This is a genomic window from Aeromonas sp. 602396 (assembly GCF_049173735.1).
In the GTDB taxonomy this organism is placed as follows: domain Bacteria; phylum Pseudomonadota; class Gammaproteobacteria; order Enterobacterales; family Aeromonadaceae; genus Aeromonas; species Aeromonas veronii_A.
Map to the genome: position 1 here is coordinate 115,344 of NZ_JAAKSD010000002.1, position 57,671 is coordinate 173,014.

Below are 57,671 nucleotides of genomic sequence, written 5' to 3' on the forward strand. Positions count from 1 at the left end.
GGCGCCCATATAGACCCGGCACTTGAGGCCGAGCAGGGCGCAGGCCAGTGCCGTCGCAACGCCATGCTGACCGGCGCCGGTTTCGGCGATGATCTCATTCTTGCCCATCCGCTTGGCGAGCAGGGCTTGACCCAGCACCTGGTTGGTCTTGTGGGCGCCGCCGTGCAGCAGATCTTCACGCTTCAGATAGAGTCGGGTCTTGGTGCCCTTGGTCAGATTGCGGGTCAGGGTGAGCGGAGTCGGGCGACCGGCATACTCGGTCAGCAGGGACTGAAACTCGGCGATAAAGGCCGGGTCATCCTTGGCATCGACGAAGGCTTTCTCCAGCTGGAGCAGGGCCGGGATAAGGATTTGGGGTACATACATACCGCCAAATTCACCGAAAAACGGGTTGAGCAGGGTCATGGCTTCTTCCTTGTATTAGCTAAATCGAAACATCAAAAAGGGTTGCGCTACAGGTTGCGCAGTGCGCCGAAGGCGGCTGCAATTTTGTGCGCATCCTTCTGGCCTGGGGTACTCTCCACCCCGGAGTTGAAATCAAGGCCGAGGCAGCCCACTTGCGCTGCCTGCAGGGCGTTGTCGGGGTTGAGCCCCCCCGCCAGCATCAGCTTGGCTTTATCGAGCGTGGCCAGCAGGGCCCAGTCGAACGCCTGACCGGTACCGCCGCTCTGGCTGCCGACTTTCGTATCCAGCAGCAGGCGATCCGCCGGATAGTCGAGGGCGGGCAGCGGCTCGCCGCTTGTGACTCCGATTGCTTTCCAGATCTGGCAGCCAGTCGGCAGCAGTGGGCGCAGGGTATCGATATAGGCGGCATCCTCATCCCCATGCAGTTGCACGGCGGCGAGCCCCAGCGCATCCACCGTCTTGGCGATGGTGGCGGGCTGGGCGTTGCGAAATACCCCGACGTAGGAGAGCGGTGCGCCCGCCATCACGGCGCGGGCGGCGGGGATGTCCACATAGCGCGGGCTTTTGGCCACAAAAATCAGACCGCCAAACACCGCGCCCGCCTGATGGGCGGCGGCGGCATCTTCGGCGCGGGTCAGGCCGCACACCTTGTTCTGGCCCAGTACCAGTTTGCGCACCGCTGCCTCCAGATCCGGCTCGGCCATCAGGGATGAGCCCACCAGAAAGCCTTTGGCGTGGTGGCGCAGATCCGCTACCTGAGCGCGGTGGTTGATGCCGGACTCGCTGATCACCACCCGATCGCTTGGAATGTCTTTGGCCAGCTGTTTGGTGCGGTTGAGATCGACGCTCAAATCTCGCAGATCCCGGTTGTTGATGCCAATCACCGGCGCCCCCAACGCGATGGCGCGGGTTAGCTCCTCTTCGTTGCTCACCTCGGTGAGCACGCCCAGGCCCAGCTCCTTGGCCACCGCGAACAGGGCGCGATAGCCCTCGTCGGTTAGCACCGAGAGCATCAGCAGGATGGCGTCCGCCTGATAGTGACGGGCCAGATAGACCTGATAGGGGTCAATCATGAAATCCTTGCAGAGCACCGGCTGTGATACGCGGCTGCGCACCCGCGGCAGGAAGGCGAAATCCCCCTGAAAGAACTTCTCGTCGGTCAGCACCGAGATGGCGGTGGCGTATTTGCCATAGATGTCGGCGATGGCCTCCGGGCTGAAATCGTCGCGGATCAAGCCCTTGGAGGGGGAGGCCTTCTTGCACTCCAGAATAAAGCGGGTGGAGCCCGCCTTGAGGGTCCCGACGAAATCCCGATCGCTCGGGGTCAGCTCGCTCTGGAAGCTATCCAGCGGTTGGGCCAGCTTGCGGGCGGCAACCCACTCCTGCTTGGCCGCCACGATTTTGCCGAGGATGGTCTGGCTGATGGAGGCCATGTTCAGAAAAGCATGGGGGGCAATAAGGTCTGACATCTCGTTATCCTTGCGAAACTGGCTCTTGCCCTGCGGGCGTTTTCAATGACTGTTGGGCAACGTGGTGGCTGACATCATGCCTCCTGATGGCCCGCTTCCTGATGGCTTAAAGTTGCTAGCCGAGCAGCCAGATCCGCAGCCTTGCCGCTTGCCAGCACCGCCAGCACCTCGGCCGCCGCGCTCTTGAGATCTTTCGCCTTGCCCGCCATCAGCAGCAGTGGCGCCACATTGGCGGCAATGGCGGCGTTGTGGGCCGGAGTGCCACGCCCTTCCAGAATGGCGGCAGTGATGGCACGGTTCTCTTCAGGCTCACCACCCTGAATGGCGCTCACCGGATAGGTCTCGAGGCCAAAGTCAGCCGGGGTGAGCAGAAACTCGCGGATCTCGCCGTCACGGATCTGGGCCACCTGGGTCGGGCCGTGAATGGCAATCTCGTCGAGCCCGGCGCCGTGAACCACCATACCGGTTTTCAGCCCCAGTGCCAGCAGGGTTTCTGCGATGGGGCGCACCAGCTCGGGGGCATAGACCCCCATCAGCTGATAGGTGGGGCGAGCGGGGTTGATAAGCGGCCCCAGCACGTTGAACAGGGTGCGGGTCTTGAGGGCTTGGCGCACCGGCATGGCATGGCGCACCCCGGCGTGGTACTGGGGGGCGAACAAAAAGCAGATGCCGAGCTCGTCCAGACAGCGGCGCGCCTGCGCCGGGCTCATGTCGAGCTTGATGCCCATTTTGTCCAGCAGATCGCTCGAACCCGACTTGCTCGAGACCGAGCGGTTGCCATGCTTGGCCACTTTCAGGCCGCAGGCGGCGGCGACCAGCGCCGAGGTGGTGGAGACGTTGATGGTGTTGAGACCATCGCCACCGGTGCCGACGATGTCGCAAAACTCGTAATCCGGACGCGGGAAGTCGCGCGCTTCTGCCAGCAGCGCCTCGGCGGCACCGGCGATCTCCTCCGGGGTTTCCCCCTTGATCTTGAGGGCGGTCAGCAGGCTTGCGAGCACTATGGGATCCACTTCGCCACGTACCACCTGGCCGAAGGCGTCGCGGGTACTTTCACGGCTCAGAGACTGACCCTGATAGAGGGTGTTGAGATGTTGATGCATGTTGGTCTCCTTACCTTAACGCACGCTGCTTTCTGGGCGGGTGATATGGGCGAGCGCCTGAGTCAGCAAACGGGCCCCTTCCGAGGTCATGATGGATTCGGGATGGAACTGGAAACCCAGCACCCGCTCATCCTGCTGCTCAATGGCCATGGGCATGCCCTGATAGTGGGCAATCACCGTCAGCTCTTCCGGTACATAGGTGGCGACCAGCGAGTGGTAGCGGGCCACCGGCAGCGGGCTCGGCAGACCGGCAAAGGCGCCGTGGCCGTTGTGCTCAATCAGGGACCGCTTGCCGTGGACAATTTCGCCTGCCGCACCGACGGTGCCGCCGTAGGCTTCGCACAGGGCCTGATGGCCGAGGCAGATGCCGAGGATGGGCACCTGACCACGGGCCAGCTTGATAAGGTCAATCAGGCAACCCGCCTCATGGGGGGCTCCCGGCCCCGGCGAGAGCACCAGCACGGCATCCCCTTCGCAGGCGGCAATTTCGCTCATGATGCGGCTGGCCGGCAGGCTGTTGCGGTAGATCCGCACCGGATAGCCGAGGGAGCGGAACTGGTCGACGAGGTTGTAGGTAAATGAATCGAAGTTATCGAGCAGGAAAATGTTAGTCATGGCTCACGTCCTTATGTTGCTCCTGCTGGGCGCTCAGGGCTTGCAGGGAGGTGCCATGGCTGGCTGCGATGGCGGCCAGCACGGCGGCCGCCTTGGCGCGGGTTTCGTCCGCTTCGGCTTGCGGCTTGGAGTCATAGACCACCCCGGCACCGGCCTGTACGTGGGCCACGCCATCTTTCACGAAAGCGGAGCGGATGACGATGCAGGTATCCATCTCGCCGGCGCCGTTGATGTAACCGACCGCACCGCCGTAGCTGCCGCGGCGCTTGCCTTCCACCATGCGAATCAGCTCGCTGGCGCGGATCTTGGGGGCGCCGGTGAGGGTGCCCATGTTCATGCAGGCCTGATAGGCGTGCAGGGCGTCAAGATCGGAGCGCAAGGTGCCGACCACCTTGGAGACCAGATGCATCACGTGGCTGTAGCGATCCACCTTGAGCAGCTCCTTGACGTAGCGGGTGCCGGGTTCCGAGATGCGGGCGATGTCGTTGCGGCCCAGATCTACCAGCATCAGGTGCTCGGCCACCTCTTTTTCGTCCTGACGCAGCTCCAGCTCGATACGGCCATCGAGATCCCGGTTGATGCTGCCATCCGGGTTGAAACCACGGCGGCGGGTACCGGCGATGGGGTACATCTCCACATCGCGGCTGGCGGCGCAGAATTTCACCGCGCTCTCCGGCGAGGCACCAAACAGGGTGAAGCCCTCATCCTGCACGTAGAACATGTAGGGGCTGGGATTGGTCTGTTTGAGGCGGCGATAGGCGGCCAGCGGGCTTGGGCAGGGCAGGGAGAAGCAGCGCGACGGCACCACCTGGAAGATGTCACCCCGGCGGATAAAGCCCTTGAGCTTCTCCACCTCGGCGCAGAACTGCTTGTCGCTCTTGTCCACGCTCATGCCACCGGTCAGAGGCTGGGTGGTCAGCTCGGCGCTTAGGGGTTGTTGGCAAATCTGTTTGAAGTCGGTGAGTCGCTCGGTCAGGCGGGTGTATCTGTCTTCAACCTGGCTTTCGTCGCTATCGCCGCCAAAGATGCAGGCCAGCAGTTGAGTGGTGCGTTCGATATGGTCGATAGTGATCAGGGTTTCGGCCACATAGAAGCAGTAGTCGGGGCAGCTGTTGCTCCCCTCAGGCACTTCGGGCAGATCTTCAAATGAGGCGATCAGGTCGTAGGCAAAGCTGCCCGCCATAAACAGCGCCTCTTTGCCGAGCTGGCAATCAAGCTCCCGCTGCAGGGTACGCAGCACGTCCAGCACGCTGCTCCCCTTGAGGCGGGAATCTTCGTCCAGCTCCCGATCGGAGGCCGGGAAATCGAGCTGCAATTCGCCATCTACCAGCGAGCGGGCCACCACCACGGGCAGCCGCTCGGCCAGCAGGCTCTGCAACTGGGCGCCGTTGTCGTTCAGGCTGCGTACCCGCACGGTGCGACCACGGCACTCGATGCGCAGGCAGGCATCGACCAGCAGCAGGCTCTGTTTGCCTGCCTTGGAGTCGATCTCCACCGATTCCAGCAGCAGGTTGTTGGGGCGGCCCTGACAGAGGCGGGTATAGAGCGCCAGCGGATCGGCCACATAGGGGGCGTTGAGCTTGAGGGTATCGAATTCACCCAGAGGAAGGCGATGTGTGGCTGTCATAGTGCGTTCCCTTGCGTGTGATGCGTGTTACCGATGTTCATGACGTTGAATTCCTTGAAAATTTAATGGGTCCGGGGTGGCTGGTTCAGGGGCGCCATCGCCAGGTCAGCTTGCTTGTCTGAATTCTCGGTTTCATCACAGGTCCATTTGCCGGATAATAAAAAAGCCCGCTGGGGTCAGCGGGCTTTTTCTTTGGGTTCTTAATTTGCTGTCAGATTACAGGTACAGCAACGACCACACGCCCGCATGTCAGGGAGTGTGCCACCACCAGATGGTCAGGATGGAAGTCGTTTGCATGATAAAGTCCTGTAAAAAGATGTTTGCAATGAAGTGCCTACAGAAAACGATAAAGCCGCGGCCAAGTCAAGTCGCTTTTTAGCCTTCTTTCACCGATTTGCCATGAATGGTGACCTGACCACGAGAGCGGAATAACCTGATGAGATTCGATCTTCACTGCCATACCACTGCCTCCGACGGGGTGCTGAGCCCCGCCGAACTGGTGCGCCGCGCTGCCGAAAAACAGGTCGAGGTGTTAGCAGTTACTGACCACGATACCCTCGCCGGGCTTGATGAGGTGCGCCGCACCATCGCGGCCGAGCAACTGCCGCTGCGGCTGGTCAGCGGGGTGGAAATTTCCACTGGCTGGGAGCATCACGAAATTCATATCGTGGCGCTGGCAGTGGATGAAAAAAATGTGCAGCTGACCGATTTTCTGGCCGGTCAGCTGGCACGTCGCGAAGCGCGTGCGCTGGAAATCGGGCGCCGTCTGGAGAAGTGCCTCATTCCCGGCACCTATGAAGAGGCCAAGGCGCTTGCCGGTGACGCCGCCGTGACCCGCGCCCACTTTGCCCGGGTGCTGGTGGCGCACGGGGTAGCCGACAACATGCAGAAGGTATTCAAAAAGTACCTGAGCCGTGGCAATAAAGGGTATGCCCCGGCCGAGTGGCCCGAGATGAGCGAAGCCATCGCGGCCATTCATGCCGCCGGTGGGCTGGCGGTGCTGGCCCACCCCAGCCGTTACGATCTCACCGCCAAGTGGATCAAGCGGCTGCTGGTGGCTTTCAAGGCCGCCGGTGGTGATGCCATGGAGGTCTCATTGCCCCAGCAGAGTCCGCAGGAGCGAGCCAATCTGGGCCAGTGGGCCAAGGATCACGACCTCTATATCTCGGTGGGATCGGATTTTCACTTCCCCTCCAACTGGACCGAGCTGGGCCGCCACCTCTGGCTGCCCAAAGAGGGGATGCCCGTCTGGTTGGCCTATCCCGGTCACTTTGGGCTCACCACCGAGCAACATGCAGAGCTGCTGGCGAGTCGGTAACGACGCCAGCGAAGCGGCCACAAACAGGTTAAGGTAGTGTCATGGGTTATTGACCCGTGACCATACGAGCGGGCAGGTATTGCTGCCCCCATTGCGAGAACAAGCTATGAGTCAGCATTTTTACGTACATCCGGAAAACCCCCAGGCCCGACTGATCGGTCAGGCGGTACAGATCATCCAGAACGGCGGTGTGATCGTCTATCCGACCGACTCCGGTTATGCGCTGGGTTGCCAGATGGGTGACAAGGGCGCGCTGGAGCGCATCTGCCGCATCCGTCGCCTCGACGCCAACCACGACTTCACCCTGGTGTGCCGCGATCTCTCCGAGATCTCCACCTACGCCAAGGTCGACAACAGCGCATTTCGCCTGATCAAGAACAACACCCCGGGTGCCTACACCTTCATCTTCAAGGCGACCAAAGAGGTGCCGCGCCGCCTGATGAACGAGAAGAAGAAGAGCATCGGTATCCGGGTGCCGGACAACAAGATTGCTCAGGCGCTCTTGGAAGCACTCGGCGAGCCGCTGCTCTCCACCACATTGATCCTGCCGGACTCCGAGATGGCCGAGTTCGATCCGGAAGAGATCTTCGACAAGCTGGGCAAGCAGATCGATCTGGTGGTCAACGGGGGTTATCTGGGCGAGCAGCCCACGACTGTGGTCGATTTCTCTGACGACGAGCCGGTATTGCGTCGTCGCGGTGCCGGAGACCCGACCCCGTTTGAGTGATGTCGCTGAACCGGTGACAGTCCCTTCCGCCGAGACGGGGGCTGGCACCGCACTACCCATCGCGAAAGTCCTGGGGCAGCCCTATCACGAGCTGCCCCAGGATCTGTTCATCCCGCCCGATGCGCTGGAGGTGTTCCTCGATACCTTCGAGGGGCCGCTCGATCTGCTGCTCTATCTGATCCGGCGCCAGCAGCTCGATATTCTCAACCTGCCGATCCTGCAGATCACCGCCCAGTACATGGAGTACGTGGAGCTGATGCAGGGGCTCAACCTTGAGCTGGCGGCTGAGTATCTGCTGATGGCAGCCTGGCTGGCGGAGATAAAATCCCGCCTGCTGCTGCCCAAGGCGCCGGAGCTGGAGGATGAAGATGAGGGAGAAGACCCGCGGGTGACCCTGATCCGCCGCCTGCAGGAGTACGAGCGCTACAAGGTAGGGGCGGAGAAGGTCAATGAGCTGCCTCGGGTGGAGCGGGAGATTTATATCGCCACCGCCTTGCCCCCCGATTTTGGCGCCCTCAAGCCACTGGCGCCCGATGTTTCGCTGGTTGAGCTCGCCCTTTACATGCAAAGTGTGGTAAAACGCGCGACTCATTTCGAACATCACCAGATCCGCCGCGAACAGATCCCGACCCGGGTGCGCATGGCGGAGATCCTTGCCATGCTCACGCTGGGGCAGACCCTGCGCCTTGAGCAGGTGCTGCGTGCCGAAGAGGGGCGGATGGGGGTACTGGTGACGTTTCTGGCCCTGCTGGAGCTGTGCAAGGAGCAACTGATCTGGATCCTGCAGGCAGAACCCCTTGGCCCAATCCATTTCGCATTGGCCGAGCAGAGCGAGGAGGGCAACCGTGGCGCTGCCCACTGAACGACTCAAGACCCTGATCGAAGCGGCGCTGTTTGTGGCCGGTCGTCCGCTCAATGTCAGCGAGCTGAAAAGCAGCGTGCTGGCGGATTATCCGGTGACCAGTCGCTATGTTCAGCTGCTGTTGGCCGAGATCAGGCAAGATTACAGCTCACGAGGCGTCGAGCTCAAGGAGGTCGCCTCCGGCTGGCGCTTTCAGGCGCGTCAGGAGTATGCCGAAGAGCTCTCGCGGCTCTGGAGCGAGCGGGCTCCGCGCTATTCGCGCGCCGTGATGGAGACGCTGACCCTGATCGCCTATCGCCAACCCATCACCCGGGCCGAGATCGAAGCGATCCGCGGGGTGGCGGTGTCGAGCCAGATAGTGAATACCCTGAAAGAGCGTGGCTGGGTGCGCAGCATAGGCCACAAAGAGGTGGCCGGTCGCCCCGAACTGCTCGCCACCACCAGAGAGTTTCTGGATTATTTTAATCTGCAGAGTCTGGAGCAGCTCCCCGAGCTGGATCCGGAGCTGCAACCCCTGTTGCCCTCTGCGGTGGACGGGGAGAGCGATGCCCGGTGAATGGCGCCCAAGCGTGCCGATGTCACCGAGATATACATTTTTCAACTGTGGCGATCGCTCCAACCGGCGTTTGTTACAGTTAACCCCGTTGCCCCTTTTACCAGTGGGCAGCGATCAACAATCAGGTAACCCCGATGAGTGAAAAACTGCAAAAAGTGTTGGCCCGCGCGGGTCACGGCTCCCGTCGTGAGATGGAGGCCCTGATCACCGCAGGTCGGGTCAGTGTGGATGGCAAGGTCGCCACACTGGGGGATCGCGTCGAAGTGAACGCCGTGATCCGGGTGGATGGTCACCAGGTCAAGACCCGTGCCGCAGAGGAAGTGATCTGCCGCGTACTGGCTTACCACAAGCCGGAAGGGGAGATGTGTACCCGTCACGATCCGGAAGGTCGTCCCACCGTGTTTGATCGTCTGCCCAAGATGGAAGGTGCCCGCTGGATTGCGGTCGGCCGCCTCGACGTCAACACCTCCGGTCTGTTGCTGTTCACCACCGACGGTGAGCTGGCCAACCGTCTGATGCACCCGAGCCACGAAGTGGAGCGGGAATACGCGGTGCGTGTCTTTGGCGAGATCACCGAAGCCATGCTGCAGCGTCTGCGCAAGGGCGTGCAGCTGGAAGATGGCACCGCCAAGTTCAACAAGATCAAACCGGCTGGCGGTGAGGGTCTGAACCAGTGGTTCAACGTCACCCTGACTGAAGGTCGCAACCGTGAAGTGCGCCGCCTGTGGGAATCCCAGGAAGTGCAGGTGAGCCGCCTGATGCGTATCCGCTACGGCGACGTCAAGCTGGACCGCGGCATCCCGCGCGGCGGCTGGCAAGAGCTGAAACTGCCGGAAGTGAACTACCTGCGCGGTCTGGTCAACCTGCCGCCGGAGACCGAATCCAAGGTCGATCTGCAGCAAGATGGCAAAACCAGCCGCCACAAGCAGGCCGCCCAGATCCGTCGCGCCGTGCAGCGTCACAAAGAGATGCAGGGCAAAGAGCCGCGCGCTCGCGCCACCACCGCCCGTCGCAAGCCACAAGCGTCTACCCGCAACTCCGGTACCGGCAGCAAGTAAGCCGATAGCCCGTTGCGAACTGTGCGCCGTTCAAGTGCGCAGTCGGCCAAGCAAAGGCCCGCACCAACTGGTGCGGGCCGTTTTCATCTCTAGCGGGTGACCTCCAGCTGCAGGCTGGCTCCGGTCATGTGGCAATGATTGCTCTCACACTCCTCAGTTGGCCGGTGTCATCCACTCTTTGTTGAAGTCGCGGATAAACATCTCTCCCTCTTCATTGCGGGCGGTGACCAGATAGAAGGTGACGTTCTGGCGAAACAGCGAGAGGCGGTAGAGGGCGGCGTTGTCCTCCTCCGAGAGGTTCTTTTTTGAGGTGTCGTTGATGGGCACCAGATCGACTTTGCCCTTTTTCAGTAGTTCGACACACTGGTTGAGGCGGTTGGTTGTTCTGACGATCAGCTTCTGCTCGATGGTCACCCGCTCGATGGCATCGGAGAACCACCCCTTGGGCACGCAGGCGGTTTTCTGCTGCCAGGGTGGGGATTCCAGCCCCTTCTTGTCGGGCGTGGTGTACCAGGACTGGATATCGAAGGCGATGGGGGTACTGAACAACAGGGTGTTGCTGCGCTCGTTGGTCCAGGTAAAGGGGAAGGCGGCGATGGCGTTGCCCAGCTCGATGTTTTTAAGTCCTCTCGGCCAAGGCTGGTAGGAGATCCGCAGACCTGGGTGGCCTGCCGCTTTGAGAGTGGTGAGCACCTTGCTTGCCAGCTCGCCGCCATTGGCCAGCGTCGCTGAAGAGTAGGGGGGCAATTCGCCGGTGATAATCACCGCGCTCTGCACCGTGGCGGCCGGGAGCAGCGAGAGAGCAAACAGGGTGGCAAGAAAGCGAAGGGACGAGCGGAGGCGATAAGTGGCAGAGGGCGTGACCGGATAACGGATGTGCATGGCGGGTGACCTCACCTCTATCGATTGCTGACAGCGTAGCGGTTCTGGCAGGGAAAAAACAGACTCGATAAATGCTGTTGGTCGCGGCGTATGGCCCTTGAAGTTCCCTTTGGCGGGCGGAAGGGGTTGTGGCGGTTGCTCTGCTCCGGTGAGCTTGTTAGCCTGTGCGGCTCTGATAGAGGAGTGAACGATGAGCAAGGTACTTGATGAGCTGCTGGCGTTGCTGGCGCTGGAAAAAATCGAGGAGGGCCTGTTTCGGGGCCAGAGCCAGGATCTCGGTCTGCGGGCCGTGTTTGGCGGACAGGTAATGGGGCAGGCCTTGTCAGCCGCCAAGCAGACGGTCGAGACCGGCCGTCAGGTTCACAGTTTTCACTCCTACTTCCTGCGTCCGGGGGATGTGACCCGTCCCATCGTCTATGACGTGGAGAATATCCGCGACGGCCAGACCGTCTCCACCCGTCGGGTCAAGGCGATTCAGGGCGGCAAGCCCATCTTCTATCTCAACGCCTCGTTTCAGGTGCCGGCCGACGGTTTCGAGCATCAGGCGCAGATGCCGACCGGCATCACTCCGCCGGAGGAGCTCAAGAGCGAGCTGGAGCTGGTGCGCCCCTACGAGAACCTGATCCCGGCTTCCCTGCGGGACAAGATCCTCTGCGAGCAGCCCATCGAGATGCGCCCGGTGACCCTGGTCGACCCTATTCGGCCGACGGTGCAGGACCCGGTGCGCCACGTCTGGTTCAAGGCCAACGGCCAGATGCCGGACGATCTGCGGGTGCACAAATACCTGCTGGCCTACGCCTCCGACTTCAACTTCCTGCTCACCTCGCTGCAGCCGCACGGGGTGTCCTACTGGGAGCCGGATATGCAGGTGGCTACCATCGATCACTCCATGTGGTTCCACCGGGATTTTCGCTTCGACGACTGGCTGCTCTACGTGGTAGACAGCCCGAGCGCCAGTAGCGGTCGCGGTCTGGTGCGCGGCCAGTTCTTTACCCGTGATGGCATGCTGGTGGCGAGCACCATGCAGGAGGGGGTGATCCGCCGTCGCGGCAGTTAAGGCCTCAAAGCGGATAGCAAAACGGGGTGGCTTGGGCCACCCCGTTTTCGTTGCTGCGATGTGCGCGGGCTCGGCGGACTCAGCCGCCGCGCTGGTACTTGAAGCGCTTCTTGCGCCGGTAGGGGTAGACATCCTCGAACACCCCCACCTTGATGTTGCTCTGCAGCATCTTCCAGTAGTTGGCGTCGAACATCTCCTTGTGCAGCTGCAACATGATCTCCCGCACCTGCGGTTTTTGCAGCAGGAAGGTGGCGAACTCCTCGGGGAAGATGTCGTTGGGGGCCACCGAGTACCAGGGCTCGGCGCTCCACTCATCCTCGGGGTAGCGGGGCGGCGGGATCTGGCGGAAGTTGCACTCCGTCATGTAGCAGATCTCGTCGTAGTCGTAGAAGACCACCCGGCCGTGACGGGTGACGCCAAAGTTCTTGAACAGCATGTCCCCCGGGAAGATGTTGGCCGCCGCCAGCTGCTTGATGGCGTTGCCGTACTCCTCCAGTGCGAGCCGGGTCTGCTGCTCGTCCGCCTTGTCCAGATAGAGGTTGAGGGGGATCATCTTGCGCTCGGTATAGAGGTGCTTGATCACCAGCTTGTCGTCGCTGATGGTGAGCGCCGACGGTGCCACCGTCTTGAGCTCGGCAAGGAGCTCCGGCGAGATGCGATCGAGCGGAAACTCGAAGTTGGTGAACTCCTGGGTATCGGCCATCCGGCCAACCCGGTCGTGCTGTTTTACCAGCCGGTATTTCGCCTTCACCTGCTCGTGACTCACATCTTTGGGCGGCGTGAACTCGTCCTTGATCACCTTGAACACCACATCGTAGGAGGGGAGGGTGAACACGCTCATCACCATCCCCTTGATGCCGGGGGCGATGATGAACTGATCCCGACTCTGGGCCAGATGATGGCGGTAGTGGCGATAGAGCTCGGTCTTGCCGTGCTTCTGGCAGCCGATGGCGTTGTAGATCTCGTAATCGGGCTTGTGGGGCATGATTTGGCGCAGGAAGGCGACGAACAGCGCCGGTTCGCGGGCATAAACCATAAAGTAGGCACGGGCGAAGCCAAACACGATGGAGGCGAGATCCGGCTCGAAGATCACCGTGTCCACATAGATGCTGTGGCCGGTGCTGAGCAGGGGCAGGATAAAGGGGAAGACCTGATCCCGGGCCCGGATCAGCCCCACCAGATAGGCCCCTTTGTTGCGGTAGAACACCTCTTTGAGGAGCTCGATGGCAAACGGCTCGTCATGGAGGATTTGCGGGCCGTTCTCCGCAAGATGGCGGTGGATGTCGACAATATCCCGCTGCTTGTCCTCGTAGGGGAGGGTGAAGCTGTAATCCCCCAAAAGCTGGCTCAAGGTCTGCGGCAGATGGGCCAGATCGGTGCGATAGATCCGCAGCAGGGCGCTCAGGTCCGGTTTTTCGCCACGGCTGACAAAGGGGTGGATATAGAGGTTCTCGTCGCGGATATTGCGATGGCGAAAGATCCGGCGATAGACGGAGTTGAAGAAGGACTCCGCCACCTCGAAGTTGTCACAACGGGGCAGTAGATCGCTGAAGGCGCTTTTGACCCGCTTGAGCAGCTCCTGGGTGGCGTGGTGCTCCCCCATCATCTGGCGGATGGAGCTGGCGGTTGCCCCCACATGGTGGTCATAGAGGCGAATTCGCTCGCGCCCGGCGAGCTGCACCCCCAGCCAGTCACTGTTCTCGAAGCGGCTCTTGCTGCCCTGGGTTATCTCGAGAAACCGGCTGTAAAACGACTCGAAGCGTTGCAAGATAGTCTCGGCGACGGCCTGTTCCAATGGCTGCTGCATCTCTCTCTTCCTTGTGATCTGTCGGGCCGATAGCGCGAAGGATTGGGTGTAATTTGTTCACACGTCTGGCCACTATCGCAACATTCAAACGTCTGTTCAAGTGGCAATTTTCGGGGATAAACGGTAGATTGCGCCCCTGTTTTGGTGATGGTTTAGCGACTGTTTGCTGTCTGTTTGAGAGGCCGTTGGCCTGTGAGGAAACCCGATGAAGCTCTATTTTGTCCTGGTGGCACCTGCCCGACCTGCGAATGTGGGGGCGGCTGCCCGCGCCATGAAAACCATGGGATTCGATGCCATGCGACTGGTGGCGAGCCGGGTACACGAAGAGGAGGAGGCGAGCTGGGTAGCCCACGGCGCCCAGGAGATCCTGACCCAGGCCGAGGCGTTCGATACCCTGCCCGAGGCGCTGGCGGATATGGATCTGGTGATCGCCACCACTGCCCGTGAGCGCGGTCGCTACCAGCACTACCTCACGCCGGGGGAGATCCGCGAGCAGATCCGCGCCAAGCCATCACTCGGCAAGGTCGCCATCGTCTTTGGCTGCGAGGAGTCGGGGCTCTCCAACGAGCAGCTGGCCGAGGTCGATCTCATCAGCTATCTGCCCCTCAAGGTGAGCTACCCGTCTCTCAATCTGGGGCAGGCGATCATGCTCTACGCCTACGAGATGAGTCAGCTGATGGATGAGCTGAACGCCGACGGCGCCACTGCGGTAGCAGAAAATTTTGATAACGCTGGGCAGGTTCGGGTGCTGAAAAGCAAAACAGCAGAATTGCTGGGTGAACTCGGAGTTTCGCAGGATGAAAAACTGTATCAATGGGTGATGGACCGGGTGCCCATGCTGCCGCAGCGGGATTTGAACATGCTCCACCTGCTCTGCAAAGACCTTGCGCGCAAACTTGGCAAAGAGGTTTAAGTTGACAGCCCAGCGCCCGCCGCGGTATTGCTAAAAGCCAGCTTCGTCAACGAGTGTTCGTCATGCAGTTATTCACCAACGTCATCACCACCACCATTATTACCGGTACCACCACAGGTGGCACTGGGGCCGGTTGATGCGCTGACGAACAAGCACAGAAATCAGAAAAGGCCCGTACCCACCCAGTACGGGCCTTTTTGTTGGACTGGTTTTTAGATTGAATTTCATAGATTTACAGGGAGAGAAAGCGATGAGAGTGTTGAAATTTGGCGGGTCTTCACTGGCCGATGCAGAGCGTTTTTTACGGGTGGCCGATATCGCGGTCAACACCCACGGCCAATCTCAGGTAGCCCTGGTGCTCTCTGCACCTGCCAAGGTGACCAATCATCTGGTGGCGCTGGTGGAACAGACCAGCCGCGGCATGGATGCCAGTTCCACCCTGTTTGAAGTCAACGGCATCTTCTCCCGCCTGCTGGCAGGGTTGAAGGCGGCCTATCCGGCGCTTGATGACAAGGCGCTGCTGGCCCGTCTCACCAGCGAACTGGATCAGGTTGAGCGCCTGATGCAGGGCATCCGTCTGCTGGGCCTCTGCCCGGACAACGTGCAGGCACGCATTCTGAGCCGTGGCGAGAACCTCTCCATCGCCTTTATGCTCGAGCTGCTGCGGGTGCGCGGTCTGGATCTGGAGCTGATCGTACCGGAAGAGCTGTTGGTGACCGACGGCGGTTATCTGGAAGCCCACGTCGATATCGAAGCGTCCCGCCTGCGTTTTGCCGCCAAGGGGCTGCGTAGCGACTGCCTCTACCTGATGCCGGGCTTTACCGGTGGCAGCGACAAGGGCGAGACCGTGCTGCTGGGTCGCAACGGCTCCGACTACTCCGCCGCCGTGCTGGCTGCCTGTGTCGATGCCGAGTGCTGCGAGATCTGGACTGACGTCGAAGGCTGTTACAGCTGCGACCCCCGTCTGGTGCCGGATGCCTATCTGCTGAAAACCCTCTCCTACAAGGAGGCGATGGAGCTCTCCTACTTTGGCGCCAAGGTGCTGCACCCGAAAACCATCGCGCCGGTGGCCCAGTTCCATATTCCCTGCCTCATCAAGAACAGCTTCAACCCGCAAGGGCCGGGCACCCTGATCGGCCCCGAGAGCGGCGACGATGACCTGAAAGTGAAGGCCATCTCGGATCTCTCCGGCATGTGCATGTTCAACGTCTCCGGTCCCGGCATGAAGGGGATGGTCGGCATGGCCGGTCGCATCTTCTCCGCCGTCTCCCGCGCCGGGGTCAGTATCGTGCTGATCACCCAGTCCTCTTCCGAGTACAGCGTCAGCTTCTGTATCCACAGCTACGACAGCGACAAGACCCGCAAGGTGCTGGAGCGCGAGTTCGAGCTCGAATTCAAAAACCAGCTGCTGGAGCCGCTGGATATCATCAGCGATCTGGCGATCATCTCCCTCATCGGTGACGGCATGCGCACCAGCAAGGGGATGGCGGCCCGCTTCTTCACCTCGCTGGCGCAAGCCTCCATCAATATCGTCGCCATTGCGCAGGGCTCCAGCGAGCGTTCCATCTCGGCGGTGGTGCGGGATCGCAAGGTGGCGGAAGCCATCAAGGCGTGTCACCAGAACTTCTTTGGCAGTCAGCAGTTTATCGATCTCTTTGTGGTCGGGGTTGGCGGCGTTGGTGCGGCGCTGGTGGATCAGATCGCCCGCCAGCAACCGGTACTGGCCGAGCAGGGCACTGGCCTTCGCGTGGTCGGCATCGCCAACAGCCGCCAGATGGCGGTCAACAAGGATGGCCTGAACCTCGCCAACTGGCGTGAACAGCTGGTGGAAGCCCGCGACAGCTTCTCGCTGGAAGGGGTGAAAAAGCTGGTGGAAGATAGCCACATCATCAACCCGGTGATCGTTGACTGCACCTCCTCCGAGGAAGTAGCCGTCCAGTATGCCGACTTCCTCGCCGCCGGTTTCCACGTGGTGACTCCGAACAAGAAGGCCAACACCGGCTCGCTCGATTACTACAAGGCGCTGCGTCGCACTGCCCGCCAGACTCGCCGCAAGTTCCTGTACGAGACCAACGTCGGCGCTGGCCTGCCGGTTATCGAGAACCTGCAGAACCTCATCAAGGCCGGTGACAAGCTGCGTGCCTTCGACGGCATCCTCTCCGGTTCACTCTCCTTTATCTTCGGCAAGCTGGATGAGGGGATGGCCTTCTCTGAAGCCACCAAGATCGCTCGCAGCAACGGCTTTACCGAGCCGGATCCCCGCGACGATCTCAACGGCATGGATGTGGCGCGCAAGCTGCTCATTCTGGCCCGCGAGGCGGGCATGGCGCTGGAGCTCTCCGATGTGGAAGTCGAGCAGGCACTGCCGCCCGGATTTGATGTGAGCGGCGACGTGGAAGCCTTTATGGCCCGCCTGCCGGAGGCCGATGGCTGGTTCCGTGACCAGTTCGCCGCGGCCCAGCGTGAAGGCAAGGTGCTGCGCTATGTGGGTTCCATCGAGGGTGGCAAGTGCAAGGTCGCCATCAAGGCGGTCGGTGGCGACGAGCCGCTGTTCAAGGTCAAAGACGGGGAGAACGCGCTCGCCTTCTTCTCTACCTACTACCAGCCAATCCCGCTGGTGCTGCGCGGCTATGGCGCCGGTACCGAAGTGACTGCGGCGGGCGTCTTTGCCGACGTGCTGCGCACCCAGAACTGGAAGCAGGAGCTATAAGCATGAGTTCAGACATGTACCCCTCTTATATGACGGAAGGCGCCATGGGTAATGACAGAAGCGTGGTTGCCTATGCCCCAGCCTCCAGCGCCAACCTGAGCGTGGGATTCGATGTTCTGGGGGCGGCGCTCGCCCCCGTGGATGGCTCTCTGCTCGGCGATCGGGTGCAGGTAAAAGCGGCTGACGTGCCGTTCGCCCTCTCATCCGTGGGCCGCTACGCCCACAAGCTGCCGGATGATCCGAAAAAGAATATCCTCCATGACTGCTGGGTGGCCTATGGCGAGGCGCTGGAGAAGCGCGGCCTTAAACTCAAGCCGCTCGAAATGGTGCTGGAGAAGAACCTGCCGGTCGGCTCGGGTCTGGGTTCCAGCGCCAGCAGCGTGGTGGCGGCCCTTGAAGGGCTCAACGCCTTCCACGGCGAGCCGTTCAATGAGCACGACATGCTGCTGCTGATGGGGGAGATGGAGGGCAAGATCTCCGGCTCCGTTCACTACGACAACGTGGCGCCCTGTTATCTGGGCGGCATGCAGCTGGTGCTGGAAGAGCACGGCGTTATCAGTCAGGGTATTCCGGTGTTCGATCAGTGGTACTGGGTGGTCTGCTACCCGGGTACCGTGGTTTCGACCGCTGCCGCCCGCGCCATTTTGCCGGCCCAATATCGCCGTCAGGATTGCCTCACCTATGGCCGCCGCCTGGCTGCCTTTGTCCACGCCAGCTACACAGGGCAGGAGGGGCTGGCGGCGAGCGTCTTGAAAGACGTGATTGCCGAACCCTACCGTGCGGCGCTGATCGAAGGCTTTGCCGAGGTGCGGGCGCAGGCGGCCCAGAACGGGGCGCTGGCCACCGGCATCTCCGGCTCCGGCCCCACCGTGTTTGTGGTGATGAAGGATCTGGCGCAGGCCGAGCGGATGAAGGATTGGATGGAAGCACATTTCGTGCAGAACGAAGATGGATTTGCCCGGGTCTGCAAACTGGACATGGCCGGGGCACGGGTAACAGGAAGCGAGCTATGAATCTCTACAACATCAAGGACAACAGCGAACAGGTGAGCTTCGCGCAGGCGGTGCGTCAGGGCTTGGGTCGCGAACAGGGGCTCTTCTTCCCCGAACAACTCGAGCCGCTCGCCGATGTGGATGCCCTGCTGGATCTGCCGCTGGCTGAGCGCTCTGCCCGCATCCTGAGCCACCTGCTGGGGGACGAAGTGCCCGCCGCCAAGGTCAGCGAGCTGATCAATGCTGCCTTCACCTTCCCGGCGCCGCTGGTGAAACTCAAGGATGGCACCTATGCCCTTGAGCTGTTCCACGGCCCGACCCTGGCGTTCAAGGATTTCGGCGGCCGCTTTATGGCCCAGTGCCTCGCGGCCTTTAGAACCAACGACAAGATCACTATCCTCACCGCCACCTCCGGCGACACAGGTGCCGCCGTGGCCCACGCCTTCTACGGGCTGGAGGGGATCGAGGTGGTGATCCTCTATCCCAAGGGCAAGATCAGCCCCTTGCAGGAGAAGCTCTTCTGCACCCTCGGCGGCAATATCCGCACCATCGCCATCGACGGTGACTTCGATGCTTGTCAGGCGCTGGTAAAACAGGCCTTTGACGACGAGGCGCTGAAAAAGGCCATTGGCCTCAACTCCGCCAACTCCATCAATATCAGCCGCCTGCTGGCGCAGGTTTGCTACTACTTCGAGGCGGTGGCCCAGCTGCCCAAAGCCGATCGCGCCAAGGCGGTCATCAGTGTGCCGTCCGGCAACTTTGGCAACCTCACCGCAGGCTTGATTGCCAAGGCGCTGGGGCTGCCGGTGAAGCGCTTTATCGCCGCCACCAACGCCAACGACACCGTGCCGCGCTACCTGAAAACTGGCCAGTGGGAGCCGCACCAGACAGTGGCAACCCTGTCGAACGCCATGGATGTGAGCCGCCCCAACAACTGGCCGCGGGTAGAAGAGCTGTGCCGCCGCAAAGGCTGGGCGCTCGAAACGCTGGGCTCTGGTATGCGTGACGATGCCCAGACCCGCGATGCCCTGAAACGGCTGCACCAGCTGGATTACCTGTGCGAGCCCCACGGCGCCATTGCCTGGGATCTGCTGGGGGAACAGCTGGCCGAGGACGAAGTGGGGGTGTTCCTCTGCACCGCCCATCCCGCCAAGTTCAAAGAGTCGGTGGACGAGATCCTCAATCTCGATGTACCGCTACCCGGCCCGCTCGCCAAGCATGCCGAACTGCCGCTGCTCTCTGTTAATTTGCCAGCGGAGTTTGTCCGGTTAAGGGCGTTTTTGGTGGGGTAAGTAGCTGAGCTGAGATAACCAACAGAAATAAAAATCCCCCGGTGATGGGGGATTTTCATTTTCTAGATTGGAAAAGGTGACTCAAGTTTGAGCTAGTGATTAGGTGAGTCGATAATTTAAACTGTATGGAGATGGCATTATATGGATATGTCGTATTGTTTAATCAAATCCAAACGCGAAAATAGATTTTATAACTTCATGTGGCGATAGCATGTTTCTTATAAAATAGCCCAGATGTTTCGAGCTGGGCTATTTTTATTACCGCTATCTTTTCTTTCTAGATATGAAAGCCTTTCCTATTATAGCTGCAAATGAAATAATAGACTCCAGCCCTTTCTTATCCGCCAACTCTATAAAGTAACGACCTATTTCTTGTTCGTTAAACCCATTTTTAATTACATTGGTGGTAATCACATCTATATCTAGTTCGTGAGTAGGAGTGTAATTGTAATCGAAGCTCTCCTGCTTAGGTAAATATGGGGTTTGATTGTTTTTTTGTATTGGCAAAGGAGTGATTTTAAGATGGCTTTGCTTATTATCTCTAAGTAAGTAGGTTTCAGCTACTTTTGCTTCACCTAATTTATTTTTTACCAAAATAGATTGGCCGAAATCAAACTGCACCCATTGCCAAGAGTGCGTTTTTGTTTTCCAAGCCTCAGTGTTTAAAAAATCTATCTTTCCAAGGCCGACTATATGATAGATACCATCATTGTCTTTAACTAGAGACTCCCCTTGAGTTTGTGGTGGTAACCACTTGTTTATATTAGGGTAGTTGAAGTTAATAGTCTCTCCGCCTTCTGCTATGCTATTTAAACGCTTGGCTTCATTAATTATATATTTACTGTCTTGAATATCCCATTGTGGCATGTCGCTATAGCAACCCAATATAGCTCCAGCCATGCTAGCAATTGAATCTGTATCCGTACCCAAGTGGTTAACACAAGCTGTAATTGCTTCATATGGTGTTGAATTTTTGAAGAAATAGCACAAAAGACTACTAGCTATAACTGTATTTGTGGCTGTGCCTCTACGTGAGTCTTTGTCGCACTCCAAGGTAGCTATGGCTGATTTATATTTTTCAATGGGGTCAATATAAATGCTGGCTGACTCAAGTGCATTGGATAATAAAGCTTTTGATTCTGCATGAATACGCTTTATTTCTATGGTTAATTCTGTTTCTGAAATATCTTCCCAATTAGGTAGCCAGAAATTTTTTAATTCATAGATGCTATTTATGATGTCTGGTATTAATAAAAACTTATCAATAAACTTGTCTAGTTCGACAGGGCTTGCTGGTTTGTCATTTAATAAAGAATATTGTAAGGCGTCAGCATGTAAAATCGCGCCGCATACAGATAATAAATGACCGTGAGTGGTCAATGAGTCCTTTATTACAGAGGGGATATAGAGTCTTTCTGATAATTGTCTAGAGCACCAAACATGAGGTTGAATCCTCATAGCGGTACCATTGCCACCTGATTGCGTATACTCAGAGCTATTGTTTTTGTAGAAATTTGAAAACCAATTTGTATCTTTCCTCATTAGGTTGGTAGCAGCTAGTTTTGTTGCTCTACCTGCACCTAATGCATAAGATAGCCAAACTGGGAGTTCTATTTTAGCGAATGACTCTGCATCAAATTCACCATTACTTCGAATAGATCTTGATACCGCCAATCTGAGCTGGGTGTCATCAGAGTACGTTCCTGCAGGGAGGTTAACAGTGACGCCAGAATAACCACCAATCTTTCTTTGCCAGCTAACAGGTTTTAGAAGATGGTTAGTACCAATTCTGCGTTTCAGTCCATTCTCATCTGTGAGCTCAGAAATCCAGCCAATAGCATCACCAGCGGCAGCCCATAGCGCAGAATTTATAACTTTTTTCTCTCTGAGTGAGTTCATGTTTCCCTCTTAGAATGCGTTCGGCGCACCTGAAAACTTTTCTGGGACAATAATAACATCTACAGATTGAAAACCAAAGCTCCTTAATGTTCCATGTATTGAGGCTGCTTGTTCCTTATTTTGTACATATACTTTTTTTAAAAAAGACATGTTGAGTGGATTTGGGTACAGTACCTCAGCTTGTTCGCATGTTGTTAAATTAATTGGCCTGTTATTTCTTTTTACAGTATTGGTACCCCATCTAGTAATTTTTTCTGCAAACATAGCTTTCATTCCAGTGACGCCTGTCGCTCTTACTACAGAAGTGTATATATTGTTTGTAGTTGTAAAATAGACTCCATTATGAGTGAGTATGATGGGATCAAAAGACATGATACACCACCATTTATCTTTATCCTTAAACCAATTTTTAGCTGCATTGAAATAATGAGTGTTAATCTCACTTATCGACAGGTTAATGTAATCCAGCCAATCTTCATCTTTATTAAAAGTCACTTGAGCCTCTTTACGCTCACTCGAAACAGGTGAGGCTATATAGCTTAGATATTGATCTTCATTTAGTGCTTTTCGTGATAAAACAGTCTTTGAGCCAGCACATCCGGTCAATCCCATTTCTGTAGTGAAATGAAGGATTTCATTAATTTTTCTTTCTTTAGTATATTCAACGATATCCATTTATAAATTTACCTCAACGTATGTGTCATCAACGAAATATTCTACAATGTCTGGCTTTTCACTCTCTTTATACCCAATAATGACAGACTCTCTTGCCCTACAGATTGCCATTGAAAGTAATCTTCTTAATTGTTGCAGTTTATCATCATTTTCATCTTTTTGATGACTCATATTTACATTATTCATTCCAAGTATAATGACGTGATCGAATTCAAGACCTTTTGCTGAATTCATTGTTGATAGAGCTATGTTTTCATGGCCTCTTGGCCAAACTCTATTCTTAGTGATGATAACGTGTGGTAATTTTTGGGCTAGCAATTGGCGCTCTATTTCTTTGAACCAATCCCCGCCTCTAGGATGAAGAAATGCAACTGATTCTTTCTGCAGGTTTATATTTTTCAAAATGTAATCTATTGCAAAACTGACTTGTTGAGAGTGCTTTCCTTTACACACGATCGGTTTTGGACCATGCCTTGTTGCTTTGGTTATGTCACTGAAGCTCCCATCATCGTCAATAGTCAATCCACGAGTAATTGCTGCGGCAAAAGTTGCAATCTCAATGGTGTTTCTGTGGTTTTCATTTAATCTGAAATAAATGGCATTCCTCATATCCAATCCTGTTTCAGCCCATGTGAAACCTCGTGGATATAAACGTTGGATTGTGTCTATGACAAATGTTAGATAATAGTCTTCTTTTAGGTGATTTAGAACGGCTCTTATTTGGTTTGCTGAAAAATCTTGTGTTTCATCAACTACGATAATATCGTAACATAAAGATTTTTTAGTGATCATTTTTTCGCATTGAGTATGCCAATCATCAACATTTTGCCTGTTAATCCACTCAACATATTCCTTTACTATATCAACTAAAATACTGCGGGTTGCTTTGGTTACTTGAGGTGACAAACCTCGGCCAGTTCTCTCGGTTGTCAGATATTTCTCTAAGTCGTTAAGGCGGAATCTACCTCTGAAATAATCAATCTCATCCAGAAGGAAGCGTGTGTCAATTCCTATTTTGTAGCATTTCTTAGCGAAATAAAATTCTCTTTCTTTATCCGCTATTAAGTTTGTGTTTATATTTTTCTTTGTCCAGTTAGCAAAAGTTTCATTTTCGACATGCACTGGAATAGTGTTCGTTTGAGAACTATCATAAATAAGGCCTTCAATATATCCAGCCAAGGTTCTATTAAATGATAATACTAAAGCTTTTATTGGGGTCGAGTCATTCTCAAGGTGTCTACGATATGCCAATGTATTAACTATTGCAGTCAGTCTAAGTAATGCACTTGTAGTTTTTCCACTTCCAGCAGCACCTCGAATAACAACAACTCCAGTTGTGTTGCGACTGACGATTGGAAGTTGTTCTCTAGTAGCTTGATGGTTGGATAGGATTTTCAACTAAACCTCCTTTAAAATCCAATTAATTTAAATACAAGGTGAAATTAAATATGTAATTCTATTAAACATCTCCTTATTAGGAGATTTGGTTTTATGAATGAAAACAATATATTTCTTGAAATATTAAAGGTCGCATAGTTATTTATAAAAGTAAAATGCACGCTACCGCCCGTGGATTACAGCTTCCAAAATGCTCCATTAACCAGCGAGGGCTGAGGCCCATCACTAACGAATAGGCACCGGATGGATATGTTAAGCCAATTGAATCTATTCTCTCCAGACAAAAAGTGACGTAACTGTCAGTAATGATTGGTTTTTTGCGCTGGCTCAACAAATCGAACTGAGTGGGCACCGGATTCCCATGGCCCTTGATTTTATTGGAGTTGGTGGGTGCGGTAGGGAAGAGGGTGGCGGGCTTGCCGCTGAGGAAGGGTTGGCTGGGGGCAATCCCGCTCCGGCAATCGGCGCTATAGTGCGGGCGATGGTTGCCCTGTGCCCGTCTCCCAAGCTGGCGAGGCGGGGGATCTGCGGCAACAATCAGCTGTTGCAATCACAGCCATTTGCAACACATCGTCATGCAAATATGACCATGCAAACACATCACCAGATAGAGAGGGCATTACCCATGAAGCGTACCATCCTGTTCGGCCTGCTCTGCGGCAGCGTGCTGCTGGCCAATCCGGTCTTTGCCAACGACACTGCCCAGTTGCAGTGCGAGGCGCAGGCCGCAGCCAAAAAGCTTAACGGCGCCGCCAAGACCAGCTTTGTCGGCAAGTGCGTGAAAGATGCCGCTGGCGCCGCAACTGGCGAGTGCGAGAAGGCGGCGGCTGACAAGAAGCTGGCCGGTGCGGCCAAGAACAGCTTTATCCAGAAGTGCGTGAAGACGGGCGCGGCAGTGGATCCGGCGGCCAAGTGCGAGAAGGCGGCGGCCGACAAGAAGCTGGCTGGCGCGGCCAAGAACAGCTTTATCCAGAAGTGCGTGAAGGATAGCGCCGCCAAGTAAGGCATTTTCTCATCCGGTGTGTTTGCGGGGGCCATCAGGCCCCCGTGCTTTTTGGCGCACTGAACGACACCTCTTGTGGAGTTATGTGCACTTCTCTATGTAGCAAAGAGCGGGATCTGGTTGTGCCTCCCATTACGTCCCATCTCCCCGGTGAGGGAGCCCTGCTCTGGTGGCTTGAGCGAACGGATCGGTTCTCTGGTCAAGGCTCATATTTATTCCCGGTGCCATACCATGCGCTTGGTGAATGATGGTGACATTCCTCTGCCTCTGCTCACCGGGGGCAGCGTCAAAACAGACGAGGGTGCTTGGGCTGATTTTCACAGCCAATCCTGCTTGACTCCAGCGTTAGCAGGGAGTGCTCACATTGACTGATGTCATCTGTGGTGACGGTGTTGTGGCTTGCTCTCAGATATATTAAATAAGGGATGTAACGCTAATTACTGTTTGTTAATAGCGTAATTTTTACTTATCTGTCTCTGCCATTTTTGGCCTCTTGTTTCACGTCAGATTATTCTGATTATTAGGCTGTAATTTCCGGTTACAATTTTGTTCAAGACCATGCCATCTACCAGGGTCACATACCCTTGATTCATATATGTCAGAATTTGTCGTATATGAATGTGCCGAGAACGATAATGTACCTGACAAGGCACCACTAAAGCTTCTGGCGCTGAAAATCTTTATTGAAAATCGCCATGTCATTGATTTTATTTGTTTTTTTTGTTTTATTTTTGATGATGCGGAGTAACGCGTGTGCTTTACCAGTCTCAAAAGAAATAAATATGGTCTTGAGAGGGCTGGTGCCGTGCGGGTCGTGCTGTGGCGGCTTATTGATATGTCGTCAAATATTAAAGTTATTACTCTGGATCATCCCTTTTTAATATCGGCCTTGCTTCAACTGTAATTTATTACAGTTGTTGCCAGTACTATTGGCTATAAGCTCTGCCCTTCTTGATAAAACCTCAAAATCGGGTACTAGAGCATGGGAAAAGGAATTGATGGCGCTACTGTCGCGCCCAAAGAGCGTATAAATATCAAGTATGTACCGTCGACTGGTGGTCAACAGGGAGAAGTAGAACTTCCCCTGACCATGATGGTGGTCGGCAACATGAAAGGACGCACCGAAGATACCCCCATCGAGGAGCGTCAGACTGTCTCCATCGACAAGAATAATTTCTCATCTGTCATGAAAGAATCGGCATTGGAACTGAACTTCACCGTTCCAAATCGTCTGGAAGAGAACAGCCAGGACGAGCTGCCGGTTTCGATCAAAATCCAGTCCCTGGAAGACTTCACTCCTGACAATGTGGCCCAGCAAGTGCCCGAACTGCGCAAGCTGCTGGAGCTGCGTGAGGCGCTGGTTGCCCTGAAGGGGCCGCTCGGCAATATCCCTGCTTTCCGCAATCGTTTGCAGGATCTGCTGTCCAGTGATGAGGCTCGTGAGCAGTTGCTCAAAGAGCTGGATTTGATCAAGCCAGTCGAGTGATCGGCGGGTTGTATTGACTGAACGAGAAGGAACAAACATGTCTTTGGTCGAAGAACAGGTTCAAGCGGGGGCGAATGCCGCCTCCTCGTCCTCTTTGCTGGACGAAATCATGGCACAAGCACGCATCACGCCGGTTGATGAGGGTTACAGCGTCGCCAAGCAGGGGGTCGCAGCCCTGATCGCCAACATTCTGGATAGCGGTACTGCCAGCAGTCCGGTCAACAAGGCACTGGTGGACAGCATGATTGTCGAGCTCGACAAGAAGCTCGGCAAGCAGATGGACATCATTCTCCATGCCAAGCCGTTGCAGGAGATGGAGTCCTCCTGGCGCTCCCTGAAGTTGCTGGTGGATCGCACCGATTTTCGCGAAAACATCAAGATCCAGGTGCTGCACGCTACCAAGGAAGAGCTGCTGGAAGATTTCGAATTCTCACCCGAAATCACCCAGTCCGGTCTCTACAAGCATGTCTACTCCAGCGGTTATGGTCAGTTTGGTGGTCAGCCGGTGGGGGCCGTGATCGGTGATTACGCCTTCACCCACAGCGGACCCGATATCAAGCTGATGCAGTATGTCAGCGCCGTCGGCGCCATGGCTCATGCCCCCTTCATCTCTTCCGTTGCACCGACCTTTTTTGGTGTAGACAGCTTTACCGAGCTGCCCTCCATCAAGGATCTGAAATCGGTATTCGAAGGGCCGGCCTACACCAAGTGGCGCGCCTTGCGTGAATCGGAAGATGCCCGTTATCTGGGACTGACCGCACCGCGCTTCCTGGCCCGTCTGCCGTATGACCCGACCGAAAACCCCATCAAGGGCTTCAACTATCAGGAAGATATCAGCTCGGATCACAATCACTATCTGTGGGGCAACACCGCCTATCTGATGGGCACCTCCCTGACTGACAGTTTCGCCAAGTACCGCTGGTGCCCGAACATCATAGGCCCGCAGAGCGGTGGTGCGATCCACGATCTGCCGGTGCACGTCTATGAAGCCATGGGTCAGCTGCAGGCGAAGATCCCGACCGAAGTGCTGATCACTGACCGTCGTGAATACGAGCTGTCGGAAGAGGGTTTCATCACCCTGACCATGCGCAAGGACAGCGACAACGCCGCCTTCTTCTCTGCCAACTCGGTGCAAAAGCCCAAGGTGTTCCCGAACACCAAGGAAGGACGCGAGGCCGAAACCAACTACAAGTTGGGCACCCAGCTGCCCTATATGTTCATCATCAACCGCCTGGCGCACTACATCAAAGTGCTGCAGCGCGAGCAGATCGGCTCCTGGAAGGAGCGTCAGGATCTGGAACGGGAGTTGAACAGCTGGATCCGGCAGTTTGTGGCCGATCAGGAGAATCCGCCGGCAGAGGTCCGCAGCCGTCGTCCGCTGCGCGCCGCCCAGATCAAGGTGCTGGATGTGGAAGGGGAGCCGGGCTGGTATCAGGTCGCCATGTCAGTGCGCCCGCACTTCAAGTACATGGGGGCGAGCTTCGAGCTCTCTCTGGTAGGTCGACTGGACAAGGAATAAGGCCCGATGCCGTATCTCTCTTCCTGGGATAGAGGAAATGCGGCCAGCCTGTTCGATCGCATACGGGGGGAGGGGCTGAGCCCTTCTCCCCGTTCGGAGGTTGAGGAGTTGGTTGATTCTGTCAAGCGGCAGCTCGAACAGATCCTCAACACCCGTCCCGGCAATTGCCGCAGTGCTCCCGAGCTTGGTGTCATCGATCTCAATGACGCCACTCAGGGCAGTGCGGATATCAAGGGGCGGATCCGCGAAGCGATCCGGCAATGCATCCGTCGTTATGAACCGCGGATTGTGCATGTGGATGTCCGTTCACCCGACTATCAGGCGAGTCCGCTCGAGATGTCGTTTCAGGTGACGGCCCACGTGAGGCTGGAGCATATCGAGCAAGTTACCTCGTTCAACGTCCAAATGGACAGTCACCGCCACTACCGCATGGTCTGATCAATGTCGCTGGAACATTACTTCAGGGATGAGTTGGCATTTTTGCGCCTGCAAGGGCGCGAATTTGCCGATAGCTATCCCGAACTCACCCGTTTTTTGTCGGAGCAGAATACCGACCCGGATGTGGAACGCCTGCTGGAAGGCTTTGCGTTTCTCACGGGCAACCTGCGCGCAAAAATTGAAGACGAGTTTCCCGAGCTGACCCACGGTCTGCTCAATATGCTCTGGCCAAACTACCTGCGTCCCGTCCCCAGCATGACTATCATGCAGTTTTCGGTTATTCCGGGGGCCATCGCCCAGCCCGCGCTGGTGAAGCAGGGCTGCCAACTCGACAGTCTGCCTATTGACGATGTGACCTGTCATTTTCAAACCTGCCACGATGCCTGGGTCTATCCGGCCGAGATGCGCGAGGTGACGGCGCAAAGTGGCAACGATCTCTCAACCATCTCGCTCGATATTGCCCTGCATGCCCCCTTGCTGCTCAGTGAGTTGCAGCTGGACAAGCTGCGCTTCTTCCTCGGTGGCGACAGCTACACCGCCTATGAGCTCTACTTCTGGCTCTCCAACCAGCTCTCCCATATCGAGCTCGAGATCGACGGCAAGCGCTTTCGTCAGGAGGCCAAGGCCCTCAAACCGGTCGGCTTCGAGCGCGACGATGCGCTGTTGCCCTATCCGAACAACGTCTATTCCGGCTACCGGATCCTGCAGGAGTATTTCTGCTTTCCGGAGAGCTTCCTCTTCTTCGAACTCTCCGGTGGCGAGTGGCCCAAACAGCCGCTGCCGGTGAGTGAATTCAAAATTCATTTCTGTTTCGACCGGCCCTTGCCGGCGGAACTCAAGATCCGTCCCGACTCCTTCATGCTCAACTGCGTGCCGGCCATCAACCTGTTCCAGCACGACAGCGAGCCGGTCAATCTCAACGGCCGTCAGGCGGAATACCCGCTCAAGGCGAGCTATCGCTATGCCGACAGTTTCGAAATTTTCTCGGTGGATCAGGTTGAAGGTTGGGTCGAGGGCAATCTGGGGCGCTCTCGGGGCACGCCGCGCATCTATCAGCCATTCGAAAGTTTTCAGCACCAGATAGAGCGGGCCAAGCAGCGGCTGGCACTCTACTACCGGGTGCGGGTCAGGGAGTCGGTGAGTGGTGATGGTTTCGAGCACAGCCTCTCGTTTGTGCGGGGCGATGAAACCACCACGGTCGACCTCGATGAATCCATCTCGGTGACGCTTACCTGTACCAACCGCTCCCGCGCCGCCCGCCTCAAGGTCGGCAGCATCTGCGTGCCGACCGGCAGCTCGCCGTCGTTTGCCACCTTCCGCAACCTGATCCGGCCGACCAGGCCGCTGCGCCCGGCACTGGATGGCAGCCTGCACTGGACCCTGATTTCCAACCTGTCGCTCAACTATGTCTCTCTGCTGCGCCGCGATGCCCTGGTGCAGGTGCTGCGTACCTACGACTTTCCCGCTTTGCACGACAAGCAAGCAGAGCAGGCGTCGCGCAAGCGGCTGGCGGGGATCGAGGAGATCGAGACCAAGCCGGTGGACAGGCTGGTGCGCGGCATGCCGGTGCGGGGGCTCAAGTCGGTGCTCTCCATCCGCCAGTCCGCCTTTGGCAGCGAAGGGGAGCTCTATCTCTTCAGCACCGTGCTGGCCCACTTCTTCTCGCTCTATGCCAGCGTCAACGCTTTCCACCTGCTTGAGGTGGTCAATCTCGATAACAAGGAGCGCTATCAGTGGCCAGTCCAGATCGGTCAGCACTCCCTGATGTGAGCGCCGCCAACGAGGCGCCCCGTTTTAATTTCTTCCAGCTGGTCGAGCTGCTCAACCGGCTCGATGGCGCCGATCAGGAGCGTGGTCTCGACCACCTGCCAAGTGACGAGAATATTCGTTTCAAGGCGACCGCATCGCTGGGGTTTCCCACCAGTGACGTGCTGCAGATTGGCCGCGACGAGAAGGGGCGCCACGAGCTGGAAGTGGCCTTTCTGGGTCTGCACGGCAGCCAGTCGCCGATGCCGGGGTATTACCTCGACTCATTGGCGTGGGAGTACGCCCAGGGTGAGCAGAAGCTCGGCCTGTTTCTGGATTTCTTCCACCACCGTCTGCTGACCCTGCTGCACCGGATCTGGCGCAAGTATCGCTACCACGTCCGTTTTCAGGACGACGGTGAGGATGGGTTCTCCCGCCTGATGTTTGCGCTGGTGGGGCTTGGCAACGACGCCGTCTGCCAGAGCCTGCCGGTCAACCGCGCCAAGATGCTCTCCTATGCGGGCATGCTGGCCAGCCCCAGCCGCTCGCCCGAGGTGGTCGCCGGTCTGGTGGCCCACTGCTTCGATCTGGCGGATGTAGAGGTGAGCGCCTGGCAGTGGCGCAATGTGCCGATCCATCCGGAGCAGCAAAACCGCCTGGGCGGTGCTTGCGCCACTCTGGGGCATGACTTCGTCATCGGTGACAAGGTCAATGATTGTGCCGGCAAGTTTTTATTGAAAATCAATGATCTGAGTTTTAGCCAGTTTCTCGGATTTCTCCCGAACGGGGAGCATTTCCACGCCTTGGTGACCTTTGTCTCCTTCATCTTGCGCGATCAGCTGGCCTGGGATCTGCGGCTTGGCTTCGGTCAGGAGCAGGCCAAGGGGCTGAGATTGGGGGAGGAGCAGAGTGCCCGTCTGGGGTGGAGTACCTTTCTCGGCCAACCGCCGAGTGACCCGTTCGTGACGATCTGTGTACAGGAATAAGCACAGAAATTCAGTGTAGGAATACGTGCAGGAGTGAATGTGGACGACTTTAACCAGCAACTATCTCTGGTGGTGCTTAACAGCGAGCAGCTCGACGGCAGCCAGCAGGTGCAATATCGCTTCGACGAGATGGGAGGCACCCTGGGCTCCTCCGAACAGGATGACTGGCAACTGCGAGACAGGTTGGGGGCGGTGATGCCGGCCCATGCCCGGGTCGAGCTCAATGACGGTCGTTTCTGCCTGTGCGATCTCAGCGGCCAGACCTACATCAATGGTGCTACCTCGCCCATCGGGCGGGCTCGCAAGGTGCATCTGGAGCAGGGAGACGAGCTGGTGGTCGGCCCGTTCCGGCTGCGCGCCTATCTCGGTGCCATTTCCCCCGAGCAGAGCCTGCAGCAGGTGCTGGGCAACCGTCCAACCGAACAGCTTGACGAGTGGCTTGCCAGCGATCCCCACCACACCCAGACCCTGGATGATCCTCGGGCCCTGGCAGTCGATCCCCTGCTGGCATTGCAGCAGGAGCGTGCGGCTCCTGGCCCGCTGATGGATACCCAGCCGCAGGCTCAACCGCATTTTCAACCGGATATGGACACCGTATCCCTCGCTCCATTTTCTGCCGTCGAGAACACCATGAACCAAGAATTTCTGGATATGCCCGCCATCGAGAACCACCCCGACTTCCAGCCGCTGGAGGACGTTGATCACGTCGCCCTGACCCCGCTGATGCGCGGGCTGGGTCAGCCGTTGCAGTTGCAGGACACCCGACAGGCCCACGACATGCTCGAAGAGATGGGCAAGACAGTGCGGGCCATGGTGGAGGGGTTGCTGCAACTGCAAAGCGATCAGGCGGCGCTGGCAGACAAGCACCTGCGCCCCATCGAGGACAACCCTCTGCGCCTTGGCCTCGATTATGACGAGACCCTGGCGGTGCTGTTTGCCGAGCAGAAGAGCCCGGTGCACCTGAGCGCACCGGCCGCGGTGGCCGAGAGCCTGCACAACGTGCGCATCCACCACGTGGCAAACCAGCAGGCCATCAGTGCGGCGCTCGACAGCATCCTGCAGGCCTTCTCACCGGAAGCCTTGCTCGGCCGTTTCGAGCAATACCGCCGCAGCGGCGCGCCGGGTATGGCTGATGAGGGGTGGGCCTGGAACATGTATCAGCACTACTACCGTGAGCTCACCTCTGCCCGTCAGCAGGGGTTCGACAAGCTGTTCCATCAGGTCTACGCCCAGGCCTATGACCAGGCCGTGCGTCAGCAACAGGGACTGATTTGATGATACGTGCACTGTGGTTTGGGGCCTGTCTGCTGGCCCTGGCCGGTTGTACCACCATGGGCAAGATGGCCGATGTGGTCATGAACCCGGATGTCCAGGTGGGGAGCAACGATGACCAGCCCTCCACCCTGGGGCTCAGCCTGCTGGCGGAGCCTGACGTCAACCCCAACGAGAGCGGGGAGGCGGCACCCATCGAGTTTCAGGTGGTGCTGCTGGCGGAAGATTCCAGGCTGCTCGCCACCGACTACGACCAGGTGACGGCAGATGTAGAGAAGGCCCTTGGCAAGAACTACCTGGATCATCAGGACTACACCCTGCTACCCGGCCAGTTCAAATACCTGCCCCCCGTCAAGCTTGACGAGAAGACCCGTTACATCGGCGTGATTGCTCGGTACGCCGATCCGGACAGCGCCGAGTGGCGCAAGGTCATCAAGGTCAAGAGCAAGGGAACGGCCTATCAAATTCTGGTGCACCTGCGCCTGGATGAAGTGGAACTACAAAAAGAAGAAGAATAATCATGTCGAGTCGAAATCGGGTTATCTGGCGTGAAGGGCTCTTTATCAAGCCCCAGCACTTCCAGCAACAACAGAGACATTCAGATTACGCGCTGCACGCGCGTTTGAGCGCGCTGTCCGACTATTTCTACGGGTTGCAGTCGCTTGCCATCAACGAGGATTACCTCGGCTTTGGCCGCATCGCGCTGGTGGGGGCCACCGGTATCATGCCGGACGGCACCGTCTTCAACATTCCGAACGATGATGTGCTGCCGACCCCGCTGGAGATCACCGATGCCTCGGTGGCCAACCAGAAGGTCTATCTGGCGCTGCCGCTCTCGGTGAGCGGGGTCAACGAGGTCAATCAGGGCGGTCAGGTAGCAACCCGGCTGCAGGCTCATCGCCACGATGTGCGGGATCTCCACAGCGAAGGGGGCGACGTGGTCTCCCTCGAAGTGGGGCGGGTCAGCTTGCGGCTGATGCTGGAGCGGGAAGACCGCAGCGCCTACGCGTCCCTCGCCATTGCTCGCATTCTGGACAAGCGCCCGGATGGCGGTCTGGTGCTGGATCCCAACTTCATGCCCTGCAGCATCAGCGTATCCGCCATCCCGACTCTCAAGCGCTTCCTCGGCGAGTCGGCTGGCCTTGTGGCCGAGCGGGCTCGCAGCCTCTCCCAGCGCATCGCGTCGCCGGGTCAGCAGGGGGTTGCCGATGTGGCCGAGTTCATGATGCTGCAGCTACTCAACCGCGCCCAGCCCCAGCTCTCCCATCTGGCGCGCCTTGGCACCCTGCACCCCGAGCGGCTGCATGAGGCGCTGGTGCAGCTGTGCGGCGAGCTGATGACCTTTACCGACGAGTCCCGCCTGCCGCCCGAGTTCCCCGCCTATCGTCACGACGATCAGCAGGTGAGCTTCGAACCGGTGATGCTGGCCCTGCGTCAGGCACTCAGTACCGTGCTGTCGCCACGTGCCGTCTCCATCCAGCTGCGCAAGCACCAGTACGGCATCATGGTGGCCATGGTGAGCGAGAGCGAGCTGATGCAGAGCGCCGACTTCGTGCTGGCAGTGCGTGCCCGCATGCCGCAGGAGCAGCTGCGCAAACAGCTGCTGCAGCAGACCAAGGTGGCCTCCAGCGACAAGATCCGCGAGCTCATCAGCCTGCAGCTGCCGGGTATTCCGCTGCTGCCGCTGCCGGTGGCGCCGCGCCAGCTGCCCTACCACGCCGGTTACAGCTACTTCCAGCTCGACCGTCAGAGCCCGGCCTGGCAGATGCTGGCTGTGGGCAACACGCTCGCCTTCCACATTGCCGGCGATTTCCCCGAGCTCGACATGCAGCTCTGGGCCATTCGTAGCCAGTGATCGCACCAAGGAAACATGCAGAGATGACCACGGACATTATCAAGAACGAGCAACTCAGCGACCTGCTGTTCGATCATGCCGAGCAGCTGGACATGGATTCGGACTACTGGTTCCGCCTGCGTGGCCAGAGCATCAACCCGATGATCGATGCGGTGACCCCCCTGCTGGGGCTGGTGCAGCGGGTGCGCCTGCTGTCCCGTTACGATCGGGTGCCTGAGCTCTATCAGCAGGTGGTGACCGAGATCCAGGCCATCGAGCAGGAATTGATGGCTCAGGGTTACGAGAACGGGGTCGTCCTCTCGTTTCGCTACATCCTCTGCACCTTCATCGATGAGGCCGTGATGGGCCGCGACTGGGGTAGCCAGAGCGAGTGGTCGGAACATTCGCTGTTGACCCGTTTCCACAACGAGACCTGGGGCGGCGAGAAGGTGTTCGTCCTGCTGGCCCGTCTGCAGGAGGATCCGGAGCGCTACCGCGACATTCTGGAGTTCATCTATCTCTGCCTCTGCCTCGGTTTCGAGGGGCGCTACAAGGTGATGAGCCAGGGGCGCGAAGAGTTCGAGCGCATCGTGCGCCAGCTGCACAAACAGCTCGCCCCCGAGAGCAGCGGCGAGGCGCCCAGCGTGTTTCACCTCGACCTCGGTCGGCAGGCGGCCCGCTACCAGCTGCGCAAGCAGGTCTCCCTGCGCACCCTGTTCATGGGAGGGGCGCTGATCCTGGCCATCATCTTTGGCCTCTATCACCACCAACTCAATAACCAGACCCAGGACGTACTGCGTCAACTGGGCGAATTATTAAAATAAGTACTAAGGAGAGCACGCCTTGATCCGTATAGAACTGCCAGTACTGGTGGAAAGACTCAACCCTATCTGCCGTCACATGCTGGAGGAGGCCGCGGCCCTCTGTGTCAACCATCAGGGAGCCGAGATCCGCATCGAGCATCTGCTGCTCAAGATGCTGGATACGCCGCTCAGCGATGTCCGTCTCATCTTCAAACGCGCCGACGTGGAAGTGGAGGAGCTCAAAACCCTGCTGCAACCGGCAGCTGCCGACAACGGCTATGGCCAGGGTTATCCCTCTTTTTCGCCGCTGCTAGTCGAGTGGCTGCAAGACAGCTGGCTGCTCGCCTCCGCCGAGATGCAACACGGCCAGCTGCGCAGCGGCGTCATGCTGCTGGTGCTGTTGATGACCCCGCAGCGCTATCTGCCGGGCTCGGTGACCCGTTTGCTGGCCAACGTCAATCGCGAGCTGCTGCGCCAGCAGTTCGACGAGTGGGTCAAGGAGTCCGCCGAGACGCCGGTGACCAATCCGGCCAATGGCAGCACGGCTCCGGCGGCACTGCCGACCGACGCTACCCTGCTGGCCCGCTTTACCGTCAATGTGACCGAGCAGGCCCGTCAGGGAACCCTGGATCCGGTGCTCTGCCGGGATCACGAGATCGATCTGATGATCGACATCCTCTCCCGTCGTCGCAAAAACAACCCCATCGTCGTGGGGGAGGCGGGTGTCGGTAAAAGCGCGCTGATCGAAGGGTTGGCGCTGCGCATCGTCGCAGGCCTGGTGCCGGAAAAATTGCTCGATGTCGAGTTGATGACCCTGGATCTTGGCGCCATGCAGGCTGGTGCCTCGGTCAAGGGGGAGTTCGAGAAGCGTTTCAAGGGGGTGATGCAGGAGGTCAAGGACGCCGTGCGACCTGTCATCCTCTTTATCGACGAGGCACACACCCTGATCGGGGCCGGCAACCAGGCCGGTGGCATGGATGTCTCCAACCTGATCAAGCCGGCGCTGGCCCGTGGCGAGCTGCGCACCATCGCCGCCACCACCTGGAGCGAGTACAAGAAGTATGTCGAGAAGGATGCGGCGCTCTCCCGTCGCTTCCAGCTGGTCAAGGTGAGCGAACCCAATGCCGATGAGGCCACGGTGATCCTGCGCGGTCTGCGCAGCATCTACGAGAAGGCCCACGGGGTACTGATCGACGAGGAGGCACTGCAAGCTGCGGCCCAGCTCTCCGCCCGCTACATCTCTGGCCGTCAGTTGCCGGACAAGGCGATCGACGTGCTCGATACCGCCTGTGCCCGGGTTGCCATCAACCTCACCACGCCGCCGCGCGCCGTCAGCCATCTGCAAAACGAACTGCGCCAGCGCGAGCTGGAGATCCGCCAGCTGGAGCGCCAGCGCCTGATCGGGTTGGGTGACAACGAAGAGCGCCTCGCCGAGCTGCAAGATGAGCAGCTGCGTTGCCGCGAATTGCTGGCGGAGCAGGAGTCCCGCTGGCAGCAGCAGCAGGGTCTGGTTCACCGGATTATCGAGCTGCGTGCCGCTCTCCTGGCCGATCAGCAGGATGAGATGCTGGCCAGAGAGGCACTGGATCTCGCCGATGCCCCGCTCGATCCGCAAGCGGCTGCCGAGCAGCTGGCCACCCTCGAGAGCGAGCTGGCCGACCTGCAGCAGGGAGAGGTGCTGGTCTCCGCTCATGTCGACAAAACCCAGATTGCCGCCGTCATCGCCGAGTGGACCGGAGTGCCCCTCAATCGCATCTCCCAAGGGGAGCTCGATGTGGTGACCTGCCTGCCGGAGTACCTTGGCGAGCTCATCAAGGGGCAAGATGTGGCGGTGGCCCACCTGCATAAGCACCTGCTGACTGCGCGCGCCGATCTGCGTCGTCCCGGCCGTCCGCTGGGGGCCTTCCTGCTGGTGGGCCCGAGCGGGGTCGGCAAGACCGAAACCGTGCTGCAGATTGCCGAACTGATGTTTGGCGGCCGCCAGTATCTGACCACCATCAACATGTCCGAGTATCAGGAGAAACACACGGTTTCCCGTCTGATCGGCTCGCCTCCCGGCTATGTCGGCTTTGGCGAGGGTGGCGTGCTGACCGAAGCCATTCGCCAGAAACCCTACTCGGTGGTGCTGCTGGATGAGGTGGAAAAAGCCCATCCTGACGTGCTCAACCTCTTCTATCAGGCGTTCGACAAGGGCGAGCTGGCCGATGGGGAAGGGCGGATCATCGACTGCAAAAACGTGGTCTTCTTCCTCACCTCCAACCTCGGTTTCCAGACCATCGTCGATCATGCCGAGCAGACTGATGACCTGCTGGATGCACTCTATCCGGAGCTGGCTGCCTTCTTCAAACCGGCCCTGCTGGCGCGGATGGAGGTGATCCCCTACCTGCCGCTCGGTCACGACACGCTAGTGCAGATCGTCGGTGGCAAACTCAACCGGCTGGTCAAGCTGCTCAAGGAGCGTTTCGGTGCGGAGGTGGTGCTGGAGAGCGAGGTGGCCGAGGAGATCCTGCTGCGGGCCAACCGCAGCGAGAACGGCGCGCGGATGCTGGAGTCCGTCATTGATGGGGCCCTGTTGCCGCCGGTTTCCCTGCAACTGTTGCAGCGCCTCTCGGCCGGTGAGCCCATCAACCGGGTGCGCTTCTCGGTGGCCGATCACCATTTTGTGGCCGAGGTGGAGGGCTGACCATGGAGCAAGCCCTCGCATTCGCCCTCGCGCTCACCTCGCAACGTGATGAACAACATCTCTGCCACTGGTGGAGCTCGACCCTCCATGCCAGCTTCCAGCCCAAAGGACTGCTGCTTGGCATGCTGGATGTGAGCGGCCGCCAGCTGGAGTGCAAAGGGTGGGTCAAGGGGCAGGAGGTTGCGCTGGCGCTGGCGGTGGATGATTTCTCTCATCCACTCGCCTATGTGCTGCACAAAGCGCAATCCCGCACCTGGGATTCCCTCCATGGCGGTGCCCGCATTGAGCACGCCGGTTTTCGCTCACTGCTGGCCAACCTTGGCCAGCAGTGCGGCCTGCACGCCTTTCCGCTCAATGATGGCAACGGCAAGCCGTTTGCCGTGCTGGCGATGATGGACAGTGGCGATGTGTTGCAGGAGTGGGCGGTTCGCCCCGAGCTGGCCAGTCTGGCCCAGGTCTTTTGCAACCAGCTCACCCTGATCCGCGATCTGGGACGTAGCCGCCGGGATCAGAGCGTGCTGCGCGACTCCCTGCGTCAGATCAAGGGGGAGGGGGAGCGTCAGCGCCAGCACGAGAAGTTGCTGGGGGATCAGCTGGTTGGCCAGTCGGCGGTGATCCGCGGCCTGCGCGAGCAGATCGCCCAGGCGGGCCAGCACAAGCTGACCGTGCTCATTCAGGGGGAGACCGGCAGTGGCAAGGAGGTAGTCGCCCGCTTGGTGCATCAGTGCTCCGAGCGCGCCGCCAAGCCGTTCGTCGCCATCAACTGCGCCGCCATCCCCGAGAATCTCATCGAGAGCGAGCTGTTCGGTTATCAGAAAGGGGCCTTCTCCGGTGCCCTCTCCAACAAGACCGGGCTGGTGGCACAGGCCAATGGTGGCACCCTGTTTCTCGACGAAGTGGGCGATATGCCCGCCGCCATGCAGGCCAAGCTGCTACGGGTGCTGGAAACCCGCAGCTACCGGCCGCTTGGGGCAGAGCAGGAGTATCACTCCGATTTTCGCCTCATCGCGGCCACTCATCAGCCGCTGACCCGCCATGTGGAGGAGGGGCGGTTCCGTGCCGACCTCTACCACCGTCTCTGCCAGTGTCTGCTGCTGATCGCCCCCTTGCGCGAGCATATCGAGGATGTGCCCCTGCTCTGCCAGCACTTCATGGCCCAGTTTGCCGCGCAGGATGACAAGGGGCTGGCTGGCTTGCAGCGCAAGTTCCTCAAGCAACTGCAAAGTTACGACTTCCCCGGCAACGTGCGCGAGCTGCGCAATCTGCTGGAGGTGGCCTGTGCTCACACCCGTCACGGTGAAGAGGTGGGGCTTGGCGCCTTGCCGCCGGAGCTGCGGGATCGGGTCTGTGCCGAGCTGCCCGATGCGCTGGACGATTACAACCATATCCGCGATCTGCGCCGGGCCATGCAGCAGTACGAGGCATCGGTGATTGAAGCGCGCCTGCGCTACTTTCAGGGGAATCGCATGCTGGTGGCCGAGAGCCTCAATATTCCCAAGCGCACCCTGGATCACAAGTGCCAGAAACTGGAGGTGAACTGATGAGCATCATGGGTTTGTTGCCCCTGCTGCTGGCGACCGGCAATGCGGTGCCTCCCCTCGATATGGCGGCGTGGCAAGCGTGTCGTCGCGAGCCATCCCCTCTGATCCGGCTCGCCTGCTATGACGCCCTTGGCAATGAGGTGACGCAATCAGGTAGCAAGGAGAGCACCAAGTCTCCGGCCTGGCTGGCGATAGCGGAGCAGGAGTTGGCCCGTGTACAGGATAGCTCACCCTTCCTGTTGCGACAGGATGAGGAGAGCGGCACGGCGGTATTGACCCGTCCGGCCCTGCGCGGTGCCACCCTGGCGATTGGTTGTGTCAACAGCATCACCCATATTCGCTTGCGGCTGGATACGCCGTGGCGCGGGGAGAGAGTCGAGGTCGCGCTGGATGGACAAGCAACTCGCAGCAGTCAGAGCTGGTTTATCCGGGATCAGGGATGGCTGCTCGAATATGGCCGCGGTCTGCCCGCCATCGAGGAGCTCAAGCGCTGGATCGGTCATCGTGAATTGCAGGTTCAGGCGGCCAACGGCACCGTGCTGCGGGTCGATCTCAGCGGCTTGAAAGAGGCGCTGATACCGGTGCGCCAACAGTGTCGCTGGTAGGGGGGAAGATGAGCTATCAACACCCCTGGTGTAGCCGTCTGCTCACCAGTTTGCCGGATGCACAGATCACAGGGGCCGTGCTGGCCGATGAGCCTCGCTGGGACTATGTGGAGACCGAGCTGGTCAAGTTGGGCTCCCTTGCCCACAGCCAGGTCGATCTCAATGCGGTCGCCGAAGCCTGTCTGGGGTTGCTGGAGAGCCGCACCAAGGATATGCGGGTGCTGGCACAGCTGTTGCGCTGCCTGCAGCACCCCGCCAAGGCGACCCCGATGGGTGCTGCGCTGAGCTTGCTGGAAGCCTGGGTCAAGGCTTACTGGCTGTTGGCCTGGCCCGAGAATGCGACCCAGAAGCAGCGATTGATGGTGCAGATCATCAAGCGCTTCGAGGGTGCCCTGCCGAGGGTGAGCGAGAGCGCCTCGGCAGCCGAGCTGGTTCAGTTGCTGGCGCAGGCAGAACAGCTGGAGGCCGTCTGGCTGGCCCAGTGCCCTGACAAGGGGGAACTGCTGGATCCTCTGGTGATGGGGTTGAAGCGGGCCCAGCGACAACAGGTTGCCCAGGCCCAGGCAGATGCCGGAGGTCAACCTGCAAGCAGCGCTGCTGCAGCCACCGCCAGTGCGAGTGGCATGGCGGGCACCATGGTGCTCAGTGGCAGCAGCAAGGGCTCCGGGGTCGAGATTGACAGCTCCAACGATCGGGCATGGCGACAGACCCAGCTCAAGGTGGCGGAGCTGCTGATTGAGCGCCAGCCAGAGGTGGCTATCGGCTATCGGCTGCGTCGTCACGCCATCTGGGCCGGCATCACCACCCCGCCGATAACGGCGCAGGGGAACAAAACCCAGCTTGCCTCAATGTCGGCAGACATGGTGGATGAATATCGCGCCGCCATGGGCACGCCAGATCTGGCGCTCTGGCAGCGCATCGAGCAGAGCCTGACGCTGGCCCCTTACTGGTTCGAGGGGCACAGGCTCTCGGCCGAGGTGGCCCAGAAGCTGGGATATGGCGCGGTGGCGCAGGCGATCATGGCGGAGCTGGATGCGTTTTTGCAGCGCCTGCCAGCGCTGCGGGATCTCACCTTCAGCGATGGTTCCCCGTTTCTCTCCCCCGAGTGCAGCCGCTGGTTGCAGCCTGCCAAGAGCAGTGGGGGCGGCAGCGGACAGGCCGAGCTGGCCGAGGAGGTTGCCTTGCGTCATGGGGAGCAGGGGATTGCCGCCGCGCTCGCCCTGCTTGATGAACGGATGGCACAGATGAAAGAGCCAAGAGCCCGCTTCCATGCCTTGCTGATGCAGGCGGAGTTGTTGGAGCAGGAAGGCATGGAGGCGCTTGCGCGCCAGCAATATCAACACTTGTGGCAAGAGGCGGAGCGCCTTGGGTTGTCGCAGTGGGAGCCCGGGTTGGTCAGCCGCCTGGCCCCCTATGCCACCCATTTGCCGAAATAAGTGCCGAAATGAGTCATTGAGTCGGAGTTGGATCACATTTTATGTTCAAAACCATCTTTACCATTCTGCGGCAACAGCTGCCGAAACTGAAACCCTCCTGGCCCCTGCTCGGTGTGGTGCTGTGGGTTGTAGCCCTGATCCTGGTGTGGTGGCTGGGGCCTCACATCGAGATCCGTGATGCCAAGCCATTCGAGCCCTTGTGGGGGCGGGTGGTGTTTACCCTGCTCTGGCTCTGGTTGCTGCTGGGGGTACTCTCCTGGCGGGTATGGCGCAAGATGAAGCAGCTCAAGGCCGAGCGCCAGCATGAGGTGCTGCTGGAACAAGATCCGGTCAAAGGGCTCATCGACAAACAGGCGCAGTTCCTCGAACGTTGGTTGCAAGCCTTGAATGAACACCTTGGCAAGGGGGCGCTCTACGCCATGCCCTGGTATCTGGTGCTGGGTCTGCCCGGCAGCGGCAAGAGCAGCCTGATCCACCGTGCCAATCCGGCCAACAAGCTCAATCCCAGACTCGATACCGAACTGCGGGACGTGGCGCAAGGCCAGCTGGTCGATTGCTGGCTGGGGGAGCAAGCCGTGATGCTGGATCCGGCCGGTGCACTGTTGTCACAAGCCGAGCCCGAGCTGGACCCGCAAGCTCGCAAGCATGAGCGGCTCTGGTTGCATCTGCTGAACTGGCTCAACGAGCACCGTCGTCGTCAGCCCCTTAATGGTCTGGTACTGGCCGTTGATTTGGCATGGCTGTCTGCGGCCAGCGTGGCCGAGCGCAAGGCGTATGCCCAGCTGATGCGTGCCCGGTTGCAAGAGGTGTCGGCCACCATGAATACCCGGCTGCCGCTCTATGTCACCTTCACCAAACTCGACATGCTGCGCGGCTTTGATGTGGTCTATGAACAGCTGGATAAAGAGGCCCGTGACGCCGTGTTGGGGGTGACCTTCAACCCCAGCAGCAGTCAGGGCAAATCCTGGCAGCAGGATCTGGCGCTGTTCTGGGATCAGTGGGTCGACAATCTCAACCGCAATCTGCCGGAAATGATGCTGGCCCGGCTCGATGCCGCCCAGCGCAACGCCCTCTTCTCGTTTGTTCGTCAATTGGCGGGTCTCAAGGATTATGTGACCAGCCTGCTCGATGAAACCCTGACCATTGAAGAGAGCAAGCCACTGCTGGTGCGCGGCGTCTATATCAGCTCCGTCTATCAGCAAGGTGTCCCGTTCGATGCCTTTGCTCAGGCCGCTTCCCGGCGTTACAGCTTGCCCGAGCCGATTCACTCCGCCCTGCGCGGGGAGTCCAACACCTATTTTGTGCGCAAGTTGTTCTCTTCGATCATCTTCCCCGAGGCCCATCTGGCCGGAGAAAACCGGCTGCATACCCTCTATCGTCGTCGCCGGATGGCCATTGGCCTGAGTTGCCTGTCGCTCTTCTCGGCGGCCCTGATCGGTGGCTGGCACTACTTCTACCGGGTCAACGAGGAGGCGGGGCGCAATGTACTGACCAAGGCGCAAGCGTTCACCGAGACCAACGAGGTCGCTGATGAACATGCCTTCGGTGTCAGCCAGTTGCCACGTCTCAACCTTATTCGCGAGGCAACCCTCTCTTTTGGCAACTACCGCGAACGGATGCCACTGGTGGCAGACCTTGGTCTCTATCAGGGGGATGAGATTGGCCCCTATGTGGAAGGCTCCTATCTGCAACTGCTGGGGCTGCGTTTCCTGCCTGCCCAGATGCAGGGACTGCTGGAGGATCTCAACCGTGCACCGGCTGGCAGCGAGGAGAAGCTCTCCATCCTGCGGGTGATGCGGATGCTCGATGATGCCTCCGGTCGCAACAAGGAGCTGGTGGAGCAGTATATGGCCAGCCGCTGGCAGAAAGCGTTCCCGGGACAGGGGGCGGTGCAGGAGCAGTTGATGGGACATCTTGACTATGCCCTCGATCATACCGACTGGCACGCTGCTCGCGCCGCCCGGGATCAGGCCGCCATCACGGCATTTGTGCCATTCAAGGAGCCGGTGTATGGCGCCCAGCGTGAACTGGGCAAATTGCCTATGTATCAGCGGGTCTATCAGAATCTGGTGGTGAAGGCGGGTGATGTGTTGCCGCCGGATCTCAATGTCCGTGACGAGGTGGGCCCCACCTTCGACACCGTGTTTGCCCTGCGCAACGAGAGCGCTGGTCAGGTGCCGCGTTTGCTGACCTGGCCCGGGTTCAGTGACTTCTTCCTTAAGCAGGACAAGGCGCTGATCGATCTCACCGCCATGGATGCCTGGGTGCTGGGCCAGCGCAAGCTGAGCCAGTTGAGCGAGGCCGATCGCAAGGAGATCACCCGTCAGGTCAACGATCGCTATGTCACCGATTACGTCAACCAGTGGCAAAAATTGCTGACCAATCTGGATGTGCAGACCCTTGCCAGCCCCGAGCAGGCGCTCGATGTGCTCTCTGCCATCACCGGCAACGACCAGCCATTCCAGCGGGTGCTCGCAGCGCTGGATGACAATACCCGTATTCGCAAGATCTCCGATGCGGAAGGAGATCCGGCGCAGGCGATCACTGCCCGGATAGGTCGCCCCTTTATGACCACCAATGGCGTCTTGACTGGCCGTGGCGAACAGGGGCCGCTCATTTCCGAAGTGAACCAGAAGCTGATTGAACTGCAGCACTATATGGAGCTGATCGTCAATGCCACCGAGCCGGGACAGTCAGCCCTCAAGGCGGTGCAACTGCGTTTGACCAACAAGTACGCCGATCCGGTCTTTGCATTGCAGCAGTATGCCCGTGGTCTGCCCGAGCCGCTCAATCGCTGGGTGGGTCAACTGGCGGATCAGAGTTCGCAACTGGTGATTGATCTGGCGATGTCATCCCTCAATCAGGAGTGGCAGGCAAAGGTGCTGGCACCGTTCAACAGCCAACTGGCGGATCGCTATCCGTTCAACCCGGGTTCTGCCAAGGATGTGCCGCTCTCCGAGATGGAGCGCTTCTTTGCCCCCGGTGGCACCCTGGATAGCTTCTATCAGGTCAACCTGAAACCCATGGTGGAGGGGGGCTTGATGGAGGGAGAACTGAGCTCACCTATTCAGGCGGAGCTGATCAAACAGCTGGATCGCGCTGCGCGGATCCGCCAGATCTTCTTCAGCCAGCAGGGCAATCTGGAGGTGCAATTTGCCCTCGAGCCCATCGAACTCACCGCCAACAAGCGGCGTAGTGTGCTCAACCTGGATGGCCAGTTGCTGGAGTATGCCCACGGCCGTCGCAACAAGATCCCGCTGGTGTGGCCAAACACCATGCGCGACGGGGCCGAGAGCAAGATCACCCTGGTACCGGCTGCCCGCGAACGTTCACCGCGCAGCGAGGGCTTTGTCGGTCCCTGGGCCATGTTCCGCCTGATGGACAAGGGGGAGCTGACTCAGGTCAACGAGGCCACCTTTGATGTGCGCTTCCCGGTGGATCAGGGTGCCATGACCTATCGGGTCTATACCGACAGCGCCCAGAACCCCTTCACCGGCGGCCTGTTCAGCCAGTTCAGCTTGCCTGAATCCCTCTATTGATCATGCAGGGGGGGCATACGAGCCCCTCTCATCTTGGAAGCCGATATGTCACAGAATCAACAAGGCCAGCAGGCATTGAAGGTGGGGCGAGACCCCAGAATGTTGCCTGAGTACGAGGCGCTGCGCGCCGAGATCAACAAGCTCAGCCACGCCTCCCGCCCCGAGGTGGATTGGGCCCGGATCCATCAGCTCGCCAGTCAAATCTTTGAAAAGCACGGGGTGGATCTGCAGACCGCCATCTACTTCACTCTGGCGCGCTCCCGCATTCAGGGGCTGAGCGGCTTTACCGAAGGGTGCGAGTTTCTCGCCAACCTGATCGTCACCCAGTGGGAGAGTTTCTGGCCACCGGTGCATCAGGAGCGGGCCCGCATCGAGATGCTCGACTGGTTTATTGCCCGCATCAGCGACGTGATCCGCCAGTACCAGATCAGCCACGAGGACAAGCGGTTGATCTACCGCTGCGAGCGGGCACTGCAACTCATCAGCGAGAAGTTGCACAACGCCGGTTTGAGCCGCATCCCCCGGGTCGAGAATCTGGTGCACTTTATCGAGGGCTACACCCATCTGTTTGACGAGACCGAGATTGTCATCGTCTCCGATGAGCCGGGCCTCAAGGATGAGCTGCAGATCCCGCCGATGGTCTTCTTCAAATCGGACATGGACCACGATCACGGAACGCCGATGGCATCGGTTGCCCCCGCTCTGCCGCAGGGCAGCATTCTGGTGGGGCGCGAGAAGGGGCAGATGAAGCCGACCGTGCTCAAGATTGAGCAGCACCGCAAACAGCGGCCGGCCTGGTTCTGGTTTGGCTGTGGCCTGCTCACCTGCGCCTTGCCCATGATGGGATGGCTTGGTTGGCAACATCAGCAGCAGGAGAAGGTCATCGCGGCGCAACGGTTGCAACAACCCGCTGCAGCGTTACCGCAGGCCCTGAGTTATGACGACATTCGCCAAGCGCGCATCGTGTTGGGGGAGCAGACCTTGCAGGGGATGGAGAGCGAGCTTGTATCGCGTTATCAGGCCCAACTGGATTGGCTGGAGCAGACCTCTCCCCTCTACTGGTACCGTTATGGCGAGGGGCTGCGCAATTCGCTGCAGATGCTCTATCCCGACTCGCTGGCGGTCAAGGCGCTGGACAAGCAGTGGCAGACCGCGCTGGCCGGCCAGCAAGGGGATCTCAACCGGGTGCCGACCTATCTGGAGGCGCGCGCCGGGGTCGATGCCCTGATCGATCAGCTGCTGGAGCTGGAGCGTCAGCGCAAGACGGTCACGATTTCCTACCTCAAGTCTCAGCTCTACGAGGTACAGAAGAACCTGATGCAGGAGGTCCCGTTCAGTTTACGTCTGAGCGAACTGGAGGCGCGAAAAGCGTCGCAGGAGCCTATTACGGCTGCCGAGCTGAAAGGGATAGAGAGTGACTTGAAAGCACTCAACATCCGGCTTTACCAACTGCAACAAGGGCTATCCGGTAGCTGATTGCTCTGTTATGCGCAACCAGTTGCGCATACTACAGATGGTTGCACTGCAGATGCAATATTTTGCAGGGGGATTGCCCAGTTTGCGCAATCCCTTGCGAATGGATAACCCTGTCATCTATCGAAAGAGGTTAACCATTTGATTTTATTTGGCTAATTTCGCCAGCGCTAAATGGCATAGCCTGTGCTGTGGCCTGTTCTGTTTATCCGCTGTTTATCAAAATCGCCTGTGCCTGGTGCGTTCCATCGGGCACAGGGGCAGAGGGATGATGTCTGTGCGTCTACCCGCTCATATGGAGAATGACTATGTGCCCCGCTATCGCACTGCTCGGTGACATCGGCACCGACCACGATGGCTTCCCACCGACCCCGGTGATAGCTGCCAGTCCCGACGTGTTCCTAGATGGCAAGCCTGTGGCTCGTCAAGGTGATCCACTGGCGCCCCATGACAAGCCCAACAACCCGCCGCACCCACGGGCCATTGCCGGTGGTGTTGGCTCTGTGCTGGTGAATGGCAAACCCATCGCCGTCACCGGCACGGCAGTGGATTGTGGTGGCGTGGTGATTGGTTCGGGCAGCGGACAGGCCGGTTAGAGAGAATGGCCACAGTTTGGCTCGGTTATGAGGTAAGGCCGTCAATGATGGCTTTATCTCATCATCGAACCACCAAGTAGCGCGCCGCGGGCGTGCGGTAGCTATGGAGAAGGCACAAGATGGCCAATAGCACAGGATTACAATTCACCGCCAAGGTGGGGGCGTTGCCAGAAACCACCTTCGTTGTCGCTGCCTTTGATTTGCATGAGAGGCTCAGCGGACCGTTTGTTCTGACGCTGGAGCTGGCAAGCAGCCAACCCGATATCGACTTTGGTGCCGTGCTGGACCAGCCGTGCGAGCTGCTGGTGTGGTACAACGGCGAGCTGCAACGCCGGGTCTGCGGGGTAGTGAGCGAGTTTGCCCAAGGGGACAGCGGTTTTCGTCGCACCCGCTATCAGTTGCAAGTCAAACCGGCCATGTGGCGGTTGGGATTGCGCCAAAACTCCCGCATCTTTCAGACACAGAAGCCCGAGGAAATTCTTTCCATTCTGCTGCAAGAACACGGTATCACCGACTACGCCTTTGCCCTGAAAAATGAACATGCCCAGCGGGAATACTGCGTTCAGTATCGCGAAACTGACCTCGACTTCCTCAATCGCCTTGCCGCAGAAGAGGGGCTCTTCTACTTCCACGAGTTTGAAGCAGGCAAACATCGCATCGTCTTTGCTGACGATGCCGCAGCCCTGACTGCTGGCCCCGAGCTCTTTTTCAACCTTGGCAACCGCTCGCTGAAACAAGGTCCTTACGTGCGCCAGTTCCACTACCGTGAGGCGGTACGGCCAAGCGATGTAGAGCTCAAGGACTACAGCTTCAAGACGCCGGCTTATGGCCTCTCCCACAAAAAGCAGGGCGCAGAGCTCGAGCATCAGCGCGATACCTATCAGCATTTTGACTACCCGGGTCGCTACAAGCAGGACGGCAGCGGCAAGGCCTTTGCCCAGCACCGGCTCGATGCCCTACGCAACGATGCAGTGGCGGGCAGCGGCAAATCGAATAGCGCAGCCCTTATGCCGGGGCTGTTCTTCTCACTGACCGAGCACCCCAACGATAGCCTCAATACCGACTGGCAAGTCGTCCATATCCGCCACACCGGCGAACAGCCGCAAGCGCTGGAGGAGGAGGGCGGCAGTGGCCCGACCGTTTATCACAACGAATTTGGCGTGGTGAAGGCGAGCACTACCTGGCGGGCGCGTATCGGCAGCCCAGAGGCGCCAAACAAGCCCATGGTGGATGGCCCGCAAATTGCCATGGTGGTTGGTCCCGAAGGGGAAGAGATTTACTGCGACGAGCACGGCCGGGTCAAACTGCAATTTCCGTGGGACCGCTACGGCAATTCCAACGACCAGAGCTCCTGCTGGGTGCGGGTGAGCCAGGGCTGGGCCGGTGGTCAGTACGGCATGATGGCCATGCCGCGCATTGGCCACGAGGTTATCGTCTCATTTCTGGAAGGGGACCCCGATCAGCCCATAGTGACTGGCCGCACCTATCACGCTACCAACCGGCCACCTTACGAGTTGCCACTCAACAAGACCCGCACCGTGCTGCGCACCGAAACCCATCAGGGCGAAGGCTTCAACGAGCTGCGCTTTGAAGACCAGGCTGGTCAGGAAGAGATCTATCTCCACGGTCAGAAAGATCTGAACGTGCTCATCCAGAACGATGTCGTCTGGCATATCAAACACGACGAGCATCGGGATATCGACAACGAGCAGGTCACTCGCATCAAGGCCAACGACTACCTGACAGTCGAAGGCGAAAAGCGCGACCAGATCAAGGCGGACTACTCGCTGACGGTGGATGCCTCCATGCATCAGAAGCTGGGGCAATCGCTGCTGATTGATGCCGGCCAGGAGGTACACTACAAGGCAGGCATGAAGATCGTGTTGGAGGCCGGTGTCGAGCTGACACTTAAAGTGGGTGGCAGCTTCGTCAAGGTCGATGCTGATGGCGTGACGATAAGTGGTGGCTCCATCAAGATGAACTCTGGCGGTAGTCCCGGTTCTGGCTCCGGTTGGGCTGGGCAGATGCCTATCCTGCCTGATGATGTCGAGGCGGTGCCCCCGCCGCCCCCGGTCGACACGGTTCGCCAGATTGCGACTCTGAAATCGGCCGAGCCGGTCTGCGAGATATGTGAACAGCTGGCCAAGGAGGGCAACTAATGGTATTGCCAGCGCTCACCTTGGCAGAAGGTGAACGTCTTTATCTGTTGCTCGATGGCGGGCAGATCCCTGAGCTTGAGCGCCAACTCTTTGAGGTCAGCGACTGCCCGGCTTACCAGCCGCTCTATCTCTACGCCCCCTGGGATAGCCTGCGGGAGGTCTCTCCCTGTCTGGTGGAGGCCAGCGAGCCCTTGCTCGGCTGGTTCAAGAGCCTGTCAGCCAATACCGGATGGTTGCTCGCCTCCGCTTTGCCTCTCTTGCCGCTGGCGGATCAGTTGCGCCAGCTTATCGAGGTCGAAAGCCCTTACGGCAGCCGCATCTTGCTCAAACTGGCCGCCCCGGAAACCATGGCATGTCTGATGGTGGATGCAGACCCCTGGCTGTGGCGGAAAATTGCACAAGTCTGGCTGCCAACCCGCACCGGTTGGCGCCATTGGCAGGTCAAAGAGACGCTTGCCGAGCCGATGGGCGACACATGCAGACTCACCGATGTGCAATGGGCCCGCTTGGGCGAAGTGAGTTGGCAAAACCAGCTGGATGCGGTTTATCGCCACATGCAGGCGTGGTTTCCCGCCCGGTTGGCGCAGCAGACCGATCCAAAGTGTTGGATTGCCCGCTGGGCCCAACAGGCTTATCAACTGGGATTTCAGACCGAACGCGACTTGCTGCTGTTTTTCAATGTGCTGGGCTTCCTGGGCGAGTCATGGTGGCAGGGTGATGCCTACCCGATCGTGAGCAGGTTGTTGACTACCCCCTCGGCACAGACCCCGTCACAGCGTGTTGAACAGGCAGCCAACTGGGCAGAGCAACACGCCATTGCACAGGAAATAACGTCATGAGCACCCCGAACCAAGCAGCTGGAGCTGCCGGCAACAAGGATTGCAAGAGCCCGGTTGGCACCTGCCCCTTTAAAAATAAAGAGATTGCCCTGGTACCGGTGCGCTATGCCCTTGATGAAGTATTTGAGGCGCCAGCAAAACAGCCGCACCCTCTGCCTGCCAAGCACTTCAAAGGCCCTCTGGCGCTTAAGGCCAATCCCTACACCCTGCGCCAGCTGCGCGATGGCTGGCTCTATGTCTTTGATGAAAAAATAAAAATGCTCGACGAGTATGAGGTCAAAGGCAGCCAGTTTATTCATGCCAGCAAGGGCAGCAAAGGGCATTTGCTCTATTCGGCCAACCACAAGGTGGCGATGGCCTTCTCCCATCAGCGCTGGACCGAGCGGCTGAAAAAGGAGTACTGCGAGCAGAACAGTCTGCGCAGCAAAGGGATGCGCTCATTCAATCTGCTCTCGCTGGCCAGCAAGATGGGGGGTGAGCATGCGGGATTATTGGATCTGCTCTCTACCCACGTAGCCGACATGGGCTTGCCCAACAAGGGATTCGTCGAAAGCTGCGCCACCCTCAAGGCCCCCGAGGGGGTAGCGCCGGGCCTGCTGTGGCGTGACAAACCGGCAGGCTCAGCGGAGGCCAGCAAGGCCGGTATGCCGGATTTACAAAGTGCTCTGGTGGTGGCGCTCGACGACCTTATCTCGGATATGCACGATGTGACCGAGCGCCTGAGCGATATCGCTATCCGCCATGAGCAGCCCTTTAATGACGACGAAACCCGTCACCGCTGGACCATGGCCAGTATCACCGAGATGCTGGCACTGCCCCCGCTCGATGAAGGCAGCCTGCCTGCGTCAGCCAGGGGCGACCGTCTGGCGACCTTCAAGCTCAAGAAGCAGTTGCACTCCTATCTGGTTGCCAAGTATGACTACAAGGAGCGTCAAGGCATTGGCCATCACTACATAGACCTCGGCGCCGAGCAGCGCCTGATGGCGCAGCATGCCCAGCTCAAGCAGCTGGGCCTCAATCCCGACAAGTGGGCCAGCTGGCCCGGGGTGCGCTTTGATGACGAAGTGAACTGGTCGGGGCTGGAAGAGATTATCCAGCAGTACGCGCAAGGGGTGGATGCCTTGCGCCCGCGCTGGCTGACCAGCTATGACGATGCCCTGCAGCTATTGCAAGCCTTACCGACCTCCCCCCTGCTGTTGGGGCTCGATAGCCAGACTGAGGATGCCCAGACCCAGCTGCTGGCCAGCAGCTGCCAGTGGCTCTTTAGCCTATTTTTGGCCCCCAACACCAAACGGGGTGAACAGTTGACCAAGGCATTGAAAAAGGGGGCTCTGCCCGCGCTGGCACACTACGGCTTTGATCTCGAGGTCAAAAAAGAGCTTGAGAAAAACCCAGACTGGCTCGGGGTGGGCAATATCACCGGTGTCGCCAATGCGCTGGCGGCGATGGAAGCGATAGCCAATAACGATTTTCTGAGCAATAGCAAGTTGTTTGGCGGGCTGCATGAGGGCGCCAAGGCGACCATGAGCGCCCTCAAAGCGGCTATCGCCGGGGTGGCCATCAAGCCATGGCAACAGCTCAGCGAGTTGCTGCATCCGCATCTGCTCAGCGGTGAAAAACTTGGCCGCACTCTGAGTCTGGTGGTACTCGAATCAATTCACACCGGCCAGCAGGTGCGCATCAACTCCGCATTTGTGGCCGAGAGCAAAGCCTTTGTGGCTCAGGTACAGGGCAACCTGCTCGGCAAGTTGGCAACGCCCGGCAAGATAACAGAGGGCCACCTTGGCCGGATGAAGGCGGCAGGCGCCGAGTGGTCGCAGCTGAAATGGCCCCGTCTGCTGTTGCTGGAAGGCGGTTTGCAGCAGGAGTTTGAGCGCAAGATGGCCAGCTACCTCAACTTGCAGCGGCAAGGTGCCAGAGGGGTACAAGCGGCCGCCAAGGTGTGGCAAGGGTGGGGCAACTTTGGCGGGTTGGCGGCCCTGCTCAATATCGCCAACCTGACGGTGGCGCTGCAAGGGTATGACGAGAACGCGCGCAAGCTGCAGGGCAACCCTACCGCACAGCTGGAGCTGAACCGTAACCTGGCCTACACCGCCGCCTGGACCGGCAGCGCTATGGTGGCCATCAAGCAGGGGCAGGTGGTGGTGCCTAAACATCTTCTGAATAAGCGTTTAGCTGAAGCCGCAATAGTAGACCCCGCTCTGGTGCGCCGCTTTACCCTTACCACCGGCTGGATGACCGGGCTGGGACTGCTGGCGGCGGGGCTGGAGGCGTGGGAGACTCATGCCAAGCTAATGGATGATACCAATGCCGATATGGAGCAATTTGGTTACTGGTTAAAGCTGGGGGGCTTGGGGGCGCAGGGGATACCAGCCGTTGTGTCGTTTGGCCGTTTGCTATTTGGTGCAACTCTAGGGGCTACATGGGCTACCTGGATGGTCGCATCTATTGGTATCGGCACCCTGCTCTATCTGGCCGCCACCGTGATACTGGCCCGCTATAACCGTCTGCCTATAGATCGCTGGCTGTTGCAATCCACCTGGGGCACCAAGCCGGCCGGGTGGCCTGCGGCTGAAGAGCTGCTTCAGTATGAACGGGTTGCCTGTCAGCCGACGGTGGAGCTCAAGGAGGGGAAGCTGACCGTTGCGCTGCCGCCGCATCTGCGCACCATTACCCTGCAGTTGTCGATAAAGCTGCTTGGCTATCAACTTGCCAAGCAGAGCTACCCCGCCTCCGTGTTAACTCCTGTGCTGGGCCCTGCGCAAGAGGCCGCCATCAAGGTGACCAGCCAAGGGGTTGGGCAGGTGACACTGGCGGTCGCCGCCAATCAGGGGGATGAACTGCAGTTGCAGATAGGTTACCCGGCGGCAGAGAGTTTAAGTGGTCAGCCCCTGCGCTTTATGGCCCGCGGTACCCTGGCCAAAGGGGTGGTCTTGACCGCTGAGATCGATGATAAACTGCCCGTCCAGGGTACCTTGATAGAGTTGAAATAAGATGAGTGACACCACAGAGCACAAGCAGAACGCAGAGAGTGCAGAAGCTGATGGCGCCAACCACTACTACAGCGAGCAATACCTTGAATTGCAAAAGGAGCCGGTTTTATATGAGTGGCAGATTGATCATCAGCAGAGACTTGCATGGGAGCTTCCAATTGCCATAGGTGGTTTTTTGTGGCTCTTAGGACTGTTTAATTTAATTAATAGCGATAGTCAAAAAGCTTGGCAGTTAACCCTGTTTTGTATTGTATTCGGAATATTCGCTGTACTTCAGGGACGTTATCTTTTTACCCCCAATCAATTCTATCACTACCGAATGACCGCCAAGGGGATCTACTACACCCAGCAGGACAAGATCCCGGAAGTGGCTTACACCATTGCACGCGGGATTGGTGGCTTGTTGATTTTGGGCAGCATCATTGCTGTCGGCTTGGTGGGCCCGCTGGCACTGGTCGGAGCGGGGGCCGGTGCATTTCTGGCCTTTAAAATTACCAATATGAAGCCAGAGATTCACCATTATGGGTGCATTTTTAAGGGGGAGGGCGAGATCTTTACCTTTAGTGGCATTAATGGGATGAGGATTTGGGAACATCCGCCGGAAACAGGTGAGTATGCTTTGATTTTTACTCTTCCTAATCAGTACACCAAGGTACTCGAAGATGTAACTCGCTCTTTGCCACAATATCAAATGGTAGAGGCTGCTAGCCGCAAAGAGTTCGGTTATTAAGCCATAGGGGCAAAGAGGCTGTAATTCAGCTTCTTTGTCCTTTGATTGACTAATAACAGAGCAAGATAGGCCACCCGGTGGCAGAGCGTTTAAGCGGCCAACCCCTGTGCTTTATGGCCCGTGGCACCTTGATAGAGTTGAAATAGGATGAGTGACACCACAGAACACAAGCAGAACGCAGAGAGTGCAGAGGCTGATGGCGCCAACCACTACTACAGCGAGCAATATCTTGAATTGCAAAAGGAGCCGGTTTTATATGAGTGGCATATTGACCATGCCCAGCGAGCTGCATGGTCATCGTCACTGTTAATGGGAGGTGTGTGTTGGCTAATTGCATTAATGGTTTTTATTAATAGCGATAGTCAGAACCCTTGGCCGTTAATTTGGGTGCTTTTAATTCTGGGGGGCTGGGGTGTTATTTTTTCGCGCTACTTAACGGACCCCAACCAGCTCTATCACTACCGAATGACTGCCAAGGGGATCTACTACACCCAGCAGGACAAGATCCCGGAAGTGGCTTACAACATTATCCGTGGGATTGGTGGCTTGCTGATTGTGGGCAGCATCATCGCTATTGGCTTGGTGGGCCCGCAGGCACTGGCCGGTGCAGGTGCGGGTGCATTTCTGGCCTTTAAAATCACCAATATGAAACCAAGAGTCCGCCATTATGGGTGTATTTTTAAGGACTCAGGTGAAATATCAGTTTTTGGCAAGCTGTGCGGTATGGAAATCATGGAGACCCCGTATAGCTGGGGGGAATACGCTCTCGTATTTAGCAAGCCAGAGGAATATCAACGTGTACTTGGTGATATCACGCAAGCGTTACCTCAATATAAAGTGATTGAAGCAGCCAGCCGTAAAGAGTTCGGTTATTAAGCCATGGGGCAGAGAGGCTGTAATTCAGCTTTTCTGCCCCTTGATTGACCAATAATGGCACTACCTGTAACCGGCCCTGTTTTATTCGCCCCTTTTTCACTCTGCGAAGAATTTCTCATGACCCATCGAATCCTATGGCTGGCACTGACCGCCAGCATCTTAACCGCCTGCTCTGCCACTGCGCCACGCACTGATGCCGAGCTATCCCAAGCCGCAAAGCTGGGGGATGGCCGCACCCAGTATGAACTGGCCAGACGGCTGGCAACCCAACTCGATTACCCCAATGCCATGCACTGGATGCAGCAAGCGGCCGAGCAGTCTGGCCCCTTGGCCGCCGATAAACAGATCCGCGCCAATGCTGCTTGGCAAGTGGGTGACTGGTATCAGGCCGGGCTCGGGGAGCCCAAAAACCCGACGCTCGCTACCCTGTGGTGGCAGCGCTCTGCTCGCCTTGGCAACAGCAATGCCAGCTATCAGCTGGGCCTGATGTGTCAGGAGCAGCATCAGGGCAAGTTGGTCAGTGAATGCCTCGACTGGTTCGAGAAAGCCGCCAAACAGGATCATGCAGAGGCGCAATTGATCCTTGGGCAGTGGTATGCCAATCAGCAGGGGGCGGATGAGGATGCCGTCAAGTGGTTGGAAAAAGCGGCAGAGCAGGGCAATCGCGACGCTCAGTATCAGCTGGGCAAGCGCTACGAGCAGGGGAAAGGGGTGATCAAACGCCCGGATATTGCCCAGCGCTGGTTTGAGAAGGCTGCCGCCCAGCAGCAGCCGGATGCCTTGTTGTTGTTGGCTCGTCAGGCTACACCAACTGATGCTTTCGCGGCTTATCAGCGAGCTGCCAATGCGGGTTCTGCCGAAGCTGAACTATGGCTGGGTGTTGCTTATCTGGCGGGAGAGCAGGTGCAAGCTGATCCTGCGTTGGGCAGATATTGGCTGGAGTTGGCGGTGACTCATGGCTCGCATGAGGCGGAGTACCAACTGAGCTTGCAACAAACAGATGGCGTAGCCAGGCAGCATTGGTTGACTCTGGCTGCGGAAGGCGGGATCACCAAGGCCAGTTTCGAGCTGGCGCAGTTGCAGCAAGAGCAGGGTGAGTTGGAGCAAGCCAGAGCCAGCTATGCCAAAGCTGCTGGACAAGGTCATACCCAGGCTCAATATGCTTATGGCGAGATGCTGCGGCAGGGTTTGGGCGGTAAAGAGGACTATGTGCTGGCACTCAAGCAGTATCGGCTGGCGGCCCAACAGGGTGATCGTATGGCACAATACCGGATGGGAACCATGCGTGAAGAGGGACTGGGGGCTCCGCGTAACCGGGTACATGCCTATGCCTGGCTGTCATTGGCGGCAACAGAAGGGATGCCGGAGGCGGTGCAGGCTCGTGACGAGCTGGAAGCAGCGATGACCAGGCCGGAAGTCAAACAGGCGCAGAAACTTTCAGAGCACTGGTTTGGCAAGATGCCATCACCGGCGAGGAAAAGCTAAACAGCGTAGCTGCGGGCTCCGGCCTTTTTCTGAATCGAGGTCAGAACGATACGATCGCAGCCCCTCTTCAGCGGGAAGAGGGGCCGCAATAGTGCTCCCTGGCGGGCCGAGCCAGGCCAACCGCAGTTTCAGTCCCGGGCCCGAGCTCCAGCCAGTGGTGGAGCTCACCACTTTACCCTGCTTGATGATGAGGAAGCTGGGGGTGACGCTCACCTGCCAGCGGGCGGCAAGGTCGCCATGCTCATCATTGTGGGTCGGGAAGGTCAGCCCCTTCCTGGCCATCCCCTGCTGCAACCTGGCTTGGTCGCCGGAGCGCAGCGCCACTGTCAGCACGTTTTCGCCGTCTCGCCATAGCTGCTCCACTGTCGGTGTGGTAACACGGCAGACTGCGCACCAGCTGGCCCAGTAATAGATCAGCAGTGGTCTGTCCCGACTCATTGTCTGCAGGTCGGCCAGAGTGCCATCTTGCAGCAGCAGTTGAGGCAGCGGGCTTTCCTCTGGCAGCGCCGGACTGCGCCAGAGGTCCAGCGCCGTCGAAATAATCACCGCCAACAGCAGCAGCCAGAGGGCCTCCTTGCTCCAGCGGCGCAGACGGAGGATCCGGGATGATGTTGCTGTCATGACTGCCCCTTGATGACCAGTGCGTTTTTGACGTTGCCCCCGAGCGCTATATGAGGGAGATCAGCCGATTGCCGATAATTTCCCCCTTGCGCTGCGGGTATGCCCCGCTCTCCCGGCAGGGTCTGTATGAGCAGGATATATCTCATCTTGTTTCTCCTTGAACAGGGGCGTTCGCAGCGTGCTCCAGAGTGGCCAGCAGAGTTGCACGATCCAGCAGGGGAGAGAGGATCTCGCCACCCGGTAGCCCGGGGCCATAGATTTGGTTGAAAGGAATGGCCACACTGCCGCGTTGGCGCAAGAAGCCGGCGATGCTGTCTGAGGGGCGGCTCCAATCCCCGCGCAAGGCCACCACATCGGGGGCACTCAGGGCTCGTTGCACATCATCGCGCAGCAGCACGTTGAATTTGTTGGCTTTGCAGGTGATGCACCAGTCGGCGGTCACATCGACGAAGACCCGCTTGTGTTGTGCCAGGGCGTCCTGGATGGCCTGCTCCGAGAGTGGCTGCCAGTGGACGGTATCCTGTTGTGGTTTGCCCTCCATGGTGAAGGCGCCGCCGAGCAGCAGGGCTGCGGCCAGCAAGCAGCCCAGCGCCAGCCCCAGGGTTACACCGCGAATACCGTGGCGCCATACGACCGCCAGCAGCAGGGCTGCCAGTATCAGAGCCATCAGGATCACCACCCCGTTATGGCCGATATGGTTGCCAAGCAGGCTGAGCAGCCAGAGGCTGGAGCCCAGCATCATCAGGCCGAGCAGGATGCGCAGGCGCCCCATCCAGCGTCCCGGTTTTGGCAACCAGAGCGCGAGACGGGGCAGGGCGGCGATGAGCAGCCATGGCAGGCTCATGCCAATCCCCAGTGCGGTAAAGACAAGCCAGAGTTGACCGGATGGCGCCCCGAGCGCAAAGGCGACTGCGGTGCCAAGGAAAGGGGCGGAGCAGGGTGTTGCCAGCAGAGTGGCAAAGCAGCCCTGCATAAAGTGACCGGCCATGCCGTTGCCACCCGCGGTTGCCAGACGGGTGTTGACATTGCTCGATAACCTGATCTCGAACAGCCCCAGCAGGTTGGCACAGAACAGCAAGGTCACCACGACCATGAAGCCGATAAACCAGACGCTCTGGAACTGGATACCCCAGCCGACGGCCCCCTGGGTGGCGCGCAGCAGGGTGCTCATCAGTGCCAGCGTCCAAAAGGAGACCAGGATACCTGCGCTTGCCGCCAGGAACTGCAAGCGAACCGGGCGACGCTCACGGGTCTCCAGTTGCAGTACTGATCCCAGCTTGAGGGCCAGCACCGGCAACACACAGGGCATCAGGTTGAGAATAAGCCCCCCAAGCAGTGCTGCCCCCAGGATCCAGCGCAGCGAGTGGCCACCAGCGGGTAGTGGCAGGGGATCACCTATGGTGACCTGGCTCTGCCAGGCTTCGTCACCGTTGACCAGTACCACGCCCAGTTGCTGATGACGGATATCCGGTGCATCCCCTTGCCAGCCATCGCTGACCGGAATGCGGGCAATCAGGGTATTGCCCTGCACCTCCAGGCTGGGCTCGCCAAACTCGACCCCCTCCAGCTGCTGGAGGAAAATCTGCGGAGCCCGCCACCCCTCTTGCTGCTTAGCGCTCAGCTGTAGCCGGTTTTGCTGGTAG

44 protein-coding genes and 1 pseudogene (2 of these 45 cut by a window edge) are annotated in these 57,671 nt (G+C 58.5%); 33 read left to right on the forward strand and 12 right to left on the reverse strand.

Annotated elements, in window-relative coordinates; genetic code table 11:
* The 5 genes from trpB to G5229_RS04255 form a co-directional block, all read right to left on the reverse strand.
* Nucleotides 1–405: the 5' portion of a tryptophan synthase subunit beta gene (gene trpB / locus G5229_RS04235; protein WP_005338139.1), read on the reverse strand. The gene continues 789 nt to the left of window position 1, outside the view; the window shows 405 of its 1,194 coding nt (coding positions 1–405); it begins with the start codon at nt 403–405; its stop codon lies off the left edge, out of view.
* Nucleotides 406–452: 47 nt separating this feature from the next.
* Nucleotides 453–1,874: a bifunctional indole-3-glycerol-phosphate synthase TrpC/phosphoribosylanthranilate isomerase TrpF gene (gene trpCF, locus G5229_RS04240; protein ID WP_421208612.1), complete on the reverse strand. Its 1,422-nt coding sequence runs from the start codon at nt 1,872–1,874 to the stop codon at nt 453–455.
* A 74-nt stretch (nt 1,875–1,948) separates the two neighbouring features.
* Nucleotides 1,949–2,977: an anthranilate phosphoribosyltransferase gene (trpD, locus tag G5229_RS04245; protein WP_042054975.1), complete on the reverse strand. Its 1,029-nt coding sequence runs from the start codon at nt 2,975–2,977 to the stop codon at nt 1,949–1,951.
* A gap of 15 nt (nt 2,978–2,992) precedes the next feature.
* Nucleotides 2,993–3,592, reverse strand: coding sequence for an aminodeoxychorismate/anthranilate synthase component II (locus G5229_RS04250; RefSeq protein WP_005359135.1), 600 nt, complete (start codon nt 3,590–3,592; stop codon nt 2,993–2,995).
* Nucleotides 3,585–5,219 carry an anthranilate synthase component 1 gene (locus G5229_RS04255; protein WP_421208614.1) on the reverse strand — a complete coding sequence of 545 codons (1,635 nt, stop codon included), beginning with the start codon at nt 5,217–5,219 and terminating at the stop codon, nt 3,585–3,587. The genes G5229_RS04250 and G5229_RS04255 overlap by 8 nt, the downstream gene beginning before the upstream one ends.
* A 436-nt stretch (nt 5,220–5,655) precedes the next feature.
* On the opposite strand from G5229_RS04255, the gene rnm reads away from it, so the two are divergent.
* The 5 genes from rnm to rluB all read left to right on the forward strand — a co-directional run bounded on the left by rnm (nt 5,656) and on the right by rluB (nt 9,740).
* On the forward strand, nt 5,656–6,537 hold the full coding sequence (gene rnm, locus G5229_RS04260) for an RNase RNM (RefSeq protein WP_421208616.1): 882 nt from the start codon (nt 5,656–5,658) through the stop codon (nt 6,535–6,537).
* 106 nt (nt 6,538–6,643) lie between these two features.
* Entirely contained in the window at nt 6,644–7,264 is a 621-nt protein-coding gene (locus tag G5229_RS04265) for an L-threonylcarbamoyladenylate synthase (RefSeq protein ID WP_005338129.1), read from the forward strand.
* Entirely contained in the window at nt 7,257–8,126 is an 870-nt protein-coding gene (locus tag G5229_RS04270; protein ID WP_421208618.1) for a segregation and condensation protein A, read from the forward strand. The genes G5229_RS04265 and G5229_RS04270 overlap by 8 nt, the downstream gene beginning before the upstream one ends.
* The gene (gene scpB / locus G5229_RS04275) at nt 8,110–8,682 is read left to right on the forward strand and encodes an SMC-Scp complex subunit ScpB (RefSeq protein WP_005350230.1); all 573 of its coding nucleotides are present in this window, start codon (nt 8,110–8,112) and stop codon (nt 8,680–8,682) included. Before G5229_RS04270 ends, scpB begins: the two co-directional genes overlap by 17 nt.
* 134 nt (nt 8,683–8,816) lie before the next feature.
* Entirely contained in the window at nt 8,817–9,740 is a 924-nt protein-coding gene (rluB, locus tag G5229_RS04280; RefSeq protein WP_005347347.1) for a 23S rRNA pseudouridine(2605) synthase RluB, read from the forward strand.
* A gap of 153 nt (nt 9,741–9,893) precedes the next feature.
* On the opposite strand, the gene G5229_RS04285 is transcribed toward rluB, so the two are convergent.
* Nucleotides 9,894–10,622, reverse strand: a complete 729-nt coding sequence (locus tag G5229_RS04285; RefSeq protein ID WP_201991674.1) for a transporter substrate-binding domain-containing protein — start codon at nt 10,620–10,622, stop codon at nt 9,894–9,896.
* A gap of 190 nt (nt 10,623–10,812) precedes the next feature.
* Between G5229_RS04285 and tesB the strand changes: the two genes are divergently transcribed.
* Nucleotides 10,813–11,679 (forward strand): acyl-CoA thioesterase II, encoded by an 867-nt coding sequence (gene tesB / locus G5229_RS04290; protein WP_019445657.1) that lies wholly within the window; start codon nt 10,813–10,815, stop codon nt 11,677–11,679.
* Between the two features lie 79 nt (nt 11,680–11,758).
* On the opposite strand, the gene aceK is transcribed toward tesB, so the two are convergent.
* Complete coding sequence (gene aceK / locus G5229_RS04295; RefSeq protein ID WP_058059117.1) at nt 11,759–13,486, reverse strand: bifunctional isocitrate dehydrogenase kinase/phosphatase; 1,728 nt, start codon at nt 13,484–13,486, stop codon at nt 11,759–11,761.
* A 205-nt stretch (nt 13,487–13,691) separates the two neighbouring features.
* On the opposite strand from aceK, the gene G5229_RS04300 reads away from it, so the two are divergent.
* The 4 genes from G5229_RS04300 (at nt 13,692) to thrC (ending at nt 19,393) form a co-directional block, all read left to right on the forward strand.
* On the forward strand, nt 13,692–14,399 hold the full coding sequence (locus G5229_RS04300; RefSeq protein ID WP_421208620.1) for a tRNA/rRNA methyltransferase: 708 nt from the start codon (nt 13,692–13,694) through the stop codon (nt 14,397–14,399).
* A gap of 250 nt (nt 14,400–14,649) precedes the next feature.
* Nucleotides 14,650–17,109 (forward strand): bifunctional aspartate kinase/homoserine dehydrogenase I, encoded by a 2,460-nt coding sequence (thrA, locus tag G5229_RS04305; RefSeq protein ID WP_421208622.1) that lies wholly within the window; start codon nt 14,650–14,652, stop codon nt 17,107–17,109.
* A 2-nt stretch (nt 17,110–17,111) separates the two neighbouring features.
* Complete coding sequence (gene thrB / locus G5229_RS04310) at nt 17,112–18,122, forward strand: homoserine kinase (RefSeq protein ID WP_421208624.1); 1,011 nt, start codon at nt 17,112–17,114, stop codon at nt 18,120–18,122.
* Entirely contained in the window at nt 18,119–19,393 is a 1,275-nt protein-coding gene (gene thrC, locus G5229_RS04315; RefSeq protein ID WP_421208626.1) for a threonine synthase, read from the forward strand. Before thrB ends, thrC begins: the two co-directional genes overlap by 4 nt.
* 264 nt (nt 19,394–19,657) lie before the next feature.
* On the opposite strand, the gene G5229_RS04320 is transcribed toward thrC, so the two are convergent.
* The 3 genes from G5229_RS04320 to G5229_RS04330 are packed head-to-tail and all read right to left on the reverse strand — an operon-like array spanning nt 19,658 to nt 23,365.
* The gene (locus G5229_RS04320) at nt 19,658–21,292 is read right to left on the reverse strand and encodes an ADP-ribosylglycohydrolase family protein (protein ID WP_421208628.1); all 1,635 of its coding nucleotides are present in this window, start codon (nt 21,290–21,292) and stop codon (nt 19,658–19,660) included.
* 9 nt (nt 21,293–21,301) lie between these two features.
* Nucleotides 21,302–21,967, reverse strand: a complete 666-nt coding sequence (locus tag G5229_RS04325; protein ID WP_421208630.1) for a DarT ssDNA thymidine ADP-ribosyltransferase family protein — start codon at nt 21,965–21,967, stop codon at nt 21,302–21,304.
* Entirely contained in the window at nt 21,968–23,365 is a 1,398-nt protein-coding gene (locus G5229_RS04330) for a 3'-5' exonuclease (RefSeq protein WP_421208632.1), read from the reverse strand.
* 625 nt (nt 23,366–23,990) lie between these two features.
* On the opposite strand from G5229_RS04330, the gene G5229_RS04335 reads away from it, so the two are divergent.
* The 23 genes from G5229_RS04335 (at nt 23,991) to G5229_RS04445 (ending at nt 55,407) form a co-directional block, all read left to right on the forward strand.
* Nucleotides 23,991–24,368: a hypothetical protein gene (locus G5229_RS04335; RefSeq protein WP_288727492.1), complete on the forward strand. Its 378-nt coding sequence runs from the start codon at nt 23,991–23,993 to the stop codon at nt 24,366–24,368.
* A 982-nt stretch (nt 24,369–25,350) separates the two neighbouring features.
* Nucleotides 25,351–25,854 (forward strand): type VI secretion system contractile sheath small subunit, encoded by a 504-nt coding sequence (gene tssB, locus G5229_RS04340; RefSeq protein WP_421205362.1) that lies wholly within the window; start codon nt 25,351–25,353, stop codon nt 25,852–25,854.
* A 37-nt stretch (nt 25,855–25,891) separates the two neighbouring features.
* Entirely contained in the window at nt 25,892–27,373 is a 1,482-nt protein-coding gene (gene tssC / locus G5229_RS04345; protein WP_421208634.1) for a type VI secretion system contractile sheath large subunit, read from the forward strand.
* A 6-nt stretch (nt 27,374–27,379) separates the two neighbouring features.
* Entirely contained in the window at nt 27,380–27,811 is a 432-nt protein-coding gene (tssE, locus tag G5229_RS04350) for a type VI secretion system baseplate subunit TssE (RefSeq protein ID WP_421208636.1), read from the forward strand.
* A gap of 3 nt (nt 27,812–27,814) precedes the next feature.
* Nucleotides 27,815–29,581: a type VI secretion system baseplate subunit TssF gene (tssF, locus tag G5229_RS04355; protein ID WP_421208638.1), complete on the forward strand. Its 1,767-nt coding sequence runs from the start codon at nt 27,815–27,817 to the stop codon at nt 29,579–29,581.
* Complete coding sequence (gene tssG / locus G5229_RS04360) at nt 29,545–30,543, forward strand: type VI secretion system baseplate subunit TssG (protein ID WP_421205357.1); 999 nt, start codon at nt 29,545–29,547, stop codon at nt 30,541–30,543. The genes tssF and tssG overlap by 37 nt, the downstream gene beginning before the upstream one ends.
* Nucleotides 30,544–30,582: 39 nt before the next feature.
* Nucleotides 30,583–31,818: a type VI secretion system-associated FHA domain protein TagH gene (gene tagH / locus G5229_RS04365; RefSeq protein WP_421208640.1), complete on the forward strand. Its 1,236-nt coding sequence runs from the start codon at nt 30,583–30,585 to the stop codon at nt 31,816–31,818.
* Nucleotides 31,818–32,333, forward strand: a complete 516-nt coding sequence (gene tssJ, locus G5229_RS04370) for a type VI secretion system lipoprotein TssJ (RefSeq protein ID WP_421208642.1) — start codon at nt 31,818–31,820, stop codon at nt 32,331–32,333. The genes tagH and tssJ overlap by 1 nt, the downstream gene beginning before the upstream one ends.
* A gap of 2 nt (nt 32,334–32,335) precedes the next feature.
* Entirely contained in the window at nt 32,336–33,670 is a 1,335-nt protein-coding gene (gene tssK / locus G5229_RS04375) for a type VI secretion system baseplate subunit TssK (RefSeq protein ID WP_421208644.1), read from the forward strand.
* Nucleotides 33,671–33,693: 23 nt separating this feature from the next.
* Nucleotides 33,694–34,473: a type IVB secretion system protein IcmH/DotU gene (icmH, locus tag G5229_RS04380; RefSeq protein ID WP_033114647.1), complete on the forward strand. Its 780-nt coding sequence runs from the start codon at nt 33,694–33,696 to the stop codon at nt 34,471–34,473.
* Between the two features lie 19 nt (nt 34,474–34,492).
* Nucleotides 34,493–37,135, forward strand: coding sequence for a type VI secretion system ATPase TssH (tssH, locus tag G5229_RS04385; RefSeq protein ID WP_421208645.1), 2,643 nt, complete (start codon nt 34,493–34,495; stop codon nt 37,133–37,135).
* A gap of 2 nt (nt 37,136–37,137) precedes the next feature.
* On the forward strand, nt 37,138–38,676 hold the full coding sequence (locus tag G5229_RS04390; RefSeq protein ID WP_421208646.1) for a sigma-54 interaction domain-containing protein: 1,539 nt from the start codon (nt 37,138–37,140) through the stop codon (nt 38,674–38,676).
* Entirely contained in the window at nt 38,676–39,281 is a 606-nt protein-coding gene (gene vasI, locus G5229_RS04395) for a type VI secretion system-associated protein VasI (RefSeq protein WP_421208648.1), read from the forward strand. The genes G5229_RS04390 and vasI overlap by 1 nt, the downstream gene beginning before the upstream one ends.
* Nucleotides 39,282–39,289: 8 nt before the next feature.
* Nucleotides 39,290–40,717 (forward strand): type VI secretion system protein TssA, encoded by a 1,428-nt coding sequence (gene tssA / locus G5229_RS04400; protein WP_421208649.1) that lies wholly within the window; start codon nt 39,290–39,292, stop codon nt 40,715–40,717.
* A 41-nt stretch (nt 40,718–40,758) separates the two neighbouring features.
* Complete coding sequence (gene tssM, locus G5229_RS04405) at nt 40,759–44,256, forward strand: type VI secretion system membrane subunit TssM (protein ID WP_421208650.1); 3,498 nt, start codon at nt 40,759–40,761, stop codon at nt 44,254–44,256.
* Nucleotides 44,257–44,301: 45 nt separating this feature from the next.
* The gene (locus G5229_RS04410) at nt 44,302–45,732 is read left to right on the forward strand and encodes a VasL domain-containing protein (protein WP_421208651.1); all 1,431 of its coding nucleotides are present in this window, start codon (nt 44,302–44,304) and stop codon (nt 45,730–45,732) included.
* A gap of 305 nt (nt 45,733–46,037) precedes the next feature.
* Nucleotides 46,038–46,325: a type VI secretion system PAAR protein gene (locus G5229_RS04415; protein WP_019444936.1), complete on the forward strand. Its 288-nt coding sequence runs from the start codon at nt 46,038–46,040 to the stop codon at nt 46,323–46,325.
* Nucleotides 46,326–46,444: 119 nt separating this feature from the next.
* Nucleotides 46,445–48,484 carry a type VI secretion system tip protein VgrG gene (locus tag G5229_RS04420; protein WP_421208653.1) on the forward strand — a complete coding sequence of 680 codons (2,040 nt, stop codon included), beginning with the start codon at nt 46,445–46,447 and terminating at the stop codon, nt 48,482–48,484.
* Nucleotides 48,484–49,323, forward strand: coding sequence for a DUF4123 domain-containing protein (locus G5229_RS04425; protein ID WP_421208655.1), 840 nt, complete (start codon nt 48,484–48,486; stop codon nt 49,321–49,323). Before G5229_RS04420 ends, G5229_RS04425 begins: the two co-directional genes overlap by 1 nt.
* Nucleotides 49,320–52,316 (forward strand): toxin VasX, encoded by a 2,997-nt coding sequence (locus G5229_RS04430; protein ID WP_421208656.1) that lies wholly within the window; start codon nt 49,320–49,322, stop codon nt 52,314–52,316. Before G5229_RS04425 ends, G5229_RS04430 begins: the two co-directional genes overlap by 4 nt.
* Nucleotide 52,317: 1 nt before the next feature.
* The gene (locus G5229_RS04435; RefSeq protein WP_421208657.1) at nt 52,318–53,046 is read left to right on the forward strand and encodes a hypothetical protein; all 729 of its coding nucleotides are present in this window, start codon (nt 52,318–52,320) and stop codon (nt 53,044–53,046) included.
* A gap of 147 nt (nt 53,047–53,193) precedes the next feature.
* Nucleotides 53,194–53,922 carry a hypothetical protein gene (locus G5229_RS04440; protein WP_421208658.1) on the forward strand — a complete coding sequence of 243 codons (729 nt, stop codon included), beginning with the start codon at nt 53,194–53,196 and terminating at the stop codon, nt 53,920–53,922.
* 117 nt (nt 53,923–54,039) lie between these two features.
* Entirely contained in the window at nt 54,040–55,407 is a 1,368-nt protein-coding gene (locus G5229_RS04445) for a tetratricopeptide repeat protein (RefSeq protein ID WP_421208659.1), read from the forward strand.
* A 111-nt stretch (nt 55,408–55,518) separates the two neighbouring features.
* Here the strand turns inward: G5229_RS04445 and G5229_RS04450 are convergent.
* Nucleotides 55,519–56,028: pseudogene (locus G5229_RS04450) on the reverse strand (protein disulfide oxidoreductase); the annotation flags it as partial.
* A gap of 142 nt (nt 56,029–56,170) precedes the next feature.
* Nucleotides 56,171–57,671, reverse strand: partial view of a protein-disulfide reductase DsbD family protein gene (locus tag G5229_RS04455; protein ID WP_337072820.1) — the 3' portion only. Its footprint extends 542 nt past the window's final position; only the last 1,501 of its 2,043 coding nucleotides appear in the window; its start codon lies off the right edge, out of view; its stop codon occupies nt 56,171–56,173.

Coding starts and splice junctions, on each gene's coding strand:
- trpCF (WP_421208612.1), bottom strand. CDS start 1,874: ATGTCAGACCTTATTGCCCCCCATGCTTTTCTGAACATGGCCTCCATC.
- trpD (WP_042054975.1), bottom strand. CDS start 2,977: ATGCATCAACATCTCAACACCCTCTATCAGGGTCAGTCTCTGAGCCGT.
- G5229_RS04250 (WP_005359135.1), bottom strand. CDS start 3,592: ATGACTAACATTTTCCTGCTCGATAACTTCGATTCATTTACCTACAAC.
- G5229_RS04255 (WP_421208614.1), bottom strand. CDS start 5,219: ATGACAGCCACACATCGCCTTCCTCTGGGTGAATTCGATACCCTCAAG.
- rnm (WP_421208616.1), top strand. CDS start 5,656: ATGAGATTCGATCTTCACTGCCATACCACTGCCTCCGACGGGGTGCTG.
- G5229_RS04265 (WP_005338129.1), top strand. CDS start 6,644: ATGAGTCAGCATTTTTACGTACATCCGGAAAACCCCCAGGCCCGACTG.
- rluB (WP_005347347.1), top strand. CDS start 8,817: ATGAGTGAAAAACTGCAAAAAGTGTTGGCCCGCGCGGGTCACGGCTCC.
- G5229_RS04285 (WP_201991674.1), bottom strand. CDS start 10,622: ATGCACATCCGTTATCCGGTCACGCCCTCTGCCACTTATCGCCTCCGC.
- tesB (WP_019445657.1), top strand. CDS start 10,813: ATGAGCAAGGTACTTGATGAGCTGCTGGCGTTGCTGGCGCTGGAAAAA.
- aceK (WP_058059117.1), bottom strand. CDS start 13,486: ATGCAGCAGCCATTGGAACAGGCCGTCGCCGAGACTATCTTGCAACGC.
- G5229_RS04300 (WP_421208620.1), top strand. CDS start 13,692: ATGAAGCTCTATTTTGTCCTGGTGGCACCTGCCCGACCTGCGAATGTG.
- thrA (WP_421208622.1), top strand. CDS start 14,650: ATGAGAGTGTTGAAATTTGGCGGGTCTTCACTGGCCGATGCAGAGCGT.
- thrB (WP_421208624.1), top strand. CDS start 17,112: ATGAGTTCAGACATGTACCCCTCTTATATGACGGAAGGCGCCATGGGT.
- thrC (WP_421208626.1), top strand. CDS start 18,119: ATGAATCTCTACAACATCAAGGACAACAGCGAACAGGTGAGCTTCGCG.
- G5229_RS04320 (WP_421208628.1), bottom strand. CDS start 21,292: ATGAACTCACTCAGAGAGAAAAAAGTTATAAATTCTGCGCTATGGGCT.
- G5229_RS04325 (WP_421208630.1), bottom strand. CDS start 21,967: ATGGATATCGTTGAATATACTAAAGAAAGAAAAATTAATGAAATCCTT.
- G5229_RS04335 (WP_288727492.1), top strand. CDS start 23,991: ATGAAGCGTACCATCCTGTTCGGCCTGCTCTGCGGCAGCGTGCTGCTG.
- tssB (WP_421205362.1), top strand. CDS start 25,351: ATGGGAAAAGGAATTGATGGCGCTACTGTCGCGCCCAAAGAGCGTATA.
- tssC (WP_421208634.1), top strand. CDS start 25,892: ATGTCTTTGGTCGAAGAACAGGTTCAAGCGGGGGCGAATGCCGCCTCC.
- tssE (WP_421208636.1), top strand. CDS start 27,380: ATGCCGTATCTCTCTTCCTGGGATAGAGGAAATGCGGCCAGCCTGTTC.
- tssF (WP_421208638.1), top strand. CDS start 27,815: ATGTCGCTGGAACATTACTTCAGGGATGAGTTGGCATTTTTGCGCCTG.
- tssJ (WP_421208642.1), top strand. CDS start 31,818: ATGATACGTGCACTGTGGTTTGGGGCCTGTCTGCTGGCCCTGGCCGGT.
- tssK (WP_421208644.1), top strand. CDS start 32,336: ATGTCGAGTCGAAATCGGGTTATCTGGCGTGAAGGGCTCTTTATCAAG.
- icmH (WP_033114647.1), top strand. CDS start 33,694: ATGACCACGGACATTATCAAGAACGAGCAACTCAGCGACCTGCTGTTC.
- G5229_RS04390 (WP_421208646.1), top strand. CDS start 37,138: ATGGAGCAAGCCCTCGCATTCGCCCTCGCGCTCACCTCGCAACGTGAT.
- vasI (WP_421208648.1), top strand. CDS start 38,676: ATGAGCATCATGGGTTTGTTGCCCCTGCTGCTGGCGACCGGCAATGCG.
- tssA (WP_421208649.1), top strand. CDS start 39,290: ATGAGCTATCAACACCCCTGGTGTAGCCGTCTGCTCACCAGTTTGCCG.
- tssM (WP_421208650.1), top strand. CDS start 40,759: ATGTTCAAAACCATCTTTACCATTCTGCGGCAACAGCTGCCGAAACTG.
- G5229_RS04410 (WP_421208651.1), top strand. CDS start 44,302: ATGTCACAGAATCAACAAGGCCAGCAGGCATTGAAGGTGGGGCGAGAC.
- G5229_RS04415 (WP_019444936.1), top strand. CDS start 46,038: ATGTGCCCCGCTATCGCACTGCTCGGTGACATCGGCACCGACCACGAT.
- G5229_RS04420 (WP_421208653.1), top strand. CDS start 46,445: ATGGCCAATAGCACAGGATTACAATTCACCGCCAAGGTGGGGGCGTTG.
- G5229_RS04425 (WP_421208655.1), top strand. CDS start 48,484: ATGGTATTGCCAGCGCTCACCTTGGCAGAAGGTGAACGTCTTTATCTG.
- G5229_RS04430 (WP_421208656.1), top strand. CDS start 49,320: ATGAGCACCCCGAACCAAGCAGCTGGAGCTGCCGGCAACAAGGATTGC.
- G5229_RS04435 (WP_421208657.1), top strand. CDS start 52,318: ATGAGTGACACCACAGAGCACAAGCAGAACGCAGAGAGTGCAGAAGCT.
- G5229_RS04440 (WP_421208658.1), top strand. CDS start 53,194: ATGAGTGACACCACAGAACACAAGCAGAACGCAGAGAGTGCAGAGGCT.
- G5229_RS04445 (WP_421208659.1), top strand. CDS start 54,040: ATGACCCATCGAATCCTATGGCTGGCACTGACCGCCAGCATCTTAACC.